The following is a 42,558-nucleotide window of genomic DNA, read 5'->3' on the forward strand; positions in this document are numbered from 1 at the left end:
ACCGCCACCACCAGCACCGGCACCGGTATCCCCAGCCAACGCGCCCGGCCCAGCGCAAGAAAAGCCGGCGCGAACACGCCGCTGGCGCTACTGCCATCACGCAACATCAAGCCGCTGCTGATCGATTGGCCGCCGGTAGGAATCAACTGCAAGCCGCCCAGCAAAAACATGGTCGCCAAAGTCGCCAGCAAATCGGGAATACGCAAGCGCACCACCAGCAAGGCGTTGAACAAGCCGATCAGCACGCCGCTGCCCAGGCCAAAAAGCAAAGTCGGTGCCGCGCCCCACTGCCACACCACCATGGCGTAGCTACTGGCAATCAATGCGGTGGCGGCAGTGGCGCCGATCGATAGATCGAAACCCCCGGCGATGAGCGCGACGGTGACAGCCAGGCCCAGCAAGGCATCGACCGAAGTGCCTTGCAGAATGCTCAACAGATTGGCGGGCTGGATAAACGCCGGTTCGGCGCTGCTGAAACCGATAATCAAGAGGGCCAGCACGCCAAACAAGGCATAGCGGCGTAAACGTTCCAGCGCGCTGCGCCGAGGTGGTTGGGCCTGAGGCGGCGCCAGCGGCAGCGTGGCGGATTGGCTGGTCATAACGCGATTTCCGTATTCGCGGCGCGCACAGCGCCGGCAGGTGTGGGGGTAAGGCCAAGCGCAAAGCGCTCGAGGTTTTCCAGGTGCTCGATCAGCGAGCCGGCGCTGGCATGCGGACCGGGGTCGAACAGCGTGTGCTGGTCCATGATCAGCACGCGGTCGGCCACTTCGAGCGCCTCTTCAAGGTCGCTGGTGGCAAGCAAAACAGCGGTATCGGTGGCGGTGCGGATCGAGGCCACCAGATCATGCCGCGCGCCCACATCGACCCCCTGAAACGGCTCGTCCAGCAACAGCACGCGCGAAGGCATCGATTGCCAGCGCGCCAGCACCACTTTTTGCTGGTTGCCCCCGGACAGCAGATCAGGCGTGTCCTGCGGGCCCTGGCAGCGGATGCCCAGGCGGTCTATCCATAGCTGTGCAGTGGCGTCGAGTTGGCGCGGATTGATCCAGCCGCTACCAAACAAGCGGCGCAAATGCGGCAGCGCAATCAGATCGGCCAGGCGTGCGCCCAGGCTATCCACCGGCAAAAAACTGCTGCGCCAGCGATCCTCGCCCGCCATGAATACGCCTGCGGCGATGGCGTCGGCGGCGTGGCGCGGCTGCCACGCCTGGCCATCCAGCAAGGCACGGCCCGCATGCGCGCGCTGTAGACCAAACAAGGCCTGCAACAAGCTGGTTTTGCCCGCACCCAGATTGCCGGTCAGCGCGACGACTTCTCCGGCATGCAGATTCAGATCGAATGGCTTGCTGTCGGGCCGTAACTGGATTTGCTGAAGCGCCAGCCGCACAGGCGCGCCCGGCCTGACGGCGCTGTTTCTGGCGGGACGCGCAGGCAAATCGCTGCCAACCAGCGCGCGCACCGCGGCATCCAGATTCAGCGGCGCGGCAAAGTTACCGGCCACCCGGCCATTGCGCAGCACCACCGCGCGGTCGGCAATCCGACGTAAATCGGCGAGGCGGTGCGACACATACAAAATGGCCATTCCCGCCGCCCTCAGGCGTTCGATCATGGCAAACAAGCGCACCGACTCGGCTTGCGACAGGCTGGCGGTGGGCTCATCAAAAATGATCAGACGCGCTTTTTCATGCAGTGCCCGCGCCAGCGCCAGCAACTGGCGTTGCGCTGTGGTCAGATCGGCAAAGTCGGCATCCAGTGGCAGATCGGGCGCGATGTCAGCGGCAATGGCGGCGGCCTGCTGCTTGATCTGCGTCGGGCTGATGATGGCGGCGCTGCGAGCGCTGCACAAACGGCCCAGCAACAGGTTTTCGGCGACGCTGAGACCAGGCACGCCCAGTTGGCTGGTTTGCTGATGCACCGTAGCGACCCCGGCCATCATGGCCGCCCGCGGGCTGTCGAACCGCGTGGCGCTGCCCGCCCAGATCAGCTCCCCGGCATCAGCCTGGCTGGCCCCGGCAATAATCTTGACCAACGTGGATTTGCCCGCGCCGTTAGCGCCCATCAAAGCAACAACTTCGCCCGCGCTGACGCTCAGATCAACCCCATCCAGCGCGACAGTCGCGCCGAAACGTTTGCGGATCTGACGCAGTTGCAACAAGGGCGGCAATGCGGGAGGCAGGGTCATGCGGGTGGGCCGGAAATCGATCAGCGCACAGCCTAACCTGGTGGGCCATATTCCCGATAGGAATTAAATCTAATTTTTTAATGTCTTATTTGCATAATGAACATGCGTGACATCGGCTGGGCAGGAATGCCAAGCCATGACCATGCAGCGCTGACTCATAGGGTGGGTCTAGACCCACCACCAAAGTGGCACGCAAAACGACCATGCAAAGTGCCCTCTTGTGCTGGCTCACAAAGGTGTGAACCCAGGGTGCGGGCGTTAGTGGATAGCGTTGGGTGCTCTTGCTGGTGGCTTTGAGTGGTGGGTCTTGACCCACCGTATGAGGCAGTGGTTTGCGCAAAAGTGACGCGATCAGCAGGCGCCGCAGCTATTCACGGTCACGGCTCAGCAACCACGCCCACCCGATGTTGCGCAGCAACGAGGCAACCCCGCGTGCAAAACCCCAACCATTTCCTGAGCGGGCGAAGGTAGGCGACGCGCAGCGGCTCCGACTGAGCCTCGCGTCCGCGGAGCGGCAGCTGAAAACCCGGTTATGCAGACGGTCCGTTTCGGCTTTTGACCTACGGGCCCCCTAGCGAGCGAAGGATTCGCGAGTGGGGTCGCCTTTCTTTTGCTTACTTCTTCTTTGGCGAAGCAAAGAAAAGTAAGGTGCTCCCGGGCACCCCCGGGTATCTAAAATGCGCCGCAGGCTCAAGCGGTAAAAGGTTTGTTCAGTGCAAGCTGAACATCAAAACATGCGCCGCAGGCTAAGCGGTTAAAGGTTTACCAAACACCAGCCAAACAGCAACCGCACCGCAAGCCCTTCAAAAATTCCGCATACATTTGCCAGCACCCCGCCACTCCCGCTAGATTGGCCCGCCATCGCCAACGCAATCCCACATCCCGAGGCTTTGATGAATCTGATTCTCGAGAAAACCAGAGCGGTGACATTCTTCACCGACATGGCGCAAGTATTAGCAGCATCGCAGTTAAAGGCCGAGGACTACGACTGGTATATCAGCGATATCGCGTTCAATGGCGGCCCGGCCCACTTCAGCCGGGAAGATCAATGGATGACGGGCCCGGAACTCAAGGCCTTGCTGGCCCATCCGCCCTTCCAGTTTGAGTGGGCTGTTTTCAGTGCGGTCCAGCCCGGCGCACGTCCGCCTGTGCTCAATGCCCCATATGCGGATGGCAATCCGGACTACTGGCACGGCACAGAAATCCGCCCGCAGTTGCCGGGAGCCCTGTTTGAAATCGCTTGCTGGGACAACAGTGCCGTCATTCTGGTGGGTTTGCCAGACGCTGCCACTGCGGCCTTTCGGGCCACCTTTGCCGACGCAAAGCCCTTGCCAAGCACTGCACCTCGCGCCTGAGTCGCGCGCGTTAGCCAGCGTGTTAAAACTTCGGCCCCGCCGCCTGATCCACCAGCGCGCAATTGGCGTTGAAATCAGCAAAACCACTACTCAAACTGAGCGTGCCATTAACGCGATCAATCTTGATCCTGGGTTTGTTGAACAAGTTGAATTTAAGCGAGCCGGTGATTTCCTTATCGCCGATAAACGCATCGTTGAGCGCATACCACGCGTCTTTGCCATCGCTCATTACAGGCACCAGCGCAGGCGGCAATTTCAGGCGCACGCTGGCGTCGCCCAGTTCGACCGTGGCCGTGCCGGAAAACGGTTTGCGCACGGTGGTGTTGCTACTCGTGCTTTTGTCGATTTCGTGGGTTTTGTTGTTGTATTCCTGGCCGTTGGTGGTCTGCACATCGCTGACCGTGCCGCTGCCATTGCAGGCCAGCAGTTTGTCCTGAGCGTGAGCCGGACCGATGAGGCTGAGTACGCAGACGGCGAGCACAACGGGGGCGAGCTTCATGGCATGACCTTGCGCGTGGGCGGAGCCGACAGAATCGAGGAGGCTTCCCCCGCCGTCAATGCCCCTGCCTGCCCGGCTGCCGTCAGACCCCATCCTGAGCCCCCGCCCCGTGCTAGACCCCGGCCGCCTTGACCACTTGCGCCAGCACGGCAAACGCACGCGGGATTTCTTCATCCGGCACGCAGGCGTAGCCCAATAACAAGCCTTTTTGCCGCGCCGCGCCGCCGCTGTAATAGGCCGAGAGCGGGCGTGTGGCGATGCCTGCCGCCAGCGCGGCATGGGCAATCATCTGGTCGTCAATGTGATCGGGCAAGCTCAGCACCAGATGCAGCCCGGCTTCGTCACCATGCACCGGCCAGTCGGCGCCGAAATGCGCGGCAATCGCATGCATCAACAGCTCGCGCCGTTGCCCGTAAACATGGCGCATACGGCGGATGTGCGCGCCGAAATGGCCCTGCTCGATAAAGTCGGCCAGCACCGCTTGCTGCAAGGATTGGCCCTCCCGAAACAACTCAGCCAGCGCCAAGGCAAATGGTTCGGCCAAGGCGGGCGGCACCACCATATAGCCGACGCGCAGACCGGGATAGAGAATCTTGCCGAGGCTGCCGACATAGATGACGCGATCGGCTTCATCCATGCCCTGCAAGGCGCCGAGCGGGCGGCTGGCGTAGCGGAATTCGCTGTCGTAATCGTCTTCGATAATCCAGCTTTGTGTCTGCCGCGCGTACTCCAGCAACATGCGGCGGCGCGCCAGGCTCATTACCATGCCCAAGGGATACTGATGCGATGGCGTCACCAGCATCATGCGCGGCGGGCGCGCCAGATCGGCCTCGGTCGGGTTGATACCTTCGGCGTCCACAGCGATCGAACGCAGTTGCAGACCGGATGCCTGCATCACGCTGCGCACGCCCCAGTAACACGGGTCTTCGGTCCAGACTTCGTCGCCCGGATCGCTGAGCAAACGCACCGCCAGATCGACGGACTGATGGATGCCGGTGGTGATGATGACTTGCTCGGCATGGCAGCGCACGCCGCGTGCGCTACGCAGATATTCGGCCAGCACTTCGCGCAGCGGCATATGCCCGCCGGGTGGTGCGTAGCTGAGTAATTCGGGTTGCAGATTGCGCATGCGCCGCGATTGCAACCGGCCCCAGACATCGGTGGGAAAGCGCGTGACATCTGCCACGCCCGGCACAAATGCACCCCACTGCCGGCGCGATACCCCGGCCGCATTAAGCAAGCGACGCCCGCGTGCCGACAATGGCTCGGTTGATGCCGTGGGTTGCGGCAGAGTCACCCCGGCAAAACGGGTATCGGGCGTGCTATCGGCCACGAAAGTCCCGCTGCCGGTGCCCGCCTGGACATAGCCTTCCAGCGCCAGTTGTTCGTAGACCTGGATGACGGTATTGCGGCCTATGCCCAGCTCGGCGGCCAGCAGCCGCGATGACGGCAATTTGCGCCCCGGCGCCAGTTCGTGCAGCAGGATGGCCTGGCGTAGCGCGTCTTGTAGCTGGCGATACAAGGGCGCCACATCGGCTTTATCGATGCGATGGGCCAACCAGTCGGATAACAGGGCAGTACGCAAAGTGGTTCCCCATACAGGTAGAAAATGGCTCTTTTGTCAGGAACCGAAAGCCTACACCATTGCGCTCATTCCTTCACATCCAGAGCACGGCTCCCCGGAGAAACAACCATGTCACGTAACGCTGAACTGCTTGCCCGCAAAAACGCTGCCACCCCGCGTGGTGTGGGGGTGATGGCGCCGTTTTTTGCCAGCCGCGCTCAGAACGCCGAGCTGTGGGATGAGGAAGGCAATCGTTATATCGACTTTGCTGGCGGCATTGCCGTGCTCAATACCGGCCATGCCCATCCGGTGATCACCGCGGCGGTCAAAGCGCAGCTCGAAGCGTTTACGCACAGCTGTTATCAGGTGGTGCCGTATGCGTCGTATGTGGAACTGGCCGAGCGTCTGAACCAGATCACACCGGGCGACCATGCCAAAAAAACCGCCTTCTTTTCGACCGGGGCCGAAGCCGTCGAAAACGCCATCAAGATTGCCCGCGCCGCCACCGGCCGCAGCGGCGTAATCGCCTTTGCCGGTGGCTTTCATGGCCGCACCATGATGGGCATGGCGCTGACCGGCAAAGTGGCCCCGTACAAGATCGGCTTCGGGCCGTTTCCCGGCGAGGTGTATCACGCGCCCTTCCCCAATGCGCTGCATGGCGTGACGGTCGAGCAGTCGCTGCAGGCTTTGCATGATCTGTTCAAGACCAGCATCGAAGCCAAACGCGTGGCGGCCATCATCCTGGAACCGGTGCAGGGCGAAGGTGGTTTCTATGTGGCCCCGCCCGAATTCATGCAAGCGCTGCGCAGCCTGTGTGACGAGCACGGCATCGTGCTGATCGCCGATGAAATCCAGAGTGGCTTTGGCCGCACCGGCAAGCTGTTTGCCATGCAGCACTACGCCGTCGTGCCCGATTTGATGACCATGGCCAAGTCGCTGGCCGGTGGTTATCCGCTGTCGGCGGTAACCGGCCGCGCCGAGTTGATGGATGCACCCGCGCCAGGCGGTCTGGGTGGCACTTATGCCGGTAACCCGCTGGCGATTGCTGCAGCGCATGCGGTACTCGACCTGATGCAACACGATGCATTGCCCGCCCGCGGCCAGACCCTGGGCGAGCAGTTGGTGGCCACGCTGAATGAGCTGAAACCGGCGGTGCCGCAACTGGCCGAAGTGCGCGGCCTGGGCGCAATGATTGCTGCGGAATTTCTTGATCCCGCCAGCGGCAAGCCCGACGCCGCCTTTGCCAAAGCGGTGCAGACCTATGCGCTGGAACGCGGGCTGATTCTGCTGAGCTGCGGCGTGTATTCCAACGTGCTGCGCTTTTTGTTTCCGCTGACCATCGAACAAAATGTATTCGAAGAAGGTCTGGGTATTTTGAGCCAGGCACTGCAAAACGCAGCGTCCTACGCCTGATCCCCGACCGCATAAGGAGTAACGCCATGCAATTGAAAGACCCGTCCCTGCTGCGGCAGCAATGTTATGTCAACGGTGCGTGGATCGACGCCGATAATCACGAAACCGTGCCGGTCACCAATCCGGCCACCGGCGAGATCATCGCCCACATCCCCAAACTGGGTCAGGCAGAAACGCGGCGCGCCATCGAAGCCGCCCAGGCCGCATGGCCGGCCTGGCGTAGCAAAACGGCCAAGGAACGCGCGCAGATCCTGCGCAAGTGGAATGATTTGATGCTGGCCCATGTCGATGATCTGGCACTGATCCTGACCACCGAACAAGGCAAACCGCTGAGCGAAGCGCGCGGCGAAATCACCTACGCCGCCAGTTACATCGAATGGTTTGCCGAAGAAGCCCGCCGCATCGAAGGCGATATCATTGCGCCGCCCAGCAACGACCGGCGCATCCTGGTGTTAAAGCAGCCGATTGGGGTGACCGCCGCGATCACGCCGTGGAATTTCCCCGCTGCAATGATCACGCGCAAGGTCGGCCCGGCCTTGGCAGCAGGTTGCCCGATGGTGCTGAAGCCAGCCACGCAAACACCGCTGTCGGCGCTGGCGCTGGCCGTGCTGGCCGAGCGCGCGGGTGTACCGGCAGGCATTTTTAATGTGCTGACCGGCTCGTCCACCGAAATCGGCGGCGAGCTGACCGCCAGCCCCATCGTGCGCAAAATCACCTTTACCGGCAGCACCGAAGTCGGGGCCAAACTGATCGAACAAAGCGCCCCCACCATCAAGAAAATGTCGATGGAACTGGGCGGCAATGCGCCGTTTATTGTGTTTGACGATGCCGATCTGGATGCCGCGGTGCAAGGCGCCATCGCCAGCAAATACCGCAATAGTGGCCAGACTTGTGTGTGTGCCAATCGCTTGCTGGTGCAGGCTGGCGTTTACGATGCTTTCGCGCAGAAGCTGGCAGCGGCAGTCAACGCACTCAAGGTGGGCAACGGTGTGGATGACGGCGTGACGCAAGGTCCGCTGATCGATGACAAAGCCATCGCCAAGATTGAAGAACATATCGCCGATGCCACCGGCAAAGGCGCCCAGGTGCTCACCGGCGGCAAACGCCACGTCCTGGGCGGCACGTTCTTTGAGCCCACCATCCTGACCGGCGTGACCGCCGACATGAAAGTGGCGCGTGAAGAAACCTTTGGCCCACTGGCGCCCTTGTTCAAATTCGAGACGGAAGAACAAGCCATCGCCATGGCCAACGACACCGAGTTTGGCTTGGCCAGCTATTTCTATACGCGTGATCTGGGCCGGATTTTCCGGGTGGCGGAAGGTCTGGAATACGGCATGGTCGGGATCAATGCGGGGATTATTTCGTCCGAGGTCGCGCCCTTTGGCGGCGTCAAACAATCGGGCCTGGGCCGCGAAGGCTCGCGCTATGGCATCGAAGATTATCTGGAACTCAAGTATCTGTGCCTGGCAGGGCTGTAAGCCCAGCCGTGTGGCATAGGGTGGGTCAAGACCCACCACTCAAAGCCGCGTGCCAGGATCGCAGTCTCTGGCAATCACTTTGAGGGGTGGGTCTTGACCCACCGTATACACGTGCGGCATCGCATAGGGTGGGTCTGGACCCACCGCTCAAAGCCGGGTGCCAGGATCGCAGTCTGTGGAAATCGCTTTGAAGGGTGGGTCTTGACCCACCGTATACACGTGCGGCATCGCATAGGGTGGGTCTGGACCCACCGCTCAAAGCCGGGTGCCGGGATCGCAGTCTCTGGAAATCGCTTTGAAGGGTGGGTCTTGACCCACCCTATGCACGTGCGGCATCGCATAGGGTGGGTCTGGACCCACCAATCAAAGCCGGGTGCCAGGATCGCCGTCTCTGGTAATCGCTTTGAAGGGTGGGTCGCGCCGCAACTCGCCCGATGTCATCTGGCCCTGGCCATCAGCTCAAAGATCTCCGCCGCAATCTCATCCGGATGCGTTTCCAGCGCAAAGTGGCCGGTATTGAGCAGCACCACTTTGGCGTCCGGATTATCGCGTTGGTAGGCCTTGGCCCCTGCCGGAATAAAGAAGGGGTCATGCTCGCCCCAGACCACCAGCGTCGGCAGCTGATACTGGCGGAAAAACGCCTGGAACGCCGGGTAGAGTTTGAGGTTGTTGGCGTAATCCAGCGTCAGATCAAGCTGGATCTCTTTATTGCCCGGCCGTTGCATCAGCGCGTAATCCAGCGTCCAGGTTTCCGGCGCCAGCTTGCTGATATCGGGCACGCCATGCGTGTATTGCCAGCGCGTGCCTTCCAGCGTCAACACATTGTCGGCCACAAACTGGCGATGCTCCGGCGTCGGCTCGGCCCAGTAACGGCGGATCGGATCCCATGCGTCGCCCAGCCCTTCCTCATACGCATTGCCGTTCTGCGAAATCAACGCGGTAACCCGCTCCGGATATTTAAGCGCCAGGCGCAAGCCGGTCGGTGCGCCGTAATCAAAGATATACAAGGCGTAGCGCGTCAGCTGCAGCGCATCCACAAACGCCGCCAAGGTCTGCGCCAACGCATCGAAGGTATAGCGGTAATTGCGTTCAGCCGGGACGTCGGTAAACCCGAAGCCGGGCAGATCGGGCGCGATGACGCGATATTGCTGCGCCAGCCGCGGCATCAGTTCACGGAATTGCAGCGACGAGGTGGGATAACCGTGCAGCAACAGCAGCACCGGCGCGTGCTGCGGGCCAGCTTCGCGATAGAAAACGTCGACGCCATCGGCGGTGACGCTGTGATGGCGGACAAACAGATCGGCGTTGGATGGGGCAGTGGCAGTCATGGCGGCGCTCCTTGTGTAACCGGTTATAACCAAATTGATTGGTTACAGGATGCGACGGATTTTGTAACTGTTCAAGTTATTTTTTAAAGGTTACAATTTATGCCATCGTAAAACTCCGGACCAGTAGGCCATGCCCCTCGAAGCGCTCTTGATTGCCGACCACCCGGCGCTGGATATGCTGAATACGGTGATGAATATCGACGGCGCCGCCGTCGATACCTGGCAAAGCGACGCCGATGTCTTGCATTGGTTGGACAAGCTGGCGCTGCCCGGTCTGACGGTGCCGGCGACTCTACCGGGGGTGCTGATTGCGGCACGCAAGCTACGCGAAACCTGGCGTGGCATCGTCCAGCAAAAGCTTGCGGGCAAGGCACCCGATCTGCAGGCACTGGCACCATGGTTGGCTGAGGCACAACGCACGCTGCAGCTGTCGACCGGCCCCGCTGGCGCTATCGTGTTGGCAGCGCACTACCACCATGCCACGCCTGCGCAATTGCTGGCACCGCTGGCAGAAGCGGCAGCCGAGTTACTGGCAAATGGCGATTGGCAACTGGTGCGCCACTGCGAAGACCATAGCTGCAGCCTGATGTTTTATGACCGCACCAAAGCGCATCGGCGCCGCTGGTGCAGCATGGCGGTCTGCGGCAATCGCAATAAAGTGGCCAAATTCCGCCAACGCCAGCAGGCTTGAGCGGCGCGCCAGCCTGCCAGGCGGTGTTCCACCCGACACACACGCAGCCGGTTTATTCCACCGGTATCCACACCTCGGTATCGCCACTGGCGGTCTGTGGATCGTAATGCTCGCCGTAGCGCTCAAACGTCGGTGCTGGCACGGGGCGGTATTCCGGATGCACGGGCAGCCACTGGCGCCAGATTGCCTCCATGGTGTGGCCCAACAAGGTGGCGGCGCCTTCGTGCGTAAACACCAGATAGCGCTGCGGGGCCAGTTGCAAGGACGTCAGCTCCGCCGGGATGTCCGCGGCGCTGGCGAATTCGATACCGGCCATATACTCAAAACTGCCGTTGGCATTTGCCGGCAAACACACGCCATAAGCGACGAGGCCCGGCTGTCGGGCCAGCCGCTGCATCCAGGGGACAAAGCGTTGCCACAAGGCCGGGATATTCCCGATGCTGTTAAAGGTAAATTCGTCCTGCAAGCCCGCCAGCAACAGTGCGCGGCCCTGTTCCAGCCGCGGCTCAGCCAATGCCACAGGTGTATTTGATGCGGTCATACCCGGTCTCCGTGCTGACAAAATATCTCTGCACGTTATAGAGGCTGCCTGGCGCAAAACAAGCCGCATCTGTTAAGCCCCCACCTGCCTGCCCGCGTTGCCCACCCGCCCCGGGCCTACCAGGACACCTCCTGGCTGGGACCCTTTCTAGCTTTCAAGACGATCTCCGCCACGCAGAATGCACTTCATCGGCCGCCCACTACCGCACACGCAAACAACCTTGGCGGCCTACCTTGCGGAGTTACCCAAAATGAAAATCGTCAAAGCCCTCGCAATCGTTGCTACCCTGATCGGCGCTCAAAATGCTTTTGCCGTGACCACGCAAACCTCGCAATTCCAGGTTTCGCTGACACTGCAAGCTGCCTGCACCATCACTTCGTCGGCTTTGAACTTTGGCACGCAAGGTGTGCTGACCTCCGCCATCAACCAAAGCACTTCGCTGTCCGTTACCTGCACCAACTCGGCCCCGTACAGCATTGGCCTGGATGCCGGTAACGTCACAGGCTCGGCCGTATCCAGCCGTCTGCTGCAAGCCGGTGCCGGTGGCCCGACCGTAGCATTCCAGCTGTACAAAGATTCCAGCCGCTCGCAAATCTGGGGCAACACCGTCGGTGTGGATGCAGCCACCGGCGTAGGCAACGGCTCGGCCCAGACCATCTCGGTCTATGGCCAGATCGCGCCGCAAAGCACCCCGGCAGCAGGCACGTATTCCTCGACCATCACCGCCACGATCTCGTTCTAAGCGGGTGGTTAGCGCCGGTTTGATCCCGGACCGGTTGCACCAGATTTGTAGCAAGCCCGAACGGCCCGCACGCGTGGCCCGGGCGCTAATACCGAACTCACTACGCAAGGTGGGATGAGCAGGGGCAGTACCGCAGTGACAGAAGGCCAGTCTGGGGGGACTGGCCTTTTTTATCGACGTGGAACGCGCATGTAAAAATGGCCGCATTGCTTGCGGCCATTCTGCGTTTTGCTGCCCGATGGCGCAGTCGCTTACATTCGACCCACCGCGCGGTAAACCACGCGTTGGCGGCCATGCAGCTGGCGGTGGCGCACCCACCATGCGGCGGTGGTGGCCAGCGTGCCGAGCAAGCCGCCCCAAGCCCAATCGGCCATCAGCCAGTCCGACGACACGGCTTTGAGCGTACCCATATGTGCCAGCAGATAACCGCCCTGCACCACCAACCCATACACGCAGCCGAGTGCAGCGGCATTGCGCCAGCGGGGCTGGTCCAGCGCCGGGATGATAGCCAGCAGCAACAGCACCAGCGGGTAATGATCCAGATTGATATCGCTACGCACCGGCACCGCCCGCTGCCATAGCGTTGGCACGCCCAGCGTGAAGTCATAACCAAACAGACCCAGCCACAGCAGATTGAGCAACATGGCCGCCGCCAGCACCGCCGCACAGGCAATGGCGTAACGATGAAAGTGGCTCAGGCGGATGCGGGGATCGCTGTCGAGGCGGGCGGGTGCGGTCATTTTATGGCTCCAGCGCAGGGGCGCGGGTTGCGGTGGTCGATGGCTGTACTTTAGTCAAGCACTGGCCCGCGCTGCATCGGCGGGATTGCGCGCCTGGATGTGGGCCTTTATAGCGAGATCGCGATGAATATTTGCGGCGGCGTGTCAGTGCTGTCACCTATGCTGTCAGTGGTGCGCCGACAGGACTATCCGCAGCGCGCCGCTTAAGGCCAGCCGCCGCGCCAACCAGAATACGGCCTGAAGATGTGGCCGCGCGCCTGGCGCCGGACCCTCGCCGCAGCGCCGGCGCCGGCATCACGTACCGGCACAAGAAAATACAGCGCATATCGCACGATCTGCCTTACCGCCATCAGCCTTTCCGGAGCCCCACCATGCCACTGCCGCTCGACGCCCCAGTCGATAAAAGGGATAGACCCTATTCGCCCCCTGCCCGCGCCGAATTATCCGACGAGGGTCGCATGCGCCGCCGTGCCTTGATGCTGGTGGCCGCGCTGGGCATGATGGCGACGTTCCCGGCGTGGCTGCAAGGCAGCGTGGCGCACGCGGCTGCAGCCGCCAGCCCGCAAGCCGCCCCGGCCGAATTTCTGGCGTTGTCGCAACTGGTAACGGGCCGCAGTCAGCTTGATACCGAAGTGGCCAATCGCATTTACGCGGCATTGTCGCAAAAAGACCCCGCCTTCCCCGGTCAGGCCAGCGCCTTGTGGCAGCACGCCAATGCCGGGGTCGATGGTCTGCAGGCCGCCGCGTTAAATGATCCGGCTTTGTCCAAAGCGCTCAGCAACATCGTCAGCGCCTGGTATCTGGGCGAAGCAGGCGGTCAGGTCGTGCAATACAAAACCGCAATCGGCAATCAAGTGGTCGAAGACGTGGTGGTCACGCCAAGCTATTGCCGCGCGGCGCCGGGTTACTGGACGGCGCAACCGCCGCATACCGTGGCGCGCAGCATATGAGCGATGCCAGCAATGCCGATGTAATCATTGTTGGATCGGGGGTGGCGGGGGCCTTGATTGCGCACCAGTTAGCCAAAGCGGGTAAATCGGTTTTGATCCTGGAAGCCGGGCCACGCATCGAGCGCTGGCGCATTGTGGAAAATTTCCGCAATTCGCCCGCCAAAGATGATTTCATGACGCCCTACCCCAGCACGCCGCATGCCCCGCATCCGGAATACAGCCCCGAAAACAACTATCTGATTTTCAAAGGCCCGCAAAAATACAATTCCCAATATATTCGCGCCGTGGGCGGCACCACCTGGCATTGGGCGGCAGCCACCTGGCGTTTTTTACCCAATGATTTCCGCTTGCAGTCGGTCTATGGCGTAGGCCGCGATTGGCCGATCAGCTATGCCGATCTGGAACCGTATTACCATCAGGCCGAAATTGAGTTGGGCGTATCCGGGCCTAATGACGGCACTGACCTGGGCTCACCCCGTTCTGCCCCCTACCCCATGCCCGCATTGCCGCTATCGTGGAATGACCAACGCTTTCATGATGTATTGACGGCCGATGGATTCAAGGTTGTTTCTGAACCGGTGGCGCGCAATAGTCGGCCCTATGACGAACGCCCTTCCTGTTGCGGCAATAACAATTGCATGCCGATTTGCCCGATTGCCGCGATGTATAGCGGCATTATCCACGTCGATAAAGCCGAGCGTGCCGGCGCCCGGCTGCTGGCCAATGCCGTGGTGTACAAGATTGAAGTCGGCGCCGCCAACCGGATTGTGGCGGTGCATTACAAAGATCCGTCCGGGGTTTCGCATCGCATATCCGGGCGTTATTTTGTGCTGGCGGCCAACGGCATAGAAACACCCAAATTATTGCTGATGTCGACTGACCATCGTGCCGAGGGCGTGGCCAATAGCTCGGGGCAGGTTGGACGCAATTTGATGGACCATCCCGGCACCGGCGTGACTTTTCTGGCCAACGAGGATTTGTGGGCCGGACGCGGGCCGATGGAAATGACTTCGGTGGTTAATTTGCGTGACGGCGCATTCCGTAGCGAATACGCCGGTAAAAAACTGCATTTGAATAATGGCGCGCAAACCCGCCCGGCCACGCGCAAAGCCATCAAAATGGGATTGCTGGGTAAACAGCTGGACGCTGAAATCCGATATCGCGCCGCGCGCACCGTCAATATCAACAGCTTCCACGATATTCTGCCTGACCCCGCCAACCGCATCGTGCCCAGCGCCGGGCATCGCGATGCGCTGGGTATACCGCAGCCTGAAATCACTTATGCCATCGATGATTATGTGCGGCGCAGTGCGGCGCATACGCATGAGGCTTATGCGCGCATTGCGCAATTGTTTGGCGGCAAGGAAATCAGCTTTGATGACGACTTTGCCCCTAACAATCACATTATGGGCACGGCCATTATGGGCACCGATCCACGCAATTCGGTCACCGATGCGCATTGCCGCACTCACGATCATGAAAACCTGTATATCGCGGGCGGTGCCACCATGGTGACGGCGGGCACGGTCAATTGCACGCTAACCATCGCCGCCTTATCGTTGCGCATTGCCGATACCTTGAAGGCGGTGCTATGAGCCGCTATCGCTTTGCCTTGATGAGCGTGCTGGCGGCATTCAGCCTGCTGGCACATGCCGCCGCGCCCAATGATCCCGCGCTGATTAAACGCGGTGAATATCTGGCGCGGGCCGCCGATTGTTTTGCCTGCCATACCGCCGATAAAAACAAACCCCTCGCCGGCGGATATGGCATCGATTCGCCGTTTGGCATGATCTACACCCCCAATATCACGCCGGACAAAGAAACCGGCATAGGCAACTGGAGTGATGACGAGTTTTATCGCGCGCTGCATCAAGGCATAGGCAAACACGGCGAACAGCTTTATCCGGCGTTTCCGTATCGCGCGTTTACGCTGATGCCGCGCGCGGACGTACTGGCGATCAAGGCTTATCTGTTTGCCCAGCCCGCCATTCATTACACCCCGCCGCCCACTCAATTGCCGTTCCCGTTTAATCAGCGCTGGGCCATTGCGGGCTGGAAATTGATTAATTTCCGCGAAGGCGAATTCAAACCGGAGCCGGGCAAAGATGAAGTCTGGAATCGCGGGGCTTATCTGGTGGAAGGCCTGGCGCATTGCCAGGAATGCCACACGCCGCGCACGCTGACCATGGGTTTGAATGCCGACAAAGCCTTTGGCGGCGGCCGAATCGGCAATTGGCACGCGTTTAATATTTCTGCGGACAAAACCAGCGGCGTGGGCGGCTGGAGCGACGAAGAATTAATCCAGTATCTGCATACCGGCAAGGCGGACGGTCGGGCGGCGGCAGCCGGTGGGATGGCGGAAGCGGTGGAAGACAGCTTGCGTTATCTATCACCGGATGACCTGAAAGCCATCGTCGGCTATTTGCGTAGCGTGCCGCCGATTCATAACCCCAAAGACAATCAATCGCGCTCAACCTGGGGCAAACCGGCGCATGACGAAACCACTTTGCGCGGCAAAGCCGGCATCTCGGCCAGCAATGACGCCATCAGCGCGGCTGAATTGTTCAGCGCCAATTGCGCCAGTTGCCATAACCCGTCTGGCGCAGGCAGTAGCGATGGTTATTATCCGTCGCTATTCCACAATTCGACGGTAGGCGCGCAGAACCCGGCCAATCTGGTGCTGGTATTGCTGAATGGCGTGCACAGGGATATGGGTAATCAAACGGTGTTTATGCCCGGCTTTGGCGACAAACTGACCGACCAGCAAATCGCAACGTTGACCAATTATCTGCTCGACCACTTTGGCAATCCGGCGCGCCAGATTGATGCCCATTTTGTAAAGCGCTTGCACCACCCCGGTAAAGGATCGACCTATCTGATCATGGCGATTGCCGCCTTTGTCGTGGTGGTGCTAGCAATTATTGCTTCGCTCTGGGCAATTCGGCGGCGCCCGCTACGCGTATTGCATCACTAAGCCATAAACCCGATATTGGCCGGCCAACCCGCATTGGTGAAGCTGGCCAGATTGGGGACCACACTGCTTAATTGCGCGGGCGTAACGCCAAACCAGGTGGCTAGCGTGGCCACGTATTGATCGACCGAGGTGGTTGGAATCCAGCGGCCTTCTTTGGTCGAATCATCCGGTCCGCCCAATACATGCTGCGGAAAGCGACCATAAAACTGTTTGCCCTTGACCGCCCCGCCCATCACCAGGTGGTGCCCGCCCCAGGCGTGATCGCTGCCTGCGGTCGAATTGGGTTTGAGCGTGCGGGTAAAGTCCGACATGGTGGCGGTGGTGACATTGCTCGCCAGGCCCAGACTGCTGACCGCGCTGTTGAATGTGGCCAGCGCTTTGCCCAATTGGCCATACAGCGTGTTCTGGGTATTCAGTTGATCGCCATGTGTGTCGTAACCGCCCTGCGAAACAAAATACACCTGGCGGGATAATCCCAGCTTGGCGCGCGCTTCAATCAGCATGGCGACGGTCATCAATTGCAGGGCAATTGAAGACGTCTGGCCACTGAACAGCGGCCGCACCGTTGAGGCGGCGTTATTGACGATGGGATTGAGCAAGGCGCTGTTGCCCAATGCCGATTGCTTGATCTGGCCATCGATATTGCGCAAACGCGTATTCCCGGTTTGCGTGGCCAGTGCCGCCACGGCGCTTTGCAGCGACGTATTGGCATAACTCAAGCCAAAACTACCGCCTGCCGTCGGCACGGCCAAAGGCCGGGTGGTATTGCCAAGGGTAAAGATGCTGTTGCCCGCCAGGGTAATCACCGGCGGCACACTGCTATTGGCCGCAGTCAAATCCGCCACACGGCCGCCCCAACCACTGCTCTCGGCACCTTGCGGCGCAATCCCGGTGGTTTGCCATTGTTGTTGCTGGTCGATATGCGAATACAGATTGGCCGGTAACTTGTAGCCCGCAGTTTTTAATTGCGCTTGCGTCGTCGGCTTGGCCAGCGTGCCCGCATTAAACTGGATCGCCATTTCTCCCGCGTCCCACAAGCTCGCCAAAGGCGCCAGCGCCGGATGCAGACCGAACTGCTGCACGCCGTTCATGGCGTTCGCATCAATATTAGTCGGATTAGCCAAAGGTGCGAGTTGCGCTTGGGGAATCGCCAGCACGCCGCGTACCCCGGCATAGGTTGCATACGCACTCGCGTCGTAGGGAATGATCATGTTGTTGGAATCATTGCCGCCAAACAGAAAGACAATGACCAGCGCTTTGTAATCATTGCTGCTATCAGCAAAGGCGCTGCTCAAGGATAACTGGCTCAAAGCAGCCAACATACCGGCGCTGCCCGCGCCTTTCAGAAAATGACGACGGTTCATTAGCGTTGGACCTCGTAGAGCGGCGATGTCGCAATCAGATAAGCGACGGTGCGGGCGGGTAATTGTGGGTTGGCGGTCACGCTTTTGGCGCTGAGTGCTTTGACTTGCGCCACGATGGTGGCGTGTGCGTCGGCGGGCAAATCGTCGTGCAACAGCAAGGCCGCCATTTGATTAACCAGCTGGTCCGGATCGGTAATGCCGGTCCACGCCGAGAAATCAATGCGCGTGCCGACCGAATTGCTGACGCTGCTATCCGCGGCCACGCCATTGCTTTGCAACACCACGGCGCCGACCGCGTTCATGCGTGCCAGTGCACTGCTGGTATCCAGAATGCCGAATTCGGGACCGTATAAATCAGCGGCGCCCGGCGCGCGATATTGCGGCGAATAAAAATTGAAGACCGAGGGCGAGGCAAACACCGCTTGCGACATACCCGCCGTCGCGTTGCGCGGATTCATACCATCGGTGGTTGCCCCCAGCGTGCGCAACAAACTGGCCATAAACAGGGCCGGCTCACGCAGATGGCCATAAGCCGCATCCGCCACATTGCTGCCGCGCGCTTCCGGGTCCAGCAGAATGGCTTTGATCACGGCTTTCATATCACCGCGTACGCCGCTGCCATTGTCATTAAATGCCGCGCTGACGCGCGCAATATAGGCCGGGCCGGGATTGCTGGTGACCAGTTTCTGGATCAGTTGCTTGCCCACAAACGGGCCGACGTTGGGGTGATTGAAAATAATATCGAGCGCGCCATCCAGATCTTGTTGCGCCGTTTGCCCGGCGGGCAAGGTCTGGCCGTTGAGCAATACTTTGGCATCGACATCGTGCTGGTTATCAAACGCCACCATCTTGCCCGCGCGATTGGTCGGGTTGGTCCATTTGGACAAGGCGCCCGGCAACGGCGGAAAAGTCCATCCCGTCATGGCGCGGGCCATGGCGGTAATTTCGGCCTGGCCATAGGTAGGAATGGCGTCCCCGTTGCTATCTGTTTGCACGCTACCATCGGCATTCAGTTTTTCAAGGCCGATGGTAAACAGCTGCATTAATTCACGTGCGTAATTCTCGTTGGCCTGCACGCCCTTTACTGGATTGGGCTTGCCGTTATTGACCATATTCAGCCAGCTGCCCATGACGGGATGCAAAGTGACATCACGCATCAAATCGCGGAAATTGCCAAAGGCATCGTTCAATAACATGTTCTGGTAATCGGCCTGGGCATAAGCCTCATAGCCGGAGGTCACAAACAATTGGGATAAGGCAAACGCCACCCGTTGGCGCAATTGATCCTGACCATTAATGGCATTGGCAAAGAACATGCGCTGAACCTGGGTCAGGCCGTAATAATCGCGACTGCAATTCTTGAGCATCAAGGCATCGGTCGATTGCGCAATGGTGTTGGCATCGCTGGTGCAACTGCCTTGATTAGACGGATTGACATAAAAGAATCCGTTATAGCCTGTGGCCGGAATGGTGAATTGGCGCGCGATCCATTGATTGGCAGTGCCCGCCTGTAAATCCGCCAGCGCCGCCGGTGCAGCACCAAAGCTGGCTTGTTCCAGAAAGCGTTGGGCATCTTGTCTGGAAACAAACACCACATCGCTATTGCCGCCGCTGCTATTGCTATTGCTATTGCTGCTACCGCCGCTATTGGCGCTATCGCTGCTACCGCCCCCGCCACCACCACATGCGGCGAGCGCCAACGCGAGCGCCCCCATTACTCCGACGCGCGAGCCCGCACGCCATGCCTGATGCGACATTGCCCTGTCCCCTTGAATCAATAAATGTTGCGCGGCGCTGGTCGCAGATCAATGGCAATGCGGTTTATTGCCTTTTATCACCGACTAATGCAGGTCGATGTGATCGATTACGCCGCGTCTTTGACAGGGATTATTTAGGCAGTGACGCCCGGATACAGAAAGACATTAGAGATGAAAGGCCGATACAAACAGACAGGTTGCCGGGCCTATAACCAATGCCGATTACTGCGCGACCACAGTGCAGCAAGGTCGCCATGGCCATACCCGATGAGCTGCCGTACAGGGGCAGCACTGCCGCAAATGGTCAGTTGCCAACGTCAAATAATTTGGGTATGTGCGCGCGCCAGCCGCATACGTCAGGGCTGAATTGGCTTTAGCCCGCAATTAGCTTGTGTCCAATATGGTTATTGGCTATTCATCCAGAATCTCAATTCAAGGGTCGATCAAATCGATCCGTGCCGCTATTAAGCCCATCGAATCAGCCTGTATACGCCAGGCCATGGATAGAGTTTTACAATTTATAACCATCAACTATGCAATTAATTCTTGCCAATCCGGCAATCTGACGTAGAAAGATGACTGCGTGAAGTGGATCGTCAAGGATCAATACCGGTTGTAATTAAAACGGTATTTCACACAAACGCAAACGCGGGCTCAATGAAAACAAGATGGGCAACGCCAGTGTCTGCCAAGGACGAACGGCGCGTAGCTTCTGCCGCTTATTGTGGCGTTGCCCACCCGGCGCCTTCTCGCGGCGCGTGTAAACCGGGCTGAGCAAAGTCCGGCAAAACAGACCGACCGCACGCAAAAAAACGGCCGTGATTGCTCACGGCCGTTTTCATTATTGCGTAGCGACTTAACCCATAAAGCCCAGGTTAGCCGGCCAGCCTGCCGCAGTAAACGTCGACAGATTAGGCACCACCGAGGCCAGTTGCGCCGCCGGTACGCCCAGCCAGGTGGCGAGGGTCGCGGCGTATTGCTCAACCGACGTGGTCGGAACCCAGCGCCCTTCTGCGCCATAGTCGGTCGGACCGGCCAGTTGGTGGGTCGGGAACGTACCGTAGTAGTTCTTGCCCTTGACCGCACCGCCCAGAATGAACTGGTGACCGCCCCAGGCGTGGTCAGCACCGCCGGTGGAGTTCGACTTGAGCGTACGGCCAAAGTCGGACATGGTGGCCACGGTGACGTTGTTGCCCAGACCCAGCGAATTCATGGCGTTCATAAAGGTTGCCAGGCTGTTGCCCAACACGCCGTACAACGCTTGTTGCGTGGCCAGCTGGTTGGTGTGGGTATCAAAACCACCCAGCGACACAAAGAACACCTGACGCGATTGAGCCAGCTTGGCGCGGCTTTCAATCAGCATGGCCACCGTCGCCAGCTGCACTGCCAGTTCGCTGGTCTGACCAGCAAACATGGCTTTCACGGCCGAGCTGCTGTTGTTGATGATTGGGCTGATGGTCGAGCTGGCCGCCAGGGCTGCGTTCTTGATCGACACCTGCGCCAGTTCCAGTTGCGACGAAGCCAGGTTGCGCAGACCGATTTCGGATTGCGCCAGATAAGCATCGCCCCACAACGGCGAGAACACGCTGCCATAAGTCGGCACGGCCAGCGGACGCAGGCTGTCGCCCTGGGTGTAGATCGCGTTACCCGACAGCGTCATCACCGGCGAAATACCGCTCAGATTGGCGCCAACGTGTTCGGCAGCACGGCCGCCCCAACCGGCACGCACCATACCCAGTGCGTCGGTGCCCGTGGCTTGCCATTGTTGCTGTTGGTCAGCATGCGAGAACAGGTTGGTCGGCAAGGTTGCGGTGCCGGCCAGAATCTGGGCACGGGTGGTCGGTGCAGCCAGCGGCCCGATGTTGAACTGAACAGCCAGTTGGCCAGCATCCCAGAACGATTTGAGCGGGGACAAGGCCGGGTGCAGTGCAAATTGCGTCACGCCAGCGGTCTTGGTGGTATTCAGACCTGCAGTCGGGTTGGTCAACGGCACCAGGCTGGTTTGTGCCAGCGCCAGGCCACCGCGGATGGCGGCGTAGTTGGTGTAGCTGCTGCTGTCGTAAGGGATGATCATGTTGTTCGAGTCGTTACCACCGAACAGGAACACACAGACCAGGGCTTTGTAATCAGAGCTGGTATCAGCCAGGGCTTTGAGTGCGCCCAGTTGGCTCATTGCGGCAACCATGCCAACACCACCAGCGCCTTTCAGGAATTTTCTGCGATTCATATCTGCCAAACCTCGTAAATGGGCGACGTCCAGGACGCCAAAGTCTTTAAGGGGGGCGGCTCACTCATTTACTGCGTCTTGCTGATCTCTGCCGCGTTGGTGCTATTAGGCCTGAGTATCAGTGTTTACTTAACCAGGTCGATACCTGGGGACGCTGTAAGCTTGCCGAGTAAGGCGCAAACCGGGGGCGTGGCGGGCTGGTTTGCAAAATGTTCCAGCACCGCACGACCAATTAAAAATCAAGGGTTTACTTCTGGATTCCGGCGGGGGCCAGTGCCTTTGGAGGGCACTGGCTTCGCCACATTTACTTCTGGATTTCGTACTGCGGCGACGTAGCGATCAGGTAGCAGATGTCGGCAGCAAGCAGCTTGGGCATCGCCTTGATCTGAGCGTCAGTCAGGTTCTTGAGGTAGGTCATGATGGCGGCCTTCATACCTGCGGTCATCGAGCCATGCATCAGGATGTCGTTGAACTTCTCTACTGCAGCGGCACGGTCAGTCAGGGCGCCGAACTTGCTGACATCGATATGCGTCCCGATCGAGTTGGTCACCGACTTGTCAGCGGCCGCACCACCCAGGAAGAACATCTGCACAGCAAAGTTGGAGCGGTTGATCTGGCTGGCGGTGTTAAGCAAGCCAAATTCAGGGCCGTTCAGCGTGGTACCCGGTGCTACATACGACGGCGAGTAGAAGTTGAACACCGAAGGCGACATGTAAACCGATTCACCTTGCACCGTGCTCCAGTAGTTGGGGCCCATGCCATCGGTAGTACCGCCCAGCGTGCGCAGCAGTTGCAGCATGTACACCGCCGGTTCGCGCAGCTTGCCGTAAGTAGCGCTGGTCTTGCTGTCACCGCGTGCTTCCGGATCGGTCAGGATGGCGGTCACGACTGCAGACAGATCACCGCGCACACCGGCACCGTTATTGCCCCACACGGCCGAAACACGTGCCACATAAGCCGGCGACGGGTTGCTGGTCACCAGTTTCTGGATCAGCTGCTTGCTGATAAACGGGCCCACGCTGGCATTGTTGGTTACGGCGGTGATGGCTGCATTCAGATCGCTGGTCGCGGTGCCCCCTGCCGGAATCACGGTGCCACCCACAATGGTCTTGGCATCGGTGTCGTGGTAGGCGTCCATAGCAACCATCTGGCCTGAGTGGTTCACCGAGTTGCCGTTCCACACCACTTTGCCACCCGGAACTGCCGGGTAGGTCCAGCCGGTAAAGGTACGCGCCAGCGCAGTAACTTGCGCCTGGGTGTAGTTAGCCACCGGCTTGCCTTTGGCATCCAGCTTGTAGGTGCCATCGGCGTTCAGCTGATTGGTACCCATGGTAAACAGCTGCAAAAATTCGCGAGCGTAGTTTTCGTTGGCCTGAGTGCCTTTGGCGGCGTTGGGCTTGGCGTTGTTCACCATGTCCAGCCAGTCACCCATGGTCGGGTGCAGGGTCACCACCGTCATCAGGTTTTTATAAGTGTCGAACGCATGGTTCAACAGCAGGTTCTGGTAATCGGCCTGGGCGTAGCCTTCATAACCGGAGGTCACCAGAATTTGCGACAGTGCAAAAGCCACGCGCTGACGCAGTTGATCTTTACCGCTCAGGGCGTTGGTAAAGAAAGTACGTTGTACGGCGTTGGGCGCAAAAATATCGCGGCTGCAATATTTGATCTTGAGCGCATCGGTTTCGTACTTGACGACGTTGGCTTCGTTGGTGCAGCTGGCGCCGCGGAACGGGTCAACCCAGTAGTAACCGTGGTAGCCGGTAGCCGGGATGGCCATCTGAGCCTTGATCCAGCCCTTGATACCCAGGCGTTGCACATCTGCGATATCCGATTCGGTCGGACCGAAAGCGGCTTGTTCCAGCAGACGTTGTGCATCAGCACGCGTCACCGTAGTGGTGGTCGTGGTGTCTTGATTGGACTGGAGTTTCAGGCTCGTATCCTGAGTACCAGTGATATCGCTGCTACCACCGCCACAGGCGGCCAGAGCGGCGGTCAGGGTCATTACAGCGGCGCTGCGAAGGGCGTTTTTACCGCGCAAAACTTCAAATTGAAAATCCATTGTGTAACTCCATTGCGTGGGGCGGCGTCTTTCGCTTGGGGCCTTGTGGCCGGTGCCGCGATGGACCGTATTTAGCCTGAAGCATCAGTATTTCAGGAATAGCTGATGGATAACCGGCGCTGGAAAACGGACCAAAGCGATGACGCTGCACTTACGCAATTTCTCTACTGCAATTACCTATTCTTGCTTTTGTTGTAAAAATACGACCTACTGACCTCGAAAATATGCAGCACAAGCCCCTGTTTTTATTGGTAAAAATTCACGTTGACCTTATCTTACAAATATTGTGGTCAAATTCACAGATTACACAAAAAATAAGAATTGACAGCAAAGCTGGGCTTTTGCTCGTAAGTGAACCGAGCCTCCCCAGGGTGGTACCTGGTAGGCCTGAAAGCCGACTATTTGGGGATGAACGGTCGGTTTTTATAAAAGTCACCGTCGATACAAGCCCCTGAAACAACAGGATTTATCTGAAAATTTTGCAAAATCGGCGTGCAGTGGGTGTCGTCAGGTATCGATGTACAGCTCGACCGGATGGTCAGGGCGTAAAAAAACCCAGGAGGGCTCCTGGGTTTTGTCAGCTTTGTCGGCAAAGTTGTCAGTATGTTACCGCTGATGCAACCAAGCTTTCGGGTTGTTCACCCCAAAAAGATTTGTATCAGACAACTTTTGCCCGCTTCAAGCCGGGTTAGCGGGGCTGGCCTTGCTTTTTGGCTTGCTGGGAGCCAGCAATTTCCATGTGCCGTCATCGAGCTTGCAATATGCCGGCGTCATGCGGTCGTTCTGAACCTTGCTGGTAAACGAGAGCTGAATATTCCGACAGTCGCGCCCACCATGCTGGTAACTGCGGGTGGGCACCAGGTCGACCGTGGTGCCGCGTTTGCTGTTGGTATCCGCGTCGGCGCTGCTCCACGTGCGGTGCTCGCCGTCTTTGGCTTCATTCAGCGCAGCCATCACGCTGTCGTTCAGGCTTTTCTGGTCCGCCGTGCTTAAACGCGTCAGCGGGGTATTGCTCATAAAACCCAAACCGGCGGCCTGCACCGTGGGGGCAATGACGAAAGGCGCGGCGGCAATCAATACGGCCATGCAAGCGGTGATACAACGCATGCGGAAGACTCCCTCAGGGATGGTTGGATTTGTAACACAGTGAGAAAACGCATTCTGTCGGTGCGCCACGTACACGCACGCACAGTCTGTGAGGCATGGCTGACGCTGATTTCAACGGCATGCCGCCGTCATACAATCAGCGCAGTCCCCAGGCCCGGCGTAGTCTTGCTCAATCGGGTCGGCCCCGGCTATGGCACAAGTGGCCAAAATCATTCGGGGGCCCAAGACATGAGTGCACGCTGCTTTCAGTTTTGCGGGAACGCGGTATCAGATATAGACAACCGGGCTGGCGCACGCCAGGTGGTATCGCAACAGCATGGGCCGTTTAGCACAGGCAAAGCCGTGGCAGGCAGGCCTAATCGGGAAACAACATCGAAGCAGTCAGCCGCACACCCCAGCCCGGCGCCGAATCCGGCCTGGCCATCCAGTACTTGCCCTCCAGCCCCACACTGCCCTTTTGCTGGCCAAAGCTGAACGGCTTGCTGACCCCAGCACTGACCGGCACGCTCCAGTTGCGCGCGGTCCAGTCATAGCTGCTGTCCGAGCCTACCGACCAGGTCAGCCCGGACTTCTGGGTATACGCCAGAAATGGCTGCATGGCCGACACGCTATTGCTGTTGCGCAGATTGCCTGGCACGCCGGGCGTGGCATAAGACCAGATATGGCTGGCTTGCACGCCCCACTGCCACTGGCTGGCTTGCATCATCAACACACCGGAAGGCCCGGTGCCCCAACGATCCGCCCCCGGCGGACGCGTGGCCGGGTCACTACTTAGATAAGCGGTGCCGCCCGCCAGCATCAAGCCACCGTCGTTAGCGACGGCATTGGGTGCCAGCCACACATTGTGTACGGTCTCGCCGCCGCCATAAGGATTGCTACCCGGCAGCAAATCGGTCTGTGCACCAGACAGCGTGGTGTGCGACAACATGGTCCAGTCGCGATTGAGCGGCACCAGCGCATCGTCCTGCGGCACACCCCAGTGGTGCGCCAGCGCGCTTTGCATCAAGCGCGCGCCGACGGTTTGTTGCGGCGGTCGCAGCAGGGCCAGGCCGACGTCATCGACCTCATCCGCGCTCGCCCACGCGCTGCACAGACACAGGCTCAGCGCAGCCGCCAGCCAGCGTGGCCGTCTGTATCGCGCTGTCGTCCCATCTGCCATGCCCGTTCTCCCGACGTGCGCCAGCCTCAAAAATGGCAGGCAGGCCGTGTGTTGCTACTTTGGTTTTTTAGTGGGATCAGGCTGCGTTTAAAACGCTTTATAAATTGCCCTGACCGATGCTGTAACGTTAGACGGGTCGTCGTGAAAATTCACGCCCAGCCGTTCTGCGGTCCGCACCGTCGGTCAGTTTTGCAACACTTTGCCGGGCTCCACCGGCCTCGACTCAGGCCACAGGCGGCTGCGCGGGTGGCGTATACCACGCGGCAGGCGGCACCAGCACCGCGCTTTCCGGCTGCTCTTCGAAATGCGGCGACATGATCTGCACGCCATTGCGATTGAATTCATCCTGGATTTCGCCATGCAGCACCGATAACACCGTGGCCCGTTCCAGCGGATTTGGCATATGCGCGAACAACTGATATTCCACATAGAAATCCGAGAGCGCCCGTTGCAATACATAAGGCACGGGCTCTTGCGCCAGCCCCGGCGTACGCACTGCGGCAGCGATCAACATGGCATGCACCTGACGCCAGGGCGTGTCGTAGCCGATGGTCACTGTGGTGGAGACCAACGACCCCGCCGGCCCGGCCTGGCGGGTGTAGTTATAGATGGTGTTGCCCACCACCACGGCGTTGGGAATGGTAATTTCCTCCATGCGCCGTGTCAGCAGCTTGACCGACAGCGTGCTTAATTCGGTGACCACGCCAGTGGTTTCGCCGATGGCCACCAGATCGCCGCGCCGCAGCGCTCGCGAATACACCAGCACCATGCCGCTCATAAGCTGATTGACCACCCCGGCCGAGCCCAAGGTGATCATGAATCCAAACAACACCGACAGCCCCTTGAACACATCGCTCTGCGAGCCGGGAATATACGGATAGGCAAACGTCAGACCTAAGGCCCACACCAACACACTGACCATGCGCCGCGTGGCCGCTGCGGTTTCCGGGTGCAGACCGGGAATTTCCATATGGCCTTGTTGCACCGAGGTAAATACCCGGATCACCAGCGCATTGAGCGCCCGCGTAATCAGCAAGATCACCACCACGGTAATCACGCCCGGAATCGCATCGATAAACGCCTGGGCAAAGCGTGCGGCCAGGCTGGCGAGCAACTCGCCCATGCGATCGCCCAGCGGCTGGGTAAAGCTGAATTGCTCCAGCACATATAACAACCACGCCCACGCCAGCGCCAACCAGGCCAGCACCGCAACGGTCTGGATCAAGCGCACCGCCCACTGCTGCACCATCTCCATCCAGTCAAAGCCGGCGAGCGCCACATGCTCGTCACGCATCCGCGCCATCAAGCGCAACAAGCGTCGACGTAACTGGCTGAGCGCCCAGCTGGCCAGCACCAGCAAGGCCGTCGCGATGGCGCTGGCGATCAGCCCATGCAACAGATTGGGCCAATGCAGGCCCTGCGCCTTGGCCGTGAGTGCCGCGCGGAGATTGGCATCGGTCCGGTCGATCAGCTGAGCATACGTTTGCGTTGAGGCCGGGTCCTGATCAGCGGGCACCAGCCAGAACAACAAACGATCGCCCAACTGGAATACGGTGACCGGTGCGTTGTTCATGCTCAGTTGCAGCCGCGTCAGCGGCGCGTCGAGCGCGCGTTCGGGCAAGGCATCCAGACTGGCCTCGGTGCGCGATACCCGTAACTGTGGCGTCACCCCGCCCAGGCTGGCCCGAAAAGTGACGATGTCACGATTGGCAAAGCGCAGCGTTGCGGCGGCCGGGCCAGATGCGGCGGTGGGCGTGGGCGTAGCGAATACGGCGGGCGTTAGCAGCAGCGCCAGCAGCAAGCAGAACAGATTTTTGTACATGATTTTGCGTGGCCGCGAGTGAGGGGTCTTGGGTGGTATAGCTGATGGCACCGGCAAATTGAATTTATTCATGCGCGCAATCATTGCGATTACCCGCCAGCCACCGCGCAGCGCGCGGCCCAAAACAAAACCCCGCGCCGCCGTGGCGGCGGAACGGGGTCAGTTGCCGCCCTGCGTGGCCGACATTTCTGCTATTGCGCCTGCAAGACTGCCGGCCCCTGCCAGGGCGGCACGCCGGCGCGCCACCAGACGCCCGGCTTCACAAGCTGCGGCGCGGACTCAAGCAGGCAAGCACCACCCCGGCACCGCCAGCCCGCGCATGCGGCGCCGCTCTGCGCTCAATGCCCTGCCGCCACCGCTTCGCCACTCAAGCCATTCCATCCGCCGCCCAGTGCTTTCACCAACAACACATGTGCACTGAACTGGCGTCCCTGCAGTTGCAGGGCCGTCACCTCGGCCGACAACGCCGAAGCCTGCGCACTGGCCACAGTCAGGTAGGTTGTGGTGCCGGCCTTGTACTGGTTTTGCGCCAGTTGCTGCGCATCGCGCGCCGCCGCCACGGCCTGGTCGCGGGTTACCGCTTCGTCATCCAGCACACGCAAGGCAACCAGGTTGTCTTCCACTTCCTGCAGGCCGCCCAATACTGTTTGCCGATAGGTCGCCACCACCTGGTCATAGCTGGCCTTGGCCTCGTTCTGGCCGGCCTTGAGCAGACCGCCTTCAAACAAGGGCTGCGCCAGCGCCGCGCCCAGCGACCAGATCTGGCTGGGCGCGTTAAACCACTGCGCAAAGCTGTTGTTCTGATACCCGCCCGACGCCGACAAGGACAAGGCCGGGAACATCGCCGCCGTCGCCACGCCGATATTGGCATTCGCCTTGGCCACCGCGCGTTCGGCCGAGGCCACATCGGGCCGCCGCTCCAGCAACGCCGACGGCAGCCCCACAGGCACGCCTGGCAATTTGGCCGCCAGGGGCACCACCGGCAAACTGAAATCGGCCGGTGCTTTGCCCAGCAGAATGGCGATGGCGTGTTCCATCTGGGCACGGCTCACTTCCAGATCGGTCAGTTGCGCCTGGGCATTGAGCAATTGCGTTTGCGCCTGCGCCACATCCGATCGGGTAACGATGCCGGCCTGGTATTGGTTTTGCGTCAGCGTCAGCGACTTTTGATAAGCGTCGACGGTTTGCTGATACAGCGTCTTCTGGCTATCCAGCACCCGCAAGGCAAAATAATCCTGCGCCAGCGTGGCCTGGGCACTGAGCAAAGCGCCTGCCAGATCGGCTGCGCTGGCCTGGGTGGCCGCGTCCTGCGCTTCGACCGAACGGCGTACCTTGCCCCAGATATCCGGCTCCCAACTGGCATCCAGCGATTGGCTGTAGTTGTTTTTGACACTGCTGCGGCTGGTGGTCGTGGTGTTGTCGACGCCGCTCAGCGTGCTGGTGTTGCTGGCACTGCGGCTGGCCGACAAACCCAGCGACAGCGTGGGCCAGAACGAAGCCCGTGCCGCATCGCCCGCCGCCACGGCCAGCCGGTAGGCGGCTTCAAACTGCTTTACCGTCTGGTTGTTGACCTGCACTTGCGGCATCAGGGCATTCAAGGTGGCGTCGTCATACACGGTCCACCAGTCACCGCGCGGCTTCAGATCAGCCGGTTGCGCCTGTTTCCAGCCTGCCAGTTCCTTGTACGCCACCGGCATGCTGGCATCAGGCGCGCCGTGGTAATCGGGGCCAACGGCGCAGCCGCTCAGCCCGCCGACCAGCACGGCCGCCATGGCCACAGCCAGCAAGCCCAGACGCGACGCCGGACGCGCAATAAGCGGCGATTTTTTGTTTTGCGTAGAGACCATATCAATATTTGCCATAGCGTTTAGCGTGGCCCGGCTTCAGGGCGCGGGTCGAAGGTGGATCGGGTTTCGGCCATGCCGCGACGCCGCAGCGCCCACAGCCGGAACCGGTCGAGATACAGATACATCACCGGCGTGGTGTACAGCGTCAGAATCTGGCTCACCACCAGGCCGCCGACGATCGAGATCCCCAGCGGTTGGCGCAGTTCGGCGCCGTCGCCGTGGCCGAGCGCCAGCGGAATCGCGCCAAGGATCGCGGCGGCCGTGGTCATCATGATCGGGCGAAAGCGCAACATGCAGGCATGGAAGATGGCATCGCGCGAATTCATGCCCAGGCGGCGTTCTGCATCCAGCGCAAAGTCGATCATCATGATGGCGTTTTTCTTGACGATACCAATCAGCAACAACACGCCGATCAGCGCCACGATGGTGAACTCGGTCTTGAACAACATCAGCGCCAGCAAAGCCCCCACCCCGGCCGACGGCAGCGTCGACAGAATGGTGATCGGATGCACATAGCTCTCATACAAGATGCCCAGCACGATGTAGACCGCAATGATGGCCGCCAGGATCAGGATGGGCTGGCTGCTCTGGCTTTGCTGGAACGCCTGCGCTGAGCCCGAGAACGAACCATGCACGCTGGTCGGCACGCCGAGGCGGTTCATGGCGTCTTCAATCGCTTTTTGCGCTTGCGACAAAGACGTACCCGGATCGAGGTTGAACGAGATGGTGCTGCTGACAAACTGGCCCTGATGGTTGACTGCCAAGGGTGTAAAGGTGGGGCCATAGCTGGCCACCGCCGACAAGGGCACTTGCGCCCCGGCCGCGGTAATCAGGAACACGTCCTTCAACGCTTCCGGGCTTTGCCAGTATTGCGGCGCCACTTCCATCACCACGTGGTACTGATTGAGCGGGTTATAGATGGTGGAAACCTGGCGTTGGCCGAAGGCGTCGTTAAGCGCGCTATCCACCTGGCTGACCGTCAGCCCCAAGCGGGCTACCGCATCCCGATCAATATTGAGCGACGTCTGCAGACCCTTGTCTTGCTGATCTGTGTTGACGTCTTTCAACAGGTCGATATTGGACAAAGCAGCGCGGACCTTGGGCTCCCACGTGCGCAAGGCTTGCAGGTCATCGGCCTGGATCGTGTATTGATACTGCGCATTGGCACTGCGGCCGCCAACGCGGATGTCCTGTACCGACTGCAGAAAGGCGCGCGCGCCCGGCACCTGGCCCAAAGGTTCACGCAGGCGCGCAATCACCTGGTCCGCCGTTTCCTTGCGTTGGCTGAGCGGTTTGAGCGCCACAAACATATTGCCGCCGTTGCGCTGGCCGCCGCCGGTAAAGCCCACCACCGATTCCACCGCCGGATCGCTCTTCACGATGTTCATGAACTGCTGCATCTTGATGCGCATGGCCTGGAAGCTGATGGCCTGATCCGCCTGCACCATGCCCATCATGCGGCCGGTATCCTGCTGCGGAAAGAAGCCCTTGGGAATCACTATATATAGATAGACATTCAGGCAGACCGTAGCGAGCAGGATCAGCATGATCAGCGGGGCCTGATTCAGCGCCCACGCCAGCGAACGACGGTAGCCGCCGAGCATGCCCTCAAACACGCGTTCACTGGCGCGATACAGCCGCCCGTGTTCTTTGGGTTCGGGCCGCAGCAGGCGCGCGCACATCATGGGCGTGGTGGCCAGCGAGACCACCAGTGATACCAGAATGGCCACCGACAGCGTCACCGCAAATTCGCGGAACAAGCGCCCGACAATGCCGCCCATCATCAGGATGGGGATAAACACCGCCACCAGCGAAATGCTCATCGAGATGACGGTAAAGCCCACCTCACGCGCCCCGGCCAGCGCGGCAGCAAACGGCTTCATGCCCTCTTCGATATGGCGTGAGATGTTTTCCAGCACCACGATGGCATCATCGACCACAAAACCGGTCGCCACCGTCAGCGCCATCAGCGACAGATTGTTGAGGCTGAAGCCACACAGATACATCGCTACAAAAGTGCCGATCAGCGACACCGGCACTGCCACGCACGGAATCAGCGTGGCGCGACCATTGCGCAAGAACACAAACACCACGCCGATCACCAGCAATACCGAAATGATCAGCGTGCGCTCCACTTCATTGAGCGAAGCGCGGATGGTGGGCGTGCGGTCCATCGCCGTTTCCATATTGATGGCGGCGGGGATCTGCGCTTTGAGCGCCGGCAGCTCGCGGTTCACCGCGTTAACCGTCTCGATAATGTTGGCACCCGGTTGGCGGCTGATAATCACCAGCACCGAGGGTTTGCCATTGGCCATCCCGGCATTGCGCACGTCCTGCACCGAATCAACCACATCGCCCACATCCGACACCCGCACCGCGTTGCCATTCTGGTAGCTGATGATCAGCGGCATGTATTCAGCGGCCGTTTTGGCCTGGTCGCTGGCGTAAATCTGCCAGTGCTGATCGCCCGATTCCAGCATGCCTTTGGGACGATTGGCGTTGGCATTGGCCAGCGTGGTGCGCACGCTTTCCAGCGGAATGCCGTACTTGTTGAGCTGCGACGGATTGAGTTCCACCCGCACCGCCGGCAAGGAGCTACCGCCCACGCTGACCTGGCCCACGCCATCCACCTGCGACAATTTCTGCGCGAGGATGGTCGAGGCCGCGTCATACATCTGGCCCTGGCTCATGGTGTTGGAAGTCAGCGCCAGGATCATCACCGGGGCATCGGCCGGGTTGACCTTACGATAGGTGGGATTGCTGGGCATGCCGGACGGCAACAGCGCGCGACTGGCGTTGATGGCCGCCTGCACATCGCGCGCCGCCCCGTTGATATCGCGGTTAAGGTCAAACTGCAGCGTAATGCGCGTCGAGCTTAACGAACTGGACGACGTCATTTCGGTAACGCCCGCAATGCGGCCCAGGGCGCGTTCCAGCGGCGTGGCCACCGTCGCCGCCATGGTATCGGGCGAAGCACCGGGCAAGCTGGCCGACACCGAAATCGTCGGAAAATCCACCTGCGGCAGCGGCGACACCGGCAGCAGATTGAACGCCACCGCCCCGGCCAGCGCCACGCCTATGGTCAGCAGCGTGGTGGCGACCGGACGTTTGATAAAGATAGAAGAGAAGCTCATCAGCGCACGTCCGTCACACGCGTGCTGTCATGGCGGCCGCGCCATTTGCGCAAACGCGTACCCAGCCGATCAAAGTACAGATAGATCACCGGCGTGGTGAACAGCGTCAACACCTGGCTGACCAGCAAGCCGCCGACCATGGTTACGCCCAGCGGATGGCGCAGCTCGGAGCCAACGCCGTTGCCCAGCATCAGCGGCAGCGCGCCCAGCAAGGCCGCCATGGTGGTCATCAGAATCGGCCGGAAGCGCAGCAGACACGCTTGATAGATGGCCTCGCGCGGCGACTTGCCATGATCGCGTTCGGCCTCCAGCGCAAAGTCGATCATCATGATGGCGTTCTTTTTGACGATACCGATCAGCAAGATGATGCCGATGATGGCAATCACGCTAAGGTCCGTGCGCCCCACCAGCAAGGCCAGCAACGCGCCGATGCCGGCCGACGGCAGCGTCGACAGAATGGTAATCGGGTGGATATACGATTCGTACAGCACGCCCAGCACGATATACATCGTGATAATCGCAGCCAGAATCAGCCACAGTTCGTTCTGCAACGCCGCGCGGAACGCCAGCGCCGCACCCTGGAAGCTGGTGACGATGGCGGCCGGCATGCCGATCTCTTTTTCGGCTTGTTCGATCAACTGCACCGACTCACCCAAAGAGGCGCCCGAGGCCAGGTTAAACGAGATGGTCGAGGACGGGAATTGCGCCAGATGGTTGATCGACAACGGTGCGTCTCGCTCCACCACATGCGCCACCGCCGACAACGGCACTTGCACACCGCCCGTGCCCGCCACATGCAGATCATCCAGTTGCGCGATGCCCTTGTCGCTGGGCGTGGCTTCCAGGATGACGCGGTACTGATTTGACTGGGTAAAGATGGTCGAAATCATGCGCTGACCATAGGCGCTGTACAGCACCTGGTCGATGGCTGCCGGGGTAATACCCAGCCGCCCGGCCGCATCGCGATCAATATCCACCCACGCCTGCAAACCCCTGTCCTGCAAGTCGCTGGCAACATCGGCCAGTTGCGGAATGGTCTGCAGCTTGGCCACGAGTTTGGGCGTCCATACACCCAACTGGTCCAGATCGGGCGATTGCAGCGTGAACTGATACTGCGTGCGCGAAACCCGATCTTCGATGGTCAGATCCTGCACCGGCTGCATATATAAAGTAATGCCGGCCACGTGTTCGACTTTGGGTTGCAAGCGACGAATGATCTCACTGGCGCTGGCGCGGCCCGTATCGTGCGGCTTCAGGTTGATCAGCATACGGCCGCTATTGAGCGTGGCATTGGTGCCATCCACGCCGATATACGACGACACGCTGTCCACGTCCGGGTCTTGCAGGATGACCGCGGCCAGTGCTTGCTGGCGCTCCGCCATGGCACTGAACGACACCGATTGCGAAGCATCGCTGATGGCCTGAATCACGCCGGTGTCCTGCACCGGAAAGAAGCCCTTCGGCACAAAGATATATAACAAGGCGGTGAGCGCCACGGTCGCCAGGGCCACCATCAGCGTGAGCGGCTGGCGATCCAGCACCCAGTTGAGGATCTTGCCGTAGCGCGCAATCACCCGATCAAAAAAGCGCTGGCTGGCGTGGTAGAACCAGGTCTGTTTTTCTTCCGGCACATGCTTGAGCAAACGCGCGCACATCATCGGCGTCAGCGTGAGCGATACCACCGCCGAAATCAGGATAGACACCGCCAGCGTGATGGCAAATTCGCGGAACAAGCGCCCTACTACATCGCCCATAAACAGCAGCGGAATCAGCACCGCAATCAGCGAAAACGTCAGCGAAATAATGGTAAAGCCAATCTGTTCCGCGCCCTTGAGCGCGGCTTTCATCGGCGTTTCGCCTTCTTCGATATAGCGGCTGATGTTTTCGATCATGACGATGGCGTCATCGACCACAAAACCGGTCGCAATGGTCAGCGCCATCAAGGTCAGGTTATTGATGGAGAACCCGGCCATATACATCACGCCAAAGGTGCCAATCAGCGACAGCGGCACCGCCACGCTGGGGATGATGGTGGCGGGCACATTGCGCAAAAACAGAAAGATGACCAGCACCACCAGGCCCACCGACAGCATCAGCTCCAGCCGCACATCGCTGACCGAGGCGCGGATGGTATCGGTCCGGTCGGTCAAGACCTTGACGTCGACCGAACCGGGCAAGCCTTGCTGCAAGCCAGGCAATATGCCCTTGATGGCGTCGACGGTGGCAATCACGTTAGCGCCCGGCTGCCGCTGGATATTGACGATGATGGCCGGCTTTTTATCGGCCCAGGCCGCCAGCTTGCTGTTTTCTGCGCCATCGACAATCTGCGCCACATCGGACAAGCGGATTGCCGCGCCATTCTTGTAAGCGACAATCAGACTTTGATATTCCGCCGCCGTCTTTAGCTGGTCGTTGGCATCGATGGTCGATGCACGCAACGGGCCATCAAAACTGCCTTTGGCCTGATTGACGTTGGCTGCACCGATGGCGGTACGCACATCCTCGATACTGAGGCCATACGACGCCACTTGCTGCGGATTAACCTGCACCCGCACCGCCGGACGCTGCCCGCCCGACAAGCTGACCAGACCCACGCCCGGCAACTGCGAAATCTTTTGCGCCAGCCGCGTATCCACCAGGTCTTCTACCTTGGGCAGCGGCAGCGTATCGGATGTGACCGCCAGCGTCAGAATCGGCGTATCTGCCGGGTTAACCTTGCTGTAGATCGGCGGCATCGGCAGATCGGTTGGCAGCAAATTGCTACCGGCGTTGATGGCCGCCTGCACTTCCTGCTCGGCCACATCGAGACCAATTTCCAGACTGAACTGCAGCGTAATGACCGACGCGCCGCCGCTGGATTGCGACGACATCTGCGCCAGGCCTGGCATCTGGCCAAACTGGCGCTCCAACGGCGCAGTAATCGACGAGGTGGTCACATCCGGGCTGGCGCCCGGGTACAGCGTGACCACCTGGATGGTGGGGTAATCGACTTCGGGCAAAGCCGAAATCGGCAAAAACTTCATCGCAACCAGGCCGGCCAGCAAAATGGCCACCATCAATAACGAGGTCGCGACCGGCCGCAAAATAAACGGGCGTGAGGGATTCATACAAGGCTCCGGCTAACGAACGAGGACTGGCCTTGTTGTTTACTGTTGATCCGACGACGGACGATGTTGCCACGCGCCCGAAGCCCGTTTGCCATGCGGACCGCTGCCGCGATGACCACGCGGTTTGGCCGCCACTTCGCTGGCATTGGCTGCCACCACTTCAACCTGGCCGCCATCTTTAAGCTTGTCGCCACCATCGATCACCACCACGTCGCCCGGACGCACGCCTTTGAGCACTTCTTGCTTGTCGCCATCGATGGCACCCAGCGTCACCGGCACCGCGCTGACGGTTTTGTCATCGCCCACCGAGAACACAAACGTCCCCGCCGAACCACGCTGCACGGCCGCCGACGGCATAAAGGTGGCGTCATGCCTGGTTTCGACCAGCAAACGCGCATTCACAAATTGATTGGGGAACAGGCTGCCGTCTTCGTTAGGAAAGGTCGCCTTGAGCTTGACGGTGCCGGTAGTGGTATCGATCTGGTTATCGATGGTCAGCAAGGTACCTTTGGCCAACTGCGTGGTCTGGGTGCGATCAAACGCATCGACCGCCAACTTCTGCCCCGCCTGCAACTGCTTCATGACCGCAGGCAGATTGGCTTCTGGAATCGTGAACAACACCGATACCGGCGTGACCTGGTTAATGATGACCAGCCCCGTGGTATCAGAGGCATGCACCATATTGCCCGGGTCAACCTGACGCAAACCAACCCGGCCCGAAGCCGGTGCCGTCACCCGCGTATACGATAATTGCAATTTGGCCGAATCCACTGCCGCCTGATCCGCTTTGACCGTGCCCGCGTATTGCTGCACCAAAGCCGCTTGCTGATCAGCCGTCTGTTTGGAAATCGAATCCTGCGTCACCAGCGTCTGATAACGCGCCGCATCTTGCTGCGCACTGGCCAACTGCGCTTTGTCACGCGCCAGCTGGCCCTCGGCTTGCGCCACCGCCACCGCAAACGGCGCCGGATCAATCTGTGCCAGCACCTGACCTTCTTTAACCATCTGGCCTTCGGTAAAGAACACCTTCTGCAGCAAGCCATCGACACGCGTATGCACAGTGACCGAATTGGCCGGCGTAACCGTGCCCAGGCCATTCAGATAAATATTGAGATCACCCTTACGCACCGGCCGCGCCTGCACCGGCATCGGCCCCGCGCCCGCCCCCATCATCGCCCGCCGCCCACCGCCCGCACTGGCCGCCGGCGCACTCTGCGCATGCTTGATGAAATAAACGCCACCCGCAACGATCACCACCGCCGCAATCCAGTACGGCCAGGTCGTACGCTTGCGGTTTACATGGGCAGGGGGAGTAACAACAGGCTGCTGATTCTCGGACATACCGGTTCCAGTTCTACGTGTGTACGCCCGTTGCGCACGGGCTTGTGGTTGGGTGGTGCGGAGCGTGTATTTATACATATGTAAAACGCACGGTACTTTGCCCTGGTCGGGCTTAGGCCATGCTGAAGGCGGCAGTGTGCCGTAGCGGTCCGTTAATGGGGGTTAGGTGATCGTAAAGGTTTTGTAAAGGCGGGGTGGCGCCGCTGGGCGCGTGGATGACGGGGGCTTCGTTTTCAGACATGAACGGAAGCGCCATAGCACCGCCGCGTCGAGATAACATCTGCTGGAGTGAAAGCAACGCACACATCGAGTCGCGCAAAATTGCGCTTGGGCGCCGTCGCTAAATACACAATTGGAGGGTTTTAATGAGCGACTTGTTAGCCAGATTGACTGACGCATCCGGAACCGAATTGCCTACCGGTTTGGGCAGACTGGCTGCACCCAATACAACGCCATTGAAGTGTGGAATTCTGTAGCTGCTTGTGAAGGGAAAATCCCATGATTAAAACGGCTGAAGAGTTGTGTTTCGTCATACAGAGTTACTTTGGCAAAGAGCCTCCTCCACAGGTGAACCTCATTGTGGATAACAACAGTTTGGAAGCCCAATCTGTCAGAGATTTTTTTGCAGGAAAAAGCTGGTGGGATATCTCCTTGGGAGATCTACAAAACTCATACCAGGGCGATGGGTCTGCCTGCTTAACCTTCATGAGTGCACCGGGCTTTATCTATTATCTTCCGTGCTATATGGAAATTGTGTGTAAGAATTTTTATGAAGCAGATGCAATCTCAGCAGAATTTATTCCGAAGCTGATAAGGCCCATTCAGGATTCAGCGCATAAACATCACGCTGCGCTGAGAACCCTTGAATCTACTCAGCATCGCGCCATTGCTGAATTTTTGAAATTCGTAAGTGAACACTATTTGAAGCATGAGGCCCATGATGAAGCTGCTGAAGCATTGGGTTTGTTTTGGGCTGATTACTTGAAATAGCCATGCATATGGGTCTGAAGTCTATTAAGTTGTACAGATCCAATGGGGTTTCCGCAACGCCGGTAGCTCCTGCCACCTGGCCTCGGCTGCTGTCACTGTGATATCAATTCCTGCCCAGCGCCCCTCAGGATCGTCGGGTGATTCGAGGTGAAAATGTTAGAAAAAGCATGGAATGACATTGTAAACGCCGATGAGAAGGCGCGCCCCCGAGCCATATATCGCGCTGCTAAAATTTACGACGAAGTCATCCTCACCCAAAGACCTGTTTCGGAAGATGCATTCAATTTTTTAGTAAAGGTCGTGAGCAGCGAGGCAGCTTCAAAGAGCAAAGGTATAGAGCACTTTTTATTGGAAATCAGTAGCGATTTCGTTAAATACACTTCTGACCAACGGGCTATTTTGTTGGACGTCATAGCCAAATATGCCAGTTCCTATTCCGACTATATGGCAAAACACAACTTCGGAGATCTGATCGGCAGATCGTATCCACCGGAAGTGGCCTACAATTTTCTTTTGAAGCTGTTGCGGGAAGATCCTGCGGCAAAGACTGTGGTTTTCGTGGGGTTCGATGTGTTGAGTATGCAAATTCCAGAGAGCGATCCTTTGCATCGCAAAATAATGTTCGAGTGGAACAAGATTCTCGACGAGGAAAACAACGGAAAAGCTCAAGCGAAGGAATAATTTCTACTACGCAGTTCGTGGTCAGGAACAACAATTGATCGATGCAAATGGTGGGGCTCAGAGTGTTGGGGGTTCGACTCGAAACAGGATCAATGGTGTCTCCGACTTAACCCCGAGGGGTCTGTATACAATTCAGCCTCAACGTCAGCTTTCGGGCCTCTACCCGATAACCCAACTCGCACGCGGCTTTGGTAACAGGTAACAACATGAGTAAAACTCAATTAAAGAAGCAAGAGTTGGAGCAGCTTCTTGGTGTTTACAACGGAGTGGTTAGTGTCCTGGCGAGCTTTGATCATCCGTCGCTTCAGCTCATTATTGAAATGTGGCCAGCTATGGAGAAGCGAATCAGAGAGCTTGTAGACGGCGAGACTTCAGGGGTATCCCCATCGACGTTGATTGCGGGGGTTAAACAGGGATTGCTTGAGATACCCCGGGGCTTTGGCAGCTTGCCCGCAGATATGCGAAGTAAAGTGACCAAGGCGTACATTTCAGTTATTGAGGCAGAGCTACCGGCATTCTTTGAAAAGATGGATCGGGACATGCGTGTGGTTCTGGAACGAGGTCGCATTAAGAGCGAACGCGAATTCCACCTCGTACAACTCATGATTGAACGTGCGGAAGAAAATAGACAAACCCAAGTACTTGAACAGTTGTACGGTGTGATAAACGAGTACGAATCACGCTAGATGCATTGCACGCCCGCCATGTGCGGGCCTTGTTGTTGCAAATCTTGGCCATAACCCGTTGAGGTACACACATCCAATGGGGCTAGCTCCATTGAATGGGAACGGGAATGGCGATACATCGGTTTTCCTATTACGCTCAGCGCGCATGCGAGACCGTCGGCGACATAACCACTACTATCAAAAGCTGGTGAAATATTCCGGGTTCAAAACCAACTGGTAACCAGATTGCTTGACGTGGGCTTGGCAAATGCGTGGGCACGGGGAACCACCGATCTATCCCAAGCTGATATGTATAACAAAATAAGAAATGAATTGATTGCACACGATTAAAATTATCGTGCGCTGGGCGGAACAAATGGCGTCATGAATACCAGGATTGACTCCTGCCACAGCAATGTTTTCAATGGAGTGGGTTTTGGGCCATTATTTTATGGCGGAACTTTATCGCTGCGTTGAGTATGGCCCACCCGGAGCCGCGTGACGGACATCCATAAATGGTATTGGAAATGATTTTTAGAGTGTTAATATTAATTTCCTGCACTTCAGTATTTGCATTTCTTGGATTTATATTTTCTATTGGCTGGAAACAAGATGCCACAGGGTTTCTGGCATTTATTAAATATGTGATTTTGGCCTCCGGCTTCTTGCCATGGATTGTCTGGCTGAGTTTGGCTATTCGTGCAAAACCCTCTTGCATGGGGTGGCCGCTTTCCTTGGCCGTTATCATCCTGGTCTGGCATTTTATATTATGTGTGATTACTGCTCATGCTGGAGGTGTTGCTTACGCCATTGCGCTAGCTGTTGAAATGGCGATTGCTATCCTGTTTTTTGTTAAGTTGAGGCAGTCACTTCAACGATGAGTTTATGCGGGGAACAACCCGCTTCTCAATATCGAACCATTCGGGCTTGCCATAAAATGCAAAACTATTTTCAAATCACCTGGCTACGAAAATCCGGAAAGCAAGCCCCTATAGACAGCGATAAGCAGACATAGCTACGACAATGCCCACCGCTCGGGCGTTGTCGTTTCTGGCGGGATGTGCGAGCCGGGAGTCGTCTACTTTTGCCTACTAAACATTTTCTTTTTACCTACCAGTGCCTGCCGGTGCTGCAACTTGTGGGTGCCCCTGATGAAAAGAGTCCTATACATCCTGATCTGGCTGGCCGTTGCGTTACTGGCTGGCGCAGTGGGTAGTTATCTCTTTAAGGTGGATTTTTGGGTTGCATCCCTCATAGCCGGCCTGGCGTTGATTGTTAATGGATTGATTGCTGAGTGGGAGGATCGCCGACGTGATCGTGACACCTGAGGGGCAGTATCCGCGGGGTCGGACAATACGTTTGTCTATAACCTGCGCATGCCGGGGCAGTATTGGGACAAGGAGATTTCACGCAGTAGTAATGGATACCGCGAATATGATCCGTATATAGGGCGGTATATCCAGAGCGATCCCATTGGGTTGGGCGGGGGATCAACACCTATGCATATGTGGCGGGCAACCCGTTACTCTATACAGATCCGACCGGCAAAAATTGGGTATTCGGTGGGGAATTTGGAGCCGAGCACGTTCCTTTGTATGGCCAGGCCCTGGTACTGTGGTTGGAGCAATATTGGGTGCCAGCGCTGGAGTGTGGGCTTCTGATTCCATCACCCAGACGGCCAAAGGCGGCAAAGAGCAGTGTCGAAATTGGGCTACGGAATATGCAAAGCAGGCAGCAAGGGATAGTGGTCAAGACCCATGCGAGATCCTCGACCAAATGCTGACTACGGCCAAATTCGAAGGCAATCAGAAAGAGGTTCAAGATATCCAGCAGGCCCAGAAATACATGAATTGCCGCGACAAGAGCAAGCGAAAAAATAAGTACAGGTGCGAATGAAAATGACTTGGTATGCCGCTAACTTGCTAATGCAGATTTGTGAAAGAACTGGCGACCCCAGTTTTTTCACCGCGTATGAGAATACCTATTTGGTGGAGGCGGAAAATGCCGATGAGGCCTTCTCTAAGTCAGAAAGCATAGGTGCCTCTTTGGAGGGGGATGCTCATGGCAGCTTTAGCTGGAACGGTGTGCCTGCCAAACTGGTTTTTAGGGGGGTTAGAAAATGTGTCGAGGTATCAAGCCCTCGCAGTATTCAGAACTTGCCAGAAGACGGAACCGAGTTAACGTATTCTCTGATCGATTTCAAAGACCAGAACGATTTGAGGTCTTACGTCGAGGGCGCGTCGGTCTCTGTCAATATAGTGGAATGAAGACACCGTAAATTACCAAATCAATTCTGCGCCCGCCTTGTGCGGGCGTTGTTGTTTCTGCTGTTTGGGGTCTGTTTGGCAGGAGCCGAGGCATCAGCATGGGCCACCACCTTGCAAGGCCCGTTTTTTTTATGTTAAAAAAAAGGGGACCTGGTTGAGCTGGTAGTATGTATCGACGACGGAAGCAATGTTTTTTTCAAGTAAAGACAAAGAATGGCAAAACCGGCTATATGTACAATTTGCAATACAAAGTAGTACGCCGGTTCAATTTTTCGATCGAAGAAATCAATAGTTTATTTGCTCACCCCGTTAGCAAAGCGCAATGCCACGTCATGGCCATTGAATATGCCACTAAATAACACCAGATTTCAGAACTATCGGCGAACCGCCCGAACAGGGATCGACGGCGTTATGCAGGAAGACTCTCTTTTCGGAATAGGCTAACCCTCAATATAACAATCCAAGCCAGTTTATGAGAGGCCGGGAGATGACTAAAAGAACTGCAGTAGATGAATTGATTGGAGCGGTATACCGTAGCGAGCTGGAGAAAATTGACAGCATGATTGGTGCTGGC

At 58.6% G+C, this 42,558-nt stretch carries 32 protein-coding genes (1 of these 32 only partly in view); 14 read left to right on the forward strand and 18 right to left on the reverse strand.

Annotated features, from left to right (window positions below; genetic code table 11):
* Both ACYQ1A_RS11300 and ACYQ1A_RS11305 read right to left on the reverse strand, forming a co-directional pair.
* A protein-coding gene (locus tag ACYQ1A_RS11300) for an ABC transporter permease (protein WP_499362121.1) crosses the window boundary here: on the reverse strand, window positions 1-599 show its 5' portion. The gene continues 436 nt to the left of window position 1, outside the view; the window shows 599 of its 1,035 coding nt (coding positions 1-599); the start codon lies at window positions 597-599; its stop codon lies beyond the left edge, outside the window.
* Window positions 596-2,182 (reverse strand): sugar ABC transporter ATP-binding protein, encoded by a 1,587-nt coding sequence (locus ACYQ1A_RS11305; protein ID WP_499362122.1) that lies wholly within the window; start codon window positions 2,180-2,182, stop codon window positions 596-598. Before ACYQ1A_RS11305 ends, ACYQ1A_RS11300 begins: the two co-directional genes overlap by 4 nt.
* Before the next feature lie 893 nt (window positions 2,183-3,075).
* Here ACYQ1A_RS11305 and ACYQ1A_RS11310 point away from each other — a divergent pair.
* Window positions 3,076-3,537 (forward strand): hypothetical protein, encoded by a 462-nt coding sequence (locus ACYQ1A_RS11310; RefSeq protein ID WP_062225919.1) that lies wholly within the window; start codon window positions 3,076-3,078, stop codon window positions 3,535-3,537.
* Window positions 3,538-3,559: 22 nt separating this feature from the next.
* Here ACYQ1A_RS11310 and ACYQ1A_RS11315 read toward each other — a convergent pair whose 3' ends face one another.
* Together ACYQ1A_RS11315 and pdxR are read right to left on the reverse strand one after the other, a co-directional pair.
* On the reverse strand, window positions 3,560-4,036 hold the full coding sequence (locus tag ACYQ1A_RS11315) for a hypothetical protein (protein WP_062225921.1): 477 nt from the start codon (window positions 4,034-4,036) through the stop codon (window positions 3,560-3,562).
* A 112-nt stretch (window positions 4,037-4,148) separates the two neighbouring features.
* On the reverse strand, window positions 4,149-5,621 hold the full coding sequence (pdxR, locus tag ACYQ1A_RS11320; RefSeq protein WP_499362123.1) for a MocR-like pyridoxine biosynthesis transcription factor PdxR: 1,473 nt from the start codon (window positions 5,619-5,621) through the stop codon (window positions 4,149-4,151).
* A gap of 108 nt (window positions 5,622-5,729) precedes the next feature.
* On the opposite strand from pdxR, the gene gabT reads away from it, so the two are divergent.
* Window positions 5,730-7,013, forward strand: a complete 1,284-nt coding sequence (gabT, locus tag ACYQ1A_RS11325) for a 4-aminobutyrate--2-oxoglutarate transaminase (protein ID WP_499362124.1) — start codon at window positions 5,730-5,732, stop codon at window positions 7,011-7,013.
* A 26-nt stretch (window positions 7,014-7,039) separates the two neighbouring features.
* Window positions 7,040-8,491: an NADP-dependent succinate-semialdehyde dehydrogenase gene (gene gabD / locus ACYQ1A_RS11330; protein WP_499362125.1), complete on the forward strand. Its 1,452-nt coding sequence runs from the start codon at window positions 7,040-7,042 to the stop codon at window positions 8,489-8,491.
* Window positions 8,492-8,928: 437 nt separating this feature from the next.
* On the opposite strand, the gene ACYQ1A_RS11335 is transcribed toward gabD, so the two are convergent.
* The gene (locus tag ACYQ1A_RS11335) at window positions 8,929-9,819 is read right to left on the reverse strand and encodes an alpha/beta fold hydrolase (protein WP_499362126.1); all 891 of its coding nucleotides are present in this window, start codon (window positions 9,817-9,819) and stop codon (window positions 8,929-8,931) included.
* A gap of 130 nt (window positions 9,820-9,949) precedes the next feature.
* Between ACYQ1A_RS11335 and ACYQ1A_RS11340 the strand changes: the two genes are divergently transcribed.
* Window positions 9,950-10,510, forward strand: a complete 561-nt coding sequence (locus ACYQ1A_RS11340; protein WP_062225292.1) for a CGNR zinc finger domain-containing protein — start codon at window positions 9,950-9,952, stop codon at window positions 10,508-10,510.
* 52 nt (window positions 10,511-10,562) lie between these two features.
* Here the strand turns inward: ACYQ1A_RS11340 and ACYQ1A_RS11345 are convergent, their stop codons facing one another.
* Window positions 10,563-11,051 (reverse strand): GyrI-like domain-containing protein, encoded by a 489-nt coding sequence (locus ACYQ1A_RS11345; protein ID WP_062225293.1) that lies wholly within the window; start codon window positions 11,049-11,051, stop codon window positions 10,563-10,565.
* Window positions 11,052-11,301: 250 nt separating this feature from the next.
* On the opposite strand from ACYQ1A_RS11345, the gene ACYQ1A_RS11350 reads away from it, so the two are divergent.
* Window positions 11,302-11,793 carry a Csu type fimbrial protein gene (locus ACYQ1A_RS11350; protein ID WP_499362127.1) on the forward strand — a complete coding sequence of 164 codons (492 nt, stop codon included), beginning with the start codon at window positions 11,302-11,304 and terminating at the stop codon, window positions 11,791-11,793.
* Window positions 11,794-12,044: 251 nt separating this feature from the next.
* On the opposite strand, the gene ACYQ1A_RS11355 is transcribed toward ACYQ1A_RS11350, so the two are convergent.
* A complete protein-coding gene (locus ACYQ1A_RS11355) occupies window positions 12,045-12,533 on the reverse strand; it encodes a DUF2177 family protein (protein WP_499362128.1) in 489 nt (162 codons plus the stop codon).
* A 458-nt stretch (window positions 12,534-12,991) separates the two neighbouring features.
* Here ACYQ1A_RS11355 and ACYQ1A_RS11360 point away from each other — a divergent pair, with 458 nt between their 5' ends.
* Genes ACYQ1A_RS11360 through ACYQ1A_RS11370 form a run of 3 tightly spaced genes read left to right on the forward strand, consistent with a single transcriptional unit; the run spans window position 12,992 to window position 16,457 of the window.
* Window positions 12,992-13,483, forward strand: a complete 492-nt coding sequence (locus ACYQ1A_RS11360) for a sugar dehydrogenase complex small subunit (protein ID WP_499362129.1) — start codon at window positions 12,992-12,994, stop codon at window positions 13,481-13,483.
* Window positions 13,480-15,078 (forward strand): GMC family oxidoreductase, encoded by a 1,599-nt coding sequence (locus ACYQ1A_RS11365; RefSeq protein WP_499362130.1) that lies wholly within the window; start codon window positions 13,480-13,482, stop codon window positions 15,076-15,078. Before ACYQ1A_RS11360 ends, ACYQ1A_RS11365 begins: the two co-directional genes overlap by 4 nt.
* Window positions 15,075-16,457 (forward strand): c-type cytochrome, encoded by a 1,383-nt coding sequence (locus ACYQ1A_RS11370; RefSeq protein WP_499362131.1) that lies wholly within the window; start codon window positions 15,075-15,077, stop codon window positions 16,455-16,457. Before ACYQ1A_RS11365 ends, ACYQ1A_RS11370 begins: the two co-directional genes overlap by 4 nt.
* On the opposite strand, the gene ACYQ1A_RS11375 is transcribed toward ACYQ1A_RS11370, so the two are convergent.
* From ACYQ1A_RS11375 to ACYQ1A_RS11425, 11 genes are all read right to left on the reverse strand, one after another.
* The gene (locus ACYQ1A_RS11375; protein WP_499362132.1) at window positions 16,454-17,821 is read right to left on the reverse strand and encodes a DUF1501 domain-containing protein; all 1,368 of its coding nucleotides are present in this window, start codon (window positions 17,819-17,821) and stop codon (window positions 16,454-16,456) included. The two genes, ACYQ1A_RS11370 and ACYQ1A_RS11375, sit on opposite strands and share 4 nt — an antisense overlap.
* The gene (locus ACYQ1A_RS11380; RefSeq protein ID WP_499362133.1) at window positions 17,821-19,578 is read right to left on the reverse strand and encodes a DUF1800 domain-containing protein; all 1,758 of its coding nucleotides are present in this window, start codon (window positions 19,576-19,578) and stop codon (window positions 17,821-17,823) included. The genes ACYQ1A_RS11375 and ACYQ1A_RS11380 overlap by 1 nt, the downstream gene beginning before the upstream one ends.
* Window positions 19,579-20,434: 856 nt before the next feature.
* The gene (locus tag ACYQ1A_RS11385) at window positions 20,435-21,805 is read right to left on the reverse strand and encodes a DUF1501 domain-containing protein (protein WP_499362134.1); all 1,371 of its coding nucleotides are present in this window, start codon (window positions 21,803-21,805) and stop codon (window positions 20,435-20,437) included.
* A gap of 304 nt (window positions 21,806-22,109) precedes the next feature.
* Window positions 22,110-23,864: a DUF1800 domain-containing protein gene (locus tag ACYQ1A_RS11390; protein WP_499362135.1), complete on the reverse strand. Its 1,755-nt coding sequence runs from the start codon at window positions 23,862-23,864 to the stop codon at window positions 22,110-22,112.
* Window positions 23,865-24,542: 678 nt separating this feature from the next.
* The gene (locus ACYQ1A_RS11395; protein ID WP_499362136.1) at window positions 24,543-24,971 is read right to left on the reverse strand and encodes a hypothetical protein; all 429 of its coding nucleotides are present in this window, start codon (window positions 24,969-24,971) and stop codon (window positions 24,543-24,545) included.
* 355 nt (window positions 24,972-25,326) lie between these two features.
* Window positions 25,327-26,130 carry a hypothetical protein gene (locus tag ACYQ1A_RS11400; protein WP_062223026.1) on the reverse strand — a complete coding sequence of 268 codons (804 nt, stop codon included), beginning with the start codon at window positions 26,128-26,130 and terminating at the stop codon, window positions 25,327-25,329.
* Window positions 26,131-26,353: 223 nt separating this feature from the next.
* On the reverse strand, window positions 26,354-27,952 hold the full coding sequence (locus ACYQ1A_RS11405; protein WP_499362137.1) for a mechanosensitive ion channel family protein: 1,599 nt from the start codon (window positions 27,950-27,952) through the stop codon (window positions 26,354-26,356).
* Between the two features lie 338 nt (window positions 27,953-28,290).
* Complete coding sequence (locus ACYQ1A_RS11410; protein WP_499362138.1) at window positions 28,291-29,799, reverse strand: efflux transporter outer membrane subunit; 1,509 nt, start codon at window positions 29,797-29,799, stop codon at window positions 28,291-28,293.
* A gap of 20 nt (window positions 29,800-29,819) precedes the next feature.
* Window positions 29,820-32,933, reverse strand: coding sequence for a multidrug efflux RND transporter permease subunit (locus ACYQ1A_RS11415; protein ID WP_499362139.1), 3,114 nt, complete (start codon window positions 32,931-32,933; stop codon window positions 29,820-29,822).
* Window positions 32,933-36,040 carry an MdtB/MuxB family multidrug efflux RND transporter permease subunit gene (locus tag ACYQ1A_RS11420; RefSeq protein WP_499362140.1) on the reverse strand — a complete coding sequence of 1,036 codons (3,108 nt, stop codon included), beginning with the start codon at window positions 36,038-36,040 and terminating at the stop codon, window positions 32,933-32,935. The genes ACYQ1A_RS11415 and ACYQ1A_RS11420 overlap by 1 nt, the downstream gene beginning before the upstream one ends.
* 39 nt (window positions 36,041-36,079) lie before the next feature.
* Window positions 36,080-37,381: an MdtA/MuxA family multidrug efflux RND transporter periplasmic adaptor subunit gene (locus ACYQ1A_RS11425; RefSeq protein ID WP_499362141.1), complete on the reverse strand. Its 1,302-nt coding sequence runs from the start codon at window positions 37,379-37,381 to the stop codon at window positions 36,080-36,082.
* A gap of 498 nt (window positions 37,382-37,879) precedes the next feature.
* Here ACYQ1A_RS11425 and ACYQ1A_RS11430 point away from each other — a divergent pair, with 498 nt between their 5' ends.
* From ACYQ1A_RS11430 to ACYQ1A_RS11455, 6 genes are all read left to right on the forward strand, one after another.
* Window positions 37,880-38,371, forward strand: coding sequence for a DUF6714 family protein (locus ACYQ1A_RS11430; protein ID WP_499362142.1), 492 nt, complete (start codon window positions 37,880-37,882; stop codon window positions 38,369-38,371).
* Between the two features lie 147 nt (window positions 38,372-38,518).
* Complete coding sequence (locus tag ACYQ1A_RS11435) at window positions 38,519-39,052, forward strand: hypothetical protein (RefSeq protein WP_499362143.1); 534 nt, start codon at window positions 38,519-38,521, stop codon at window positions 39,050-39,052.
* A 206-nt stretch (window positions 39,053-39,258) separates the two neighbouring features.
* The gene (locus ACYQ1A_RS11440; protein ID WP_062225035.1) at window positions 39,259-39,738 is read left to right on the forward strand and encodes a hypothetical protein; all 480 of its coding nucleotides are present in this window, start codon (window positions 39,259-39,261) and stop codon (window positions 39,736-39,738) included.
* 494 nt (window positions 39,739-40,232) lie between these two features.
* The gene (locus ACYQ1A_RS11445; protein ID WP_499362144.1) at window positions 40,233-40,598 is read left to right on the forward strand and encodes a hypothetical protein; all 366 of its coding nucleotides are present in this window, start codon (window positions 40,233-40,235) and stop codon (window positions 40,596-40,598) included.
* 489 nt (window positions 40,599-41,087) lie between these two features.
* Window positions 41,088-41,378 carry an RHS repeat-associated core domain-containing protein gene (locus ACYQ1A_RS11450; protein ID WP_499362147.1) on the forward strand — a complete coding sequence of 97 codons (291 nt, stop codon included), beginning with the start codon at window positions 41,088-41,090 and terminating at the stop codon, window positions 41,376-41,378.
* A 237-nt stretch (window positions 41,379-41,615) separates the two neighbouring features.
* On the forward strand, window positions 41,616-41,984 hold the full coding sequence (locus tag ACYQ1A_RS11455) for a DUF4288 domain-containing protein (RefSeq protein WP_499362145.1): 369 nt from the start codon (window positions 41,616-41,618) through the stop codon (window positions 41,982-41,984).
* The last annotated feature ends 574 nt before the right edge of the window (window positions 41,985-42,558 follow it).

The sequence above is a fragment of the Silvimonas sp. JCM 19000 genome, assembly GCF_054652575.1.

Coding starts and splice junctions, on each gene's coding strand:
- ACYQ1A_RS11305 (WP_499362122.1), bottom strand. CDS start 2,182: ATGACCCTGCCTCCCGCATTGCCGCCCTTGTTGCAACTGCGTCAGATC.
- ACYQ1A_RS11310 (WP_062225919.1), top strand. CDS start 3,076: ATGAATCTGATTCTCGAGAAAACCAGAGCGGTGACATTCTTCACCGAC.
- ACYQ1A_RS11315 (WP_062225921.1), bottom strand. CDS start 4,036: ATGAAGCTCGCCCCCGTTGTGCTCGCCGTCTGCGTACTCAGCCTCATC.
- gabT (WP_499362124.1), top strand. CDS start 5,730: ATGTCACGTAACGCTGAACTGCTTGCCCGCAAAAACGCTGCCACCCCG.
- gabD (WP_499362125.1), top strand. CDS start 7,040: ATGCAATTGAAAGACCCGTCCCTGCTGCGGCAGCAATGTTATGTCAAC.
- ACYQ1A_RS11335 (WP_499362126.1), bottom strand. CDS start 9,819: ATGACTGCCACTGCCCCATCCAACGCCGATCTGTTTGTCCGCCATCAC.
- ACYQ1A_RS11340 (WP_062225292.1), top strand. CDS start 9,950: ATGCCCCTCGAAGCGCTCTTGATTGCCGACCACCCGGCGCTGGATATG.
- ACYQ1A_RS11345 (WP_062225293.1), bottom strand. CDS start 11,051: ATGACCGCATCAAATACACCTGTGGCATTGGCTGAGCCGCGGCTGGAA.
- ACYQ1A_RS11350 (WP_499362127.1), top strand. CDS start 11,302: ATGAAAATCGTCAAAGCCCTCGCAATCGTTGCTACCCTGATCGGCGCT.
- ACYQ1A_RS11355 (WP_499362128.1), bottom strand. CDS start 12,533: ATGACCGCACCCGCCCGCCTCGACAGCGATCCCCGCATCCGCCTGAGC.
- ACYQ1A_RS11360 (WP_499362129.1), top strand. CDS start 12,992: ATGCGCCGCCGTGCCTTGATGCTGGTGGCCGCGCTGGGCATGATGGCG.
- ACYQ1A_RS11365 (WP_499362130.1), top strand. CDS start 13,480: ATGAGCGATGCCAGCAATGCCGATGTAATCATTGTTGGATCGGGGGTG.
- ACYQ1A_RS11370 (WP_499362131.1), top strand. CDS start 15,075: ATGAGCCGCTATCGCTTTGCCTTGATGAGCGTGCTGGCGGCATTCAGC.
- ACYQ1A_RS11375 (WP_499362132.1), bottom strand. CDS start 17,821: ATGAACCGTCGTCATTTTCTGAAAGGCGCGGGCAGCGCCGGTATGTTG.
- ACYQ1A_RS11380 (WP_499362133.1), bottom strand. CDS start 19,578: ATGTCGCATCAGGCATGGCGTGCGGGCTCGCGCGTCGGAGTAATGGGG.
- ACYQ1A_RS11385 (WP_499362134.1), bottom strand. CDS start 21,805: ATGAATCGCAGAAAATTCCTGAAAGGCGCTGGTGGTGTTGGCATGGTT.
- ACYQ1A_RS11390 (WP_499362135.1), bottom strand. CDS start 23,864: ATGGATTTTCAATTTGAAGTTTTGCGCGGTAAAAACGCCCTTCGCAGC.
- ACYQ1A_RS11395 (WP_499362136.1), bottom strand. CDS start 24,971: ATGCGTTGTATCACCGCTTGCATGGCCGTATTGATTGCCGCCGCGCCT.
- ACYQ1A_RS11400 (WP_062223026.1), bottom strand. CDS start 26,130: ATGGCAGATGGGACGACAGCGCGATACAGACGGCCACGCTGGCTGGCG.
- ACYQ1A_RS11405 (WP_499362137.1), bottom strand. CDS start 27,952: ATGTACAAAAATCTGTTCTGCTTGCTGCTGGCGCTGCTGCTAACGCCC.
- ACYQ1A_RS11410 (WP_499362138.1), bottom strand. CDS start 29,799: ATGGTCTCTACGCAAAACAAAAAATCGCCGCTTATTGCGCGTCCGGCG.
- ACYQ1A_RS11415 (WP_499362139.1), bottom strand. CDS start 32,933: ATGAGCTTCTCTTCTATCTTTATCAAACGTCCGGTCGCCACCACGCTG.
- ACYQ1A_RS11420 (WP_499362140.1), bottom strand. CDS start 36,040: ATGAATCCCTCACGCCCGTTTATTTTGCGGCCGGTCGCGACCTCGTTA.
- ACYQ1A_RS11425 (WP_499362141.1), bottom strand. CDS start 37,381: ATGTCCGAGAATCAGCAGCCTGTTGTTACTCCCCCTGCCCATGTAAAC.
- ACYQ1A_RS11430 (WP_499362142.1), top strand. CDS start 37,880: ATGATTAAAACGGCTGAAGAGTTGTGTTTCGTCATACAGAGTTACTTT.
- ACYQ1A_RS11440 (WP_062225035.1), top strand. CDS start 39,259: ATGAGTAAAACTCAATTAAAGAAGCAAGAGTTGGAGCAGCTTCTTGGT.
- ACYQ1A_RS11445 (WP_499362144.1), top strand. CDS start 40,233: ATGGTATTGGAAATGATTTTTAGAGTGTTAATATTAATTTCCTGCACT.
- ACYQ1A_RS11455 (WP_499362145.1), top strand. CDS start 41,616: ATGACTTGGTATGCCGCTAACTTGCTAATGCAGATTTGTGAAAGAACT.